This window comes from Streptomyces sp. NPDC036822 (genome assembly GCF_055609145.1).
In genome coordinates this window covers 57,018-112,386 of sequence record NZ_JBVJPY010000012.1, presented here as the reverse complement: position 1 = coordinate 112,386, position 55,369 = coordinate 57,018, and the positions used below count along the sequence as shown (strand labels likewise).

Sequence of the window (55,369 nt, the reverse complement as noted above, 5' to 3'; positions counted from 1 at the left end):
TTGGAGTCAGCTTCGGTCCGTGTGCCAAGAAGCTTGCCCCGCCCACTTCATCGCGGTGTCCGTCGACTGTCACAGCCGTGTCACAGGGGCTGGTGGCGCCGCACAGTCGAACTCCGAGGGCCGCATGGGACAGAATGGCGCCGTGCCTTTCCTGTTGCTGATCGAGGACGACGACGCCATCCGCACGGCCCTTGAGCTCTCCCTGTCACGCCAGGGCCACCGAGTGGCCACCGCGGCGACGGGCGAGGACGGCCTGAAGCTGCTCCGTGAGCAGCGGCCCGACCTGGTCGTGCTGGACGTGATGCTGCCCGGGATCGACGGCTTCGAGGTGTGCCGGCGCATCCGGCGCACCGACCAGTTGCCGATCATCCTGCTGACCGCGCGCAGCGACGACATCGACGTGGTCGTCGGCCTCGAGTCCGGGGCGGACGACTATGTCGTCAAGCCGGTGCAGGGGCGGGTCCTGGACGCCCGGATCCGTGCCGTGCTGCGGCGCGGCGAGCGGGAGTCCACCGACTCGGCGACGTTCGGCTCGCTCGTCATCGACCGCTCGGCTATGACCGTGACGAAGAACGGGGAGGACCTGCAGCTCACGCCGACCGAGCTGCGGCTCCTCCTGGAGCTGAGCCGGCGGCCGGGTCAGGCCCTGTCCCGCCAGCAGTTGCTGCGCCTGGTGTGGGAGCACGACTACCTGGGCGACTCGCGGCTGGTCGACGCCTGCGTCCAGCGGCTGCGCGCCAAGGTAGAGGACGTGCCGTCCTCCCCCACCCTGATCCGTACCGTGCGGGGCGTCGGCTACCGACTGGACGTCCCTGCGTGAGAAAGGGGATGTTCGCGGGCCTGCGCTTCACCAGCCTGCGGCTGCGTCTGGTCGTCGTCTTCGCCCTGGTGGCGCTCACCGCCGCCGTGTCCGCGTCCGGCATCGCGTACTGGCTGAACCGTGAGGCGGTCCTCACCCGCACCCAGGACGGGGCCCTGAACGACTTCCGGCAGGAGATGCAGAACCGGGCCGCGACCCTGCCGCTGCGTCCCACCGAGGAGGAACTGCGGGGCGCCGCGGAGCAGATGGCGAGCGGCAGCTCCGGGTACAGCGTGCTGCTGCTCGGGGAGCGGGACGAGGGCAAGCCGATCATCGGGGCCTCCGACCCGGACACGTTCACGCTCGCGGACGTGCCGGCCGCGCTGCGCGAACAGGTGGAGAAGCGGCGGCCCGTCACGGACACCAACCCCTATCCCTACCACCTGTTCTGGCAGCGCACCCAGCGCGGCGGGACGCCGTACCTGGTGGGCGGGGCGAAGGTCGACGGCGGCGGCCCGACCGGCTACATGTTCAAGTCGCTCGAGGCCGAACGGGCCGACCTGAACTCGCTCGCCTGGTCGCTGGGCATCGCGACCACGCTCGCCCTGATCGGTTCCGCGCTCCTCGCGCAGGCCGCCGCCACGACCGTGCTGCGGCCGGTGCACCGGCTCGGCGAGGCGGCCCGGCAGCTGGGCGAGGGGAAGCTCGACACCCGGCTGCGGGTCTCGGGGACGGACGAACTGGCCGAGCTGTCACGGACGTTCAACAGCGCGGCCGAGTCCCTGCAGAAACAGGTCGCGGACATGAGCGCGCGGGAGGAGTCCAGCCGGCGGTTCGTCGCCGACATGTCGCACGAGCTGCGCACCCCGCTGACCGCGCTGACCGCCGTGACGGAGGTCCTGGAGGACGAGCAGGACACCCTGGACCCGATGATCGCGCCGGCCGTGGCGCTGGTGGTCAGCGAGACGCACCGGCTCAACGACCTGGTGGAGAACCTGATGGAGGTGACCCGCTTCGACGCGGGCACGGCCCGGCTCGTCCTGGACGACGTCGACGTCGCCGACCAGGTCACCGCGTGCATCGACGCGCGGGCCTGGCTGGACGCGGTGGAGCTCGACGCCGAGCGGGGCATCATGGCGCGTCTCGACCCGCGCCGGCTCGACGTGATCCTGGCGAACCTGATCGGCAACGCGCTCAAGCACGGTGGGTCGCCGGTGCGGGTGGCCATCCGTACGGAGGACGACGCACTCGTCATCGAGGTGCGGGACCACGGGCCTGGCATCCCGGAGGAGGTCCTTCCGCACGTCTTCGACCGGTTCTACAAGGCGAGCGCGTCCCGGCCGCGGTCGGAGGGCAGCGGTCTCGGCCTGTCGATCGCGATGGAGAACGCGCTGATCCACGGTGGTTCGATCACCGCGGCCAACTCCCCGGACGGTGACGGCGCGGTGTTCGTGCTGCGGCTGCCGGACCAGGGGGAGCCCGGGGAAGGTGGGGAGCGGTGAGCCGGCTTCGTCGTACGGGAACGGGGCGCCGTACCGCGGTGGGCGCCGGCGCGGCCGTCGTCGCCGCGCTGACGGTGCTGCTCTCGGGGTGCGGGATCAGGACGACGTCCGTGCCCGTGGACGCGGGCCACGCTCCTTCGCGGGTGCCGTGCAGCATCGAGGACGAGGACGTGTCCGCGCAGCCGCCGGGCGTCCCGGTCCGGGTCTTCCTGGTGTGCGGTTCTCAGCTGGAGGCGGTGGAGCGCCGCTCGCCGCTGCCGGAGGAGAAGGCCGGCGGGGACCCGGTGCGCACGGCGTCGGTCCTCCTCACGCAGTTGGGCACGGAGCCCTCGCGGAGCGAGCGCCAGGCCGGGTTCACCACGGCCGTGAAGGGGCCGCTGGTCGTCTCCGGCGGGCATCCGGGCGATCCGGCGGGCACGCTGCGGCTCAGCAGGCAGCCGGAGGACCTGGCGCCGACGGCGCTGTCGCAGATCGTGTGCACCTTCGCGCCCAGCGCGGCGGGGGCGGGCGCGGACGCGGTCGTCCTCGGCGGCCCGGGCGCCTACCCCCCGCGCCGCTACCGCTGCACCACCGAGCTGAGGGAGCGGCCGGAGTCGGCGGCCCCGACGGCGGGCCTGCCGACACCGACGGCCTCCTGAAACCGGCGGCCCCGCGCCGCTCTCCGTCACGGCCCCGGCGACACGCGGCTTTGCCGCGACCCGGCGGCGCGACGGTCTCCGTGCGGCGTCGGGGGGCCGGAGGGAACGCGGCGTTCTGTGGGGCGGCGGAACCGATCCCGGCTCGAAGCGCGTCTTGGGGGGCGTGCAGCGTCAAGGTTCGAGCGGCAGCGCCGCCGTGGTCGTACGTAGGGCGGGGTTCGCCCTCCTCCTCACGCATCTGCTGCTCGTCGCCTGGGTGTCGCTGCGCCCACTCGACGTCGCCTGGGTGACGGCGCCGAACCTGACTCCGCTGGCGGGTCTCGAGGCGGACCTGGCGCTCGGCCCGGCCGAGGCGGCCCGTCGCATCGGCGAGGGACTGCTGCTCCTGGCGCCGCTGGGGGTCCTGCTCCCGATGGCCGACGGGCGGCTGTACGTCTCGCCGTGGGCGTCGCTGGCCCGTACGGTCGCGGCCGGGGTGCTGGTCTCCCTCGCCGTGGAGCTGCTCCAGACCGCCGTGCCGGGCCAGGTCGTGGACGTCGACTCGGTGCTGCTCAACAGCGTCGGGGTCGCGCTGGCACATCTGCTCGTGGTGCCCGCCGGGCGGGCGCGGCTGCGCCGCAGGGAGAACGCCGGGCGGGGCCGGTCCTCCTCGGGGAGGACGGCCCGCAGGGGTTCGTCCCTGTCCCGGGACGAGGGCGGTCAGGGAACGACCCCGACGATTCCCAGGGTCGGGATCGCCCCGTAGACCGACGCTTTGTCCCCCGCGGGGGACGAGTATGGAGTCACCGGGAGCCCGAGGAAGCGGCTCCCGGGCCACGCCTCTCGAAGGAGCCCACCATGGCCGCACTTGCCCGCCCCCGTGACGGACGCATGATCGGCGGAGTGTGCGCAGCGCTGGCACGGCGCTTCGGCACCTCGGCCACCACCATGCGGGTCATCTTCCTCGCCTCCTGCCTGCTGCCCGGCCCGCAGTTCCTGGTCTACCTGGCGCTGTGGCTGTTCCTGCCGACGGAGAAGCCGGCGGGCACGGCCTGGTAGAGGCCGGCCGACGGCACGCGAACGCCGATGGGGCGCCCACCCGGTACGGGTGGGCGCCCCATCGGCGCGTACGCGGTGGGTCAGCCGAGCGGCAGGCCGTTGAGCGGCAGGCCGCCGAGCAGGCCGGTGACGGCACTGCCGCCGAGCGCGCTGGTCGCACCCTCGATCGGCACGCCCTGGGTGGCCTGGCCGGCCGCGGCCGGGAGGGTCTTGGCGCCCTGGTCGACGCTGGTGCCCAGGGCACCCTCGGCGCCGGAGAGGGACTCGGACGCGCCGTCGGGGAGCTCGGTGAGACCGTCGCCCAGCGGCACGGTCTGGGTGACCAGGCCGAGCACCTCGGGGGCGGCGGGCGCGGCGGGGGCCGCGGTGGCCGTGCCGGCGGCGGCAGCGGCGAAGGCGGCACCGAGAGCGGCGACACCGAGCTTCTTGGCGGCAGACTGCTTCATCAGAAAATCATCCTCTGAGGATCTTGGAGCTGCGGGAAAGCAGGAATTCGGGGAATGCGGGGCGGCTTTGCAAACTAGCCAGCAATGAACGCTCCCGCAAACACCGAAAAGCGGCCGGGATCGTGTCACCCGGCCACTTCAGGCCTTTTTCCCGGCCGCCCGTCAGTCGCTCTGGCGGGAAGACTCGCTGGTCGCGGCGGTCTGCTGGAACAGCCATTCGGACTTCAGCTCGGCATAACCCGGCTTGATAACGTCGTTGATCATCGCGAGCCGTTCATCGAAAGGAATGAACGCTGATTTCATCGCATTGACAGTGAACCAGGCCATGTCGTCGAGCGTGTAGGCGAATGCTTCGATCAACAGCTCGAATTCGCGGCTCATGCTCGTCCCGCTCATCAGCCGGTTGTCGGTGTTGACGGTGGCCCGGAAGTGCAGCTTGCGGAGCAGGCCGATCGGGTGCTCGGCGATGGAGGAGGCCGCGCCGGTCTGGAGGTTGGAGGTCGGGCACATCTCCAGCGGGACGCGCTTGTCGCGGACGTACGCCGCGAGCCGCCCGAGCGTCACCGAGCCGTCGTCGGAGACCTCGATGTCGTCGATGATCCGGACGCCGTGGCCCAGCCGGTCGGCGCCGCACCACTGGAGCGCCTGCCAGATGGACGGCAGGCCGAAGGCCTCGCCCGCGTGGATGGTGAAGTGGTTGTTCTCGCGCTTCAGGTACTCGAAGGCGTCGAGGTGACGGGTGGGCGGGAAACCGGCCTCGGCGCCCGCGATGTCGAAGCCGACGACGCCTGAGTCGCGGTAGCGGTTGGCCAGTTCGGCGATCTCCAGGGCGCGGGCGGCGTGCCGCATGGCGGTCAGCAGGGCGCCGACGCGGATGCGGTGGCCGTTCGCCCGCGCCTGGCGCTCGCCTTCGCGGAAGCCCTCGTTGACGGCCTCGACGACCTCTTCGAGGCTGAGGCCGGCCTCCAGGTGCTGCTCGGGCGCGTACCGCACCTCGGCGTAGACGACACCGTCCTCGGCGAGGTCCACGGCGCACTCCGCGGCGACGCGCACGAGCGCCTCGCGGGTCTGCATGACGGCGCAGGTGTGCGCGAAGGTCTCCAGATAGCGCTCCAGCGAACCGGAGTCGGCGGCTTCGCGGAACCAGATGCCGAGCTTGTCGGGCTCGTTCTCGGGAAGGCCGTCATAGCCCTGGGCGGCGGCGAGGTCGATGATCGTGCCGGGGCGCAGTCCACCGTCGAGGTGGTCGTGCAGGAGCACCTTCGGGGCCCGGCGGATCTGGTCCTTGGTGGGGAGGTTGCGGGTCTGGCTCGTCATTGCGGCACTCTAGCCCCTACGCGCGTAGAGCGCGCCCTGTCCGCGCGCCTGTCGACGCGCTCGCGTCGATACGTAACAGTGACCGCGCGTACGGATGGCGTACACCTCCACTTCTGAGACTGTTCTGCCATGGCGCACTCCGCACTCGTAGGGACCGCCGTCGGCAGCCGGGCACCCCGGCTCGGACGGCCGGTCGGCGCATCGCTCCCGCTCACGGCGGTGGGCGGTGTGGTCCTGCTCCTTCCCGACGGCGAGGTGGCGTCGGGGCGGCGCGCCTCGGTCCGCACCCACCTGGCCGCGCTGCCGCTGGCCCGGCGGCTGGCGGCGGCCGGGCGCGAGGAAGGGCTGGTGGCGCACGTGGTGCGCTACCGGGGGCGCGGCTGGAACGGCACCGACGGGCAACTGGCGGCGGACGCGACCTGGGCGGTGACGGAGGCGGTACGGCGCTACGGCGACGTCCCCGTCTGTCTGGCCGGGCACGGGATGGGCGCCCGGGCGGCGCTGCGGGCGGCCGGGCACACGGCGGTCGACTGCGTCCTGGCGCTGGCGCCCTGGCTCCCGGAGGACGACGTGGCGGCGGAACCGGAGCCGGTGCGGCAGTTGGTGGGCCGCAGGGTGCTCGTCGTGCACGGCACGAACGACGCGCGGACGGATCCCGAGCTGTCGTACCGGCTCGCCGAGCGGGCGAAGAAGTCCAACCGCGACACCTGCCGCTTCGAGGTCCACTCCGACGGCCACGCGCTGCGCCAGTACGGCGCCGAGGTCCGCGCCCTGGCCTGCGACTTCGTGCTCGGTTCCCTCTTCTCCCGGCCGTTCGCCCGCCCGCTCGCCGACGCGCTGGCGGCGCCGCCGCCGCTGGGTCTGCGGATGCCGCTGGCGGCGGGCTTCGGCCGCTCGCTGAGGTCGTGACCGGCCGCTGACCGGTCCTGCCGGTACTCCCGGAGAGCCGGTCACTCCGGGAGGGGCCGCCCCTCCGGGAGCAGCCGGCCCCGCTTGCTCAGCAGGAACTTCTTGAAGGCGGCCACGGGCGCGGTGTCCGGGTGCCCGTCCAGCCAGGCGACGCCGATCTCCCGGACGGCGCGCGGGGCCGTGACGGTGAGCTCGACGACGCCCGGGCGGGGGACGGCCGGCGGGGGCAGCAGGGCGACGCCGAGACCGGCCGCGACCAGGCCGCGCAGGGTCTCGGTCTCCTCGCCCTCGAAGGCGATGCGGGGCGTGAACCCCGCCTCGGCGCAGAGGTTGTCGGTGATGCGGCGCAGACCGTAGCCGGGCTCCAGGGTCACGAAGGTCTCGTCGGCGGCCTCCGCGAGGCGGACGCGCTTGCGGGAGGCCAGGCGGTGGTCGTCGGGCACCACCAGGCGCAGGCGCTGTTCGTCGATCCGGCGGGCGACCAGGTCGGGCGCGTTCGGCACCGGTGAGGTCAGGCACAGGTCCAGGTCTCCGGCCCGCAGGCGTTCGATCATCGCCTCGCCGTAGTTCTGGACCAGGGTGAACCGGACCTTGGGGTGGTCGACGCGGAAGGCCCGGATCAGCCCCGGCACGGTCTCCGACCCCATGGTGTGGAGGAAGCCGAAGGCGACGCGCCCCGCGGTGGGGTCGGCGTCCGCGCGTACCGAGTCCGCCGCCCGCTCCACTTCGGCGAGCGCCCGCTCCGCCGAGGCGAGGAACGTCCGGCCGGCCGGGGTGAGGGAGACCGTACGGCCCTTGCGGGCGAAGAGCGCGACCCCCAGGTCCTGTTCGAGGCGGACCATCGCCCGCGAGAGCGTCGACTGCGGCACCCCCATCTCGGCCGCCGCCCTGGTCACGTGCTCGTGCCGGGCCACCGCGGCGAAGTACGCGAGGCGGGGCGCTAGCAGCAGCCCCATGTCTTCTTCGTAACTGCTCGGTGACAGCCGACCCTGTGACCTGTACTCATGCACCATGGGAACGATTACAGCAGTTCCATGCATTGGACGCATCAGCCTTCGCGCCCTACGTTCGAGGTATGCCTTCCGCCAGTACCAAGGCGGCCGCCACCAGCACGGCCGCCGACACCCGCCTCTCCCCCGGTGCCCCCGGCTACCGCCGTATGAGCTTCGCCCTCTTCGCCGCCGGACTCGCCGCCTTCGCGCTCCTCTACTCCACCCAGGCCCTCCTCCCCGCCATTTCGGCCGAGTTCGGTGCCACGGCGTCCGCCGCCTCCTGGACCGTCTCCGCCGCCACCGGCGCCCTCGCCCTCCTCGTGCTCCCGATGAGCGCCCTCTCCGAGCGTTTCGGGCGGCGCACGCTGATGACCGCCTCGCTCGTGGTCGCGGTGGCCGTCGGACTGCTCGTCCCGTTCGCCCCGAACCTGGAATGGCTGGTCGCCCTGCGCGCCGTCCAGGGCGCGGCCCTCGCGGGCCTGCCGGCCTCGGCCATGGCGTTCCTGGCCGAGGAGGTGCGGCCGAAGGCGCTGATCGCCGCGATCGGCCTGTTCGTCGCGGGCAACTCCATCGGCGGGATGAGCGGCCGGATCGTCACCGGCTGGGTGGCGCAGATGTGGGGCTGGCGCGCGGGACTCCTCGCGGTCGGTCTCATGGCGGCGGTGTGCGCGGTCGTCTTCCGCCTGCTGATCCCGAAGGCCCGGCACTTCACGCCCGGTTCGCTCGACCCCCGCGCGCTGGCCGGGACGGTCCGCACGCACCTCTCCGACCCGCTGCTGATGCGGCTGTACGCGATCGGCGCCCTGTTCATGACGGTGTTCGGCGCGGTCTACACCGTGATCGGCTACCGCCTGGCCGAGGCCCCCTTCTCGCTCCCGCAGGGCGTGATCGGCTCGATCTTCCTGATCTACCTCGTGGGTACGGTCTCCTCGGCCGCCGCCGGCAAGCTGGTGGCCCGCACGGGCCGGCGCGGGGCGCTCTACCTGGCCGTCGGCACGACCGCGGCCGGGCTGCTGCTCTCCCTCTCCGCCGCGCTCGGCGCCGTCCTGCTCGGCCTGGTCCTGATCACCGCCGGCTTCTTCGCCGGCCACGCGGTCGCCTCCTCGTCGGTGAGCCGCACGGCGAAGACCGGCCGCGCGCAGGCCTCGGCGCTCTACCAGTCGGCGTACTACGTCGGGAGCAGCGTGGGCGGCACGCTCGGCGCGATCGCCTTCCACGCGGGCGGCTGGTCCGGCACCGTCCTGCTCGGCCTGGTCGCGGTCCTCGGCGTCGTGTCGATCACCCTGTACGGAAGCCACAGCGCGCGGGTCTCGGCGCGGGCCGAGGCGAACCGCTTCCAGGTCCGTACCGCCGCCTGAATCCTCGCCGTTCCCGTACAACCGCCACGGCTCTCCGTTCGTCCTACGGCATAGGAAACGAAGGGGGAGATGGTGATCATGGGAGCCATACGCAAGCGGACCGGGATCGTCCTCGGCATCACCTCGATGGTGGTGCCGTTGACGGTCGCCCTCGGCGCCGCGCCGGCCCAGGCGGCCTCGTGCAGCGCGACGACGGGGCCGTACCAGAAGCAGGTCGAGCAGTTCCTCGGCCGTCCGGTGGACGGCCGCCAGTCGAGCGCGGACTGTCTGGCCATACAGGCGTTCCAGCGCAAGCACGGCATCACGCCGACGCTCGGGTACGCGGGCCCGCTGACCTGGCACACGATGTACACGATGTACACGCAGAAGTGGGCCGGCACCAACCCGAACAAGGCCGGGAAGTGCCCCACCAACCGCGGCCGGATCGCCTGTGTGGACCTGACCCGCCAGCTGAGCTGGATCCAGGACGGCGCGCGTCTGAAGTACGGCCCGGTCCCGGTGCGGACGGGCCGGAACGGCGCGGAGACCCGGACCGGCTCCAAGAAGATCTACTGGCGGAACATCAACCACTGGTCGACGCTCTACAACGTCTCGATGCCGTACGCGCAGTTCTTCGACGGCGGCCAGGCCTTCCACTCCGTCACCAAGTCCATGTGGAACCCGCCGGGCTCGGCCGGCTGCGTCAACATGCGTCCGGCCGACGCGAAGGCGTACTGGAACCTGCTCAGGAACGGTGACGACGTCCACGTCTACGGGCGCAAGCCGGGAACCTGACCCCCGCTGTCAGTGGGCTGCGGTAACTTCCCCTCACCGGCATCGCGTTGGTGCCGGTGAGGGGCGAGTGGGGTGGACCCGATGAGCGATACGGCAACGACCGACGACCTGGACTCCCGGCTGGAGAAGTACCGCACCGAGCTGACCGGCTACTGCTACCGGATGCTCGGTTCGGCCTTCGAGGCGGAGGACGCCGTGCAGGACACGATGGTCCGCGCCTGGCGGTCCATCGACTCCTTCGAGGGGCGCTCGTCGCTGCGCTCCTGGCTGTACCGGATCGCGACCAACGTCTGCCTGGACTCGCTCAGCGCCGGCAACAAGCGCGCCCGGCCGATGGACCTGACCGCCGCCACGCCGGTCGCCCAGGCGCAGCTGACCGCGCGGCCGGAGATCACCTGGCTGGAGCCGGTGCCGGACGGCCGGGTGCTGCCGTCGGTCGCCGACCCGGCGGACACGGCGGTGTCCCGGGAGACGGTGCGGCTCGCGTTCGTCGCCGCCCTGCAGCATCTGCCGCCGAAGCAGCGGGCGGTGCTGATCCTGCGCGAGGTGCTGTCCTGGAAGGCGAGCGAGGTGGCCGAGCTGCTGTCCACCACGGTCGCGTCGGTCAACAGCGCGCTCCAGCGGGCGCGGGCGACGCTCGCCGAGCACGGGCCGGCCGCCTCGGACACCGCCGACCGGCTCGACGAGGAGCAGAAGGAGCTCCTGGAGCGCTATGTCGCCGCCTTCGAGGGGTACGACATGAAGGCGCTGACCGCGCTCCTGCACGAGGACGCGACGATGTCCATGCCGCCGTACGACCTCTGGCTGCGGGGTCACGACGACATCGTGGGCTGGATGCTGGGCGTCGGCGAGGTCTGCTCGGGATCGAAGCTGGTCCCGACCGTGGCGAACGGGTCGCCGGCGTTCGCGCAGTACCACCCGGACCCGGAGGGCGGATACAGCCCGTGGGCGCTGATCGTCCTCGACATCCACGACGGCAAGGTCGCCGGCATGGACTTCTTCCTGGACACGAAGCGGTGGTTCCCGCTCTTCGACATGCCGGAGCGCCTGGAGGCGTAGCCGGCCCGGGCGGGATCCTGGCGGTTCTCTCGGGCGTCGTCATACGACGTCGGCGAGCCCGACGAGGTCGAGGAGGAGCCGCAGTTCGGCCCGGGCCCCGCGGAAGACGAGCCGGTGACCGAGACGCCCGGCGTGGAGCCGCAGCCGGGCGAGGGCGTCGACGACGGCGAGATCGGCGTGCGTGAGCGCGCCGATCTCGCAGCGGACGTCGGTGGGCGGCACGGCTTCGAGCACGGCGCACAGCCGGGCCACCTCCTCGGAGGTCGCCCGGGCGGCGAAGGTCAGAACGAGCGGTCGACTGGTGTCCACATCAGGGAGACCCCCGTCACGGCCGGAACTCATCGGACGCCTTAGGCTCCGCGGCATGACTCGTCATCCTGAGGGCCCGGTCGAGCTCGTGATCTTCGACTGTGACGGCGTCCTGGTGGACAGTGAACGGATCTACTGCCGTATCGACCGCGAGGTCTTCGCGTCGCTGGGCGCGGAGTTCAGCGAGACGGAGATCGTCGACCACTTCGTGGGCTCGTCGAGCGAAACGCTCACGAAGATCCTGGAGGAGCGCCTCGGCCGGACTCTGGAGCCCGACTGGCACCATGCCTACCGGCCGCTGTACGACCGGGCGTTGGACGCGGAGCTGAGGGTGGTCGAGGGCGTCACGGACGCGCTCGACGCGCTGGACGTCCCGTTCTGTCTGGCGTCGAACGGCAGCCACTCCACGATCCACCGCAACCTGACCCGGACCGGACTGCTGGATCGCTTCGAGGGCCGGATGTTCAGCGCCCGCGACGTCGCCAGGGGCAAGCCCGCGCCGGACCTCTTCCTGCACGCGGCGGCCACGATGGGCGTCCCGCCGGAGCGCTGCGCGGTGGTCGAGGACAGCCCGTACGGCGTGGCGGCGGCCCGCGCGGCGGGCATGCGGGCGTTCGGCTACTGCGGGGGCCTGACCCGCGCGGACCGCCTGATGGGGCCCCGGACGCTGGTCTTCGACGACATGCGGGAGCTGCCGAAGCTCCTGGGTGAGCCGCTGGTGTGAGGGGGCGCTCCGCCCGGCCGGGCCGCCGGCCGGGCGGTGAGCCCCTCGACCGAGGGGAGGGCCGTCAGGCGATGCGGTCCAGGACGATCGGGTTCGGGGCGAACGCCGTGTCCTGCGCCTCGATGTCCCAGGCCGAGCCGAGGGACTGCAGCGCGTACTCGAACTTCTCCGGGGTGTCCGTGTGCAGGGTGACGAGCGGCTGGCCCGCCGTCACCATGTCGCCCGGCTTGGCGTGGAGCTCGACGCCCGCGCCGGCCTGCACCGGGGCCTCCTTGCGGGCGCGGCCGGCGCCCAGGCGCCAGGCGGCGATGCCGATGTCGTAGGCGTCGAGGCGGGTCAGGACGCCCGAGGACGGGGCCGTCACGACGTGCTGCTCGCGGGCGACCGGGAGGGCCGCGTCCGGGTCGCCGCCCTGGGCCGCGATCATGCGGCGCCAGACGTCCATCGCCGAGCCGTCGGCCAGCGCCTTCGCCGGGTCCGCGTCCTTGATCCCGGCCGCGTCGAGCATCTCGCGGGCCAGCGCGAGCGTCAGCTCGACGACGTCCGCCGGGCCGCCGCCCGCCAGGACCTCGACCGACTCGCGGACCTCCAGGGCGTTGCCGGCCGTAAGGCCGAGCGGGGTCGACATGTCGGTGAGCAGGGCGACCGTCCTCACCCCGCTGTCCGTGCCGAGGCCGACCATCGTGTGGGCCAGCTCCTGCGCGTCCGCGAGGTTCTTCATGAAGGCGCCGGAGCCGACCTTGACGTCCAGGACGAGCGAGCCCGTGCCCTCGGCGATCTTCTTCGACATGATGGAGCTGGCGATCAGCGGGATCGCCTCGACCGTGCCGGTGACGTCGCGGAGCGCGTAGAGCTTCTTGTCCGCCGGGGCCAGACCGTCACCCGCCGCGCAGATCACCGCGCCGGTGGTGTCCAGGACGTGCAGCATCTCCTCGTTGGAGAGCAGGGCGCGCCAGCCCGGGATCGACTCCAGCTTGTCCAGGGTGCCGCCGGTGTGGCCGAGCCCCCGGCCCGACAGCTGCGGCACGGCCGCGCCGCACGCGGCGACGAGGGGCGCGAGCGGGAGGGTGATCTTGTCGCCGACGCCGCCGGTGGAGTGCTTGTCGGAGGTGGGTCGCGAGAGGGACGAGAAGTTCATGCGCTCGCCGCTCGCGATCATCGCGGCCGTCCAGCGGGCGATCTCGCCGCGGTTCATGCCGTTGAGCAGGATGGCCATGGCGAGGGCCGACATCTGCTCGTCGGCGACCTCGCCGCGGGTGTACGCGTCGATGACCCAGTCGATCTGCTCCGGGCTCAGCTCACCCTTGTCCCGCTTGGTGCGGATGACCGAGATGACGTCCATGAAGTGCCTCTTTCTACGCGCATAGAGGGGGGAAAGGGAAGAGCGGCCCTCCCATCGTGCCGGAAGGGCCGCTCCGAGGTGCTACGAGGTCAGGTGACCCGGGCCGAAGGCCTGCGGAAGCATCTCCGCGAGCGTGCTCCGCCCGGCCGGAGTCTCCAGGACGAGCTCGGGTCCGCCGAACTCGTACAGCAGCTGCCTGCACCGCCCGCACGGCACGAGGGACTCGCCCCGGCCGTCCACGCACACGAAGTGCGTCAGCCGGCCGCCGCCGGTCGCCTGGAGCTGCGAGACGAGCCCGCACTCGGCACACAGGCCGATGCCGTACGAGGCGTTCTCGACGTTGCAGCCGGAGACCACCCGGCCGTCGTCGACGAGCGCTGCGGCGCCGACCGAGAAGCCCGAGTACGGCGCGTACGCGTGGGACATCGCCTCGCGGGCGGCCTCCCGCAGGGTCTCCCAGACGGCCTCCGGCACGGCGGGCGTCACTTGCCCTGCCCCTTGCGGTACCGCATGCCGTCCGCCTTGGGCATCCGCAGCCGCTGCGCGGAGAGCGAGAGCACCAGCAGCGTCACGACGTACGGCGTGGCGCTGACGAACTCGACCGGGACGGTGTCCGTCCCGAGGTACCAGATCAGGACGCCGACGGCGATGACGGTGCTGATCTGGGCGGTGATCCAGCGCTTCTTGTACGCCTTCCACACGGCCAGGATCACGAGGATCGCGAAGAGCAGCAGGAGCAGGGCGTGCACGGACTGGCCGCCGCTGCGCAGCTGGAGCGCGTCGGCGAAGCCGAACAGGCCGGCGCCCATGGCGAGACCGCCGGGCCGCCAGTTGCCGAAGATCATCGCCGCGAGGCCGATGTAGCCACGGCCGCCGGTCTGGCCCTCGTTGTAGATGTGCGAGGTCACCAGCGACAGGAACGCGCCGCCGAGGCCGGCAAGACCGCCGGAGACGACCACCGCGATGTACTTGTACTTGTACACGTTGACGCCGAGGGACTCCGCGGCGATCGGGTTCTCGCCGCAGGAGCGCAGCCGCAGACCGAACGAGGTCTTCCACAGCACGAAGTACGTGCCGATCACGAGCAGCACGGCGAGGATCGTCACCAGCGAGAGGTTGGTGACCAGACCGCCGAGGATGCCGGCGAGGTCCGAGACGAGGAACCAGTGGTGCTTCTCGATGTCGGCCAGCCAGTCGGACAGCCCGGGGACGGTGATCGAGGTGATGTCCTCGGCCGGCGGGGACTGCTTGGGGCTGCCGCCCTTGGCCGCGGCCTCGCCGGTGTTGAACCACAGCTTGGCGAAGTAGGTGGTGACACCGAGCGCCAGGATGTTGATCGCGATGCCGGAGATGATGTGGTCGACGCCGAAGGTGACGGTGGCGACCGCGTGGAGCAGACCGCCGAACATACCGCCCACGATGCCGGCGAGGACGCCGAGCCAGGGGTCGGTCTGCCAGCCGGCCCAGGCACCGAAGAAGGTGCCGAGGATCATCATGCCTTCGAGGCCGATGTTGACCACGCCCGCGCGCTCGGACCACAGGCCGCCGAGGCCGGCGAGGCCGATCGGGACGGCGAGGGAGAGGGCGGCGCTGATCTGGCCCGCCGAGGTGAGGTCCTGTGCGCCGGTGATGGCGCGTACGGCGGAGAGGGCGATGAGCCCGCCCGCCACGATCAGCAGGATCCAGGGAAGCGAGAGGCGGGCGCGGCCGCCCTTGCCGCCGGACACCTTGGGTGCCGCGGGCGGCGGGGTGGAAGTCGCCGTGGCGGTCACGCCGACACCTCCGTCTTGTCGTTGGAACGAGCCTGGGCCGCGAGCTTCTCGCCGACCTGGCGCTGCTGGCGCTTGAGGCCGTAACGGCGCACGACCTCGTAGGCGATGACGACACAGAGGACGATGACGCCCTGCATGACGCCGACGATCTCCTTGTCGTAACCCTCGAACTCGAGCTTGCCGCTGCCGCGCTCCAGGAAGCCCCAGAGGATCGCGCCGAGCGCGATGCCGACCGGGTGGTTGCGGCCGAGGAGGGCGATGGCGATACCGGTGAAGCCGATGCCTACCGGGAACCCTCCGCCGTACTCGTAGGAGTCGTTGAGCAGGGTCGGCATACCGATCAGACCGGCCATGGCGCCGGAGATCAGCATGGACGTGACGACCATCTTCTTGACGTTCACACCGCTGGCCGCGGCGGCCGTGTCGGACTGGCCGACCGTACGCAGGTCGAAGCCGAAGCGGGTGCGGGAGAGGGTGAACCAGTACCCGACGCCGGCGATGACGGCGATGACCAGGAAGCCCCAGATGGGCTCCGGGGTGGTCGGGAACTCGAAGAAGTGCGAGGACTCCGGGAGCGGGCTCGTGGCGACCTCGGTGCCGGCCGCGTCCAGGTGGCCCAGGCGGCCCGGCTGGAGGAGGTAGCCGATGATCGCGGTCGCGATGAAGTTGAGCATGATCGTGGAGACGACCTCGCTCACACCCCGGGTCGTCTTGAGGACACCCGCGATGCCCGCCCACATGGCGCCGACGATCATCGCGGTGATGATGATCAGCGGGATCTGGACGATCCCCGGCAGCGTCAGCGCGCCGCCGACGGCGGCGGCGAAGAACGCGGCGAGGCGGTACTGGCCGTCGACGCCGATGTTGAACAGGTTCATGCGGAAGCCGATGGCCACCGCGAGACCCGCCAGGTAGTACGTCGTCGCCTTGTTGATGATGTAGACCTGGCTGTCCGACTTCACGCCGTACTCGAACATAATGCCGAAGGCGCTGAACGGCTCCTTGCCGGTCGCGACCAGGACCAGGGCGGTGATCAGGAAGGCGGCGACGACCGCCAGGAGCGGTGCCGCGAGGCCCAGGAGCAGCCGCTCCTTGTCGATCTTCTTCATCGGGCCTCGTCCTCCGGGCCGTCGGTGGCCTCGGGGCTGTCGCCCTCGGGGCCTTCGTGCGCAAGGTGGCCGGTGGCGGCACCGGTCATGGCCGAGCCGAGCTCCTCCGGCGTGATGGTGGCCGGGTCCGCGTCGGCCACCAGACGGCCGCGGTACATGACGCGCAGCGTGTCGGAGAGGCCGATCAGCTCGTCGAGGTCGGCGGAGATCAGCAGCACGGCCAGACCCTCGCGGCGCGCCTCGCGGATCTGGTCCCAGATCTGCGCCTGGGCGCCGACGTCCACGCCCCGGGTGGGGTGCGCGGCGATCAGCAGCTTCGGGTCGTGGCTCATCTCGCGGCCGACGATCAGCTTCTGCTGGTTGCCGCCGGAGAGCGAGGCCGCGGTGACGTCGATGCCGGGGGTGCGGACGTCGTACTCGCGGACGATCCGCTCGGTGTCCCTGCGGGCGGCCTTCAGGTCGAGGATGGCGCCCTTGGAGTTCGGCTTCTCGGTGACGTGACCGAGGATGCGGTTCTCCCAGAGGGGGGCCTCCAGGAGCAGGCCGTGCCGGTGGCGGTCCTCGGGGATGCAGCCGATGCCGTCCTCGCGCCGCTTGCGGGTCGGCGCGGCGGAGATGTCGGCGCCGTCCAGGGTGAGCACACCGTGGTCGAGGTGGCGCATGCCCATGATCGCGTCGACGAGCTCGGACTGGCCGTTGCCCTCGACGCCGGCGATACCGAGCACCTCCCCCTTGTGGATGGTGAAGGTGATGCCGTCGAGCACCGCGCGGACGACGCCGTCGGGGTCGACGGCGCTGAGGGACAGGCCCTCGACCGTGAGCATCGGGACGTCCGTGACCGTCGACTCACGGGTCTCCGGGGAGGGCAGCTCGCTGCCGACCATCAGCTCGGCGAGCTGCTTGGGCGTGGTGGAGGCCGGGTCGGCGGTGCCGACCGTGGTGCCGCGGCGGATGACGGTGATGTCGTCCGCGACGGAGAGGACCTCGCCCAGCTTGTGAGAGATGAAGATGACCGTGAGGCCCTCGGCCTTGAGCTCGCGCAGGTTGTCGAAGAGCGCGCCGACCTCCTGCGGGACCAGGACGGCGGTCGGCTCGTCGAGGATCAGCGTGCGGGCGCCGCGGTACAGCACCTTGAGGATCTCCACGCGCTGACGGTCGGCCACGCCCAGGTCCTCGACGAGGACGTCGGGGCGGATGCCGAGACCGTACGCGTCGGAGATCTCCTTGATCTTCGCGCGGGCCTTGTCGCCGATGCCGTGGAGCTTCTCGGAACCGAGGACGACGTTCTCGAGGACGGTGAGGTTGTCCGCGAGCATGAAGTGCTGGTGGACCATGCCGACACCGCGGGCGATCGCGTCACCGGGGTTGCTGAACGACACCTGCTCGCCGTCGATCGCGATGGTCCCCTCGTCCGGCTTCTGCATGCCGTAGAGGATCTTCATCAGGGTCGACTTGCCCGCTCCGTTCTCGCCCACGAGGGCGTGCACGGTGCCGCGGCGCACGGTGATGTCGATGTCGTGGTTGGCCACGACCCCGGGGAAACGCTTGGTGATGCCGCGGAGTTCTACGGCGTGGGGACTACTGGAGCTGGAGGCTTTGATGGCGCACTCTCCTAGGCAGGGAGCGTGAGGAGGATGAGGCAGGACGCAGGCGCTGTCGGTGGCGAAAAATACCGCGTGGACCGGGAGCTACGCGCGTAGCGTTCGCGAAAATGTTCAACTGCCCATGGGCATACGTGTGAAGGGGGCCCGGAGTGTCGGCCGAAGCCGCAGTCCGGGCCCCCCTCCGACGAACGTCAGAGGGTCGTGGCGACCTTGATCTGGCCGTCGACGATCTTCTTCTTGGCCTCGTCCAGCTTGGCCTGGATGTCCTTGAGGTGGTCACCCGTGGTGGTCAGGGAGACGCCGTCCTCGGCCAGGGAGTAGATGTGCTCGCCGGTCAGCGGCTTGCCGTCCTTGACGGACTTGATCAGGTCGAAGACGCCGGTGTCGACGTTCTTGACGACCGAGGTCAGGATCGAGCCGGCGTACTTGGACAGGGCCGGGTCCTTGGCCTGGTCCGAGTCGACGCCGATCGCCCAGGTGCCCGGCTTGGCGGCGACGGCCTCGATGGCGCCGGCGCCCGAGCCGCCCGCGGCGGCGAAGATGACGTCGATGCCCTTGTCGAGCATGCCCTTCGCGGCGGCCTTGCCCTTGTCCGGGGCACCGAAGCCGGAGAGGTCCGTACCGGTGGACAGGTACTGGATCTGGACGCTGGCGTCCGGCTTGGTGTCCTTGACGCCCTGCTGGAAGCCGGCGGCGAACTTCTTGATCAGCGGGAGGTCGACACCACCGATGAAGCCGATCTTGCCGTCCTTGGACTTCAGCGCGGCGGCGACACCGGCGAGGTAGGAGCCCTGCTCCTCGGTGAAGACGATCGAGTCGACGTTCTTCTTGTCGGACACCGAGTCGATGAGGCCGAAGGTGGTCTTCGGGAACTTGGCGGCGACCGCGTCGATCGCGTCCTTGTAGGCGAAGCCGACACCGATGACCGGGTTGTAGCCGCCCTCGGCCAGCGAGGCGAGGCGCTGCTCACGGTCGGCCGGGGTCTCACCGTTCTTGGCGGTGAGCTCCTTGGTCTCGACGCCCAGGTCGGCCTTGGCCTTGTCGAGACCGCGCGCGGCGGAGTCGTTGAAGGAGTTGTCGCCACGACCACCAACGTCGTAGGCCATACCGACCTTGATGGTGCCCGAGTCGGAGCCCGTGTCCTCGGTGGAGGACTCTCCGCAGGCGGTGGCAGTGAGAGCGAGAGCCGCGGTGACAGCACACGCGGCGGTGATCTTGGATACCCGGCGCACGAGGAGGTCCCTTCAAGACTGACCGAAAGCGCCTCTTGCGGCGCTGGTTTCGGGCGATCGTAACGCGCGTAGATGTCAGTTAAAGACCCGTTCACGAGTCGTTACCGGATCGAAGCGCAGCATCCGGTCCCGCGCCGGACGCGCCCCCTCCGCCGCGGCCGGGATCCGCACGCTGTGCTCATGGATCCTCACCCGGCAGTCTCCCACCGGACCCGGCGGCGCTCAACCGAGGCCGCGCCGCGCGAGCCGGAGGTTCACCCTCGTCGCCGCCCGGAGGTTCACCCTCGTTCGCCGGAGGGCCCTCACCACAGCGTTCCGGCCATCCCGCGCCGCCTCGGCAGAGGTGGCCTCGGGGACGGCGCGGCGCGGGGACGCGGCTACGCGCCGCCGGTCAGCAGGGCGGCGGCCGTGAAGAGTTCCACACCGACCTCGATGGCGGCCTCGTCGACGTCGAAGTCCCCCGCGTGCAGGTCGCGGCGGGTGGTGTCGCCGGGTACGCGGACGCCGAGGCGGGCCATGGCGCCCGGGACGTGCTCCAGGTACCAGGAGAAGTCCTCGCCGCCGAGGCTCTGCTCGGTGTCCTCGATCGCGTGCGGTCCGCGGCGGGCGGTCATGGCGGCGGCGAGGAGGTCGGCGACGGCCGGGTCGTTGACGACCGGCGGGACACCGCGGACGTAGCTGATGGTCGACTTGGCGCGGTGCAGCGTGGCGATCTCGTCGACCGCCGCGTGCACCAGGTCGGGCGCGTCGCGCCAGGTGTGCAGGTCGAGGCAGCGGACGGTGCCGGAGAGCGCGGCGTTCTGCGGGATCACGTTGCAGGCGTGGCCGGACTCGATGCGGCCCCAGGTGACCGAGAGGCCGGAGCGGGCGTCCACGCGGCGGGCGAGGACGGCCGGCACGTCGGTGGCGACGCGGGCGACGGCGGTGATCAGGTCCGTGGTCATGTGAGGACGGGCGGTGTGGCCGCCGGGGCCGTCCAGGGTGACTTCCAGCCGGTCGCAGGCGGAGGTGATGGGGCCGTGGCGCAGTCCGATCCGGCCGGCGTCGACCTTCGGGTCGCAGTGCACGGCGATGATCCGGCCGACCCCGTTCAGGACACCGGCCTCGATGGCATCGGCGGCGCCGCCGGGCAGCACCTCCTCGGCGGGCTGGAAGATCAGCCGCACCGCGTTCGGCAGGAGCCCCTGGCGGTCGAGGTCGGCGAGGACGAGTCCGGCGCCGAGGACCGTGGTGGTGTGGACGTCGTGGCCGCAGGCGTGCGCGCGGTTGGGCACGGTGGAGCGGTACGCGACGGTCTTGACGTCCGGGATGGGCAGCGCGTCGAGGTCGGCGCGGATCGCCAGCATGGGGCGCACCCCGTCCCAGGTGCCGATGTCACACACGAGCCCCGTGCCCGCCGGGAGGACCTTCGGCGCCAGGCCGGCCGCCTCCAGGCGGCCCATCAGGGCCGCGGTCGTACGGAACTCCTGGTTGCCGAGCTCGGGGTGCATGTGCAGGTCACGGCGGAAGGCGATCAGTTCTTCGCGCAGCGACGCGGGCAGCGTTCCGGGCAGGGCGACGGAGCCGGGCTCACGGGACTTCAACTGGTTCACCTTTTGAAGGGTAGGCCCCCCGAGTGGTCAACTGCCCGATGATCACGAAAAGTTCAACCCGATAGGGGAAAGAAAACCCGCTGACGAGGCATGACGGCCGTCCCTTGTGGGTAACCTCACCCGAATTCGAGCCGTTCGACGGCCGGGGCGGCGCGGGCGGTGAGCCGGTCGACCTCGTGGGCCGCGGTGCCGGCGACACCGGCCAGGAAGCCCTGGGCCCGGGGGGAGACGTGCGCGCTCAGCCACTCGGGCGCGATCTCGCAGACGGCGACCTTGACGCCGGTCCCTTCCAGGGCCAGCGGGAGGGTGTGCACGACCGTGGACGGGAAGCTGACCACCGTACGGCCGATGGGGCCGCGGCGGGCGATCACCTCCAGCGGGAGGTCGGGGCGGACGATCTCGAGCCCGGTCTCCACCGCGATCCGGTGCAGTTTCTCGGTGCTCTCGCGGCGGTGGGCGAAGTACCGGGTCGCGCCGTGGGCGCGGGCCAGGTCGGCCACGGCCTGCGCGTACCGGTCGGCGTCGACCACGCCCGTCTCGACGAGCGAGGTCCCGACGAGGTCGGCGCCCCGGGTGAGGCGGGGCGGCCCGAAGCGGGCCCGGGTCCAGGCGAAGGTGTGCGGCGTGACCGTCGTGCCCGGGGGCGGGTCGACGGGGAGCGAGGTGAAGATCTCCACCGTGCGGTGCCGGGCGGGGGCGAGCCGGCGGCGGGCCAGGGCGGAGACCGGGGCGAGGACCAGCTCGCGGGGACCCCGGCTTCCCTTGCGGTGCCAGCGGACCAGGCGCTCGCCGCGCGCGAGCTGGGCGGCGAACTCCATCGTGGCGGTGCCGTCGTCGACGACCGTGAGCCGGCGGGGACCGAACAGGGTCAGCAGCAGCTGGACGTAGCGGGAGAACGGGTCACCGACGATCACCCGGTCCGCCGCCCGCAGCAGCGGTGCCAGGTCCCGCAGCGTCCGGACGAGGGCCCCACGGCCCCCGCGGGCCTCCTGCCAGCGGACGTGGAACCCCTCGTCACGGGCCAGCTGTGCCATGCGCCGCAGCTGGCCGCGGGACATGGGGTCGGTCGGGGAGAGCACGACGATGGTGAGCCGGGGGGTGGGGGCGCCGGAGGCCGGGGCGGGGGCGGGAGCGTCGGAGGCCGACCCGGGGGTGGGGGCGGCACCGGGAGCCGGTTCGGTGGTGGGGGGCGTGAGGGGGGCTTCGGCGGCGCCGGGGGCCGGGGCGTCGGCCGCCTGGGGTGCCGGGGCGAGGGTCCCGTCGGGCGCCTGGTGTGCGGGCGCCTGGGATGCGGATGGCGTGGCCGCCCGGGGTCCCGGGGCCGCCGGGGGCCGGCCCGCCGGGTCGGCCGGAACCGTCGCCGTCCGGAGGCGGGTGCGCTGGGCCGGAAGGGCCGGGAGGGCCGCCCCCGGGCCCGCGGTGGCGGCGGGGTCCGGCACCGGGGCGGTGGAGGCGGCGTCCGGCGCCGGGGTGGCGGCGGCGTCCCGTTCCGGGGCGGACGCCGCCGCGTGGGCCCATTCCAGGACGTTCAGGAGCTGGACCGGACTCTCGACGAACGCCAGCTGGCCGGTCATGCGGCGACGAGCCCCTGGACCCGGCGGAGCTTCTTCATGGGGCCGAGCTCCGACTCGTAGACCTTCTTGACGCCGTCACCGAGCGCGGTCTCGATGGTGCGGATGTCGCGGACCAGCCGCTGGAGGCCCTGCGGCTCGACGGACGCGGCCTGGTCGGAGCCCCACATCGCGCGGTCGAGGGTGATGTGCCGCTCGACGAAGGTGGCGCCGAGGGCGACGGCGGCCAGCGTGGTCTGCAGGCCGGTCTCGTGGCCGGAGTAGCCGATCGGGACGTTCGGGTACTCCTCCTTCAGCGTGTCGATCACCCGGAGGTTCAGCTCCTCGGCCTTGGCCGGGTACGTCGACGTGGCGTGGCAGAGCAGGATGTTGTCGCTGCCCAGGACCTCGACGGCGTGGCGGATCTGCTTCGGGGTCGACATGCCCGTCGAGAGGATGACCGTACGGCCGGTGGCGCGCAGCGCGCGGAGCAGCTCGTCGTCCGTGAGGGAGGCGGAGGCGACCTTGTGGGCCGGGACGTCGAACTTCTCCAGGAAGGCGACGGCCTCGGTGTCCCACGGGGAGGCGAACCAGTCGATGCCCCGCTTGCGGCAGTGCTCGTCGATGGCGCTGTACTCGTCCTCGCCGAACTCCACGCGGTGGCGGTAGTCGATGTAGGTCATCCGGCCCCAGGGGGTGTCGCGCTCGATGTCCCACTGGTCGCGCGGGGTGCAGATCTCCGGGGTGCGCTTCTGGAACTTCACCGCGTCGCAGCCCGCGTCCGCGGCCGCGTCGATGAGCGCGAAGGCCTTGTTCAGGTCGCCGTTGTGGTTGATGCCGATCTCGCCCGTGATGTAGACGGGGTGGCCGGGGCCGGCGACCTTGCTGCCGAAGGTACGGGTGCGGGTGTCGGTGCTCATGGCTCGTGTGTTCCTTACGCGTCGGGGGTGTGGAGCTCGGGTCCGAGGAGCCAGGCCGCGATCTCGCGGATGGCTCCGGAGCCACCGGGGGTGACGGTGACCGCACGGGCGGCGGCCCGTACGGAGTCGTGGGCGCTGCTCACCGCGACGGGCCAGCCGACGAGGTGGAAGCAGGGCAGGTCGTTGACGTCGTTGCCCGCGTAGAGCACGCGCTGGGGGTCGATCCCCTGCTCCTCGCACCACTGCTTGAGGGCGAGGTCCTTGCGCTCGATGCCGTGCAGGACGGGGATCCGGAGCTTGCGGGCCCGGGCGGCGACGACGGGGTTCCGTTCGGAGGAGAGGATCAGGAGCGGGACGCCGGTGCGGCGCAGGGCCGCGATGCCGAGGCCGTCCCCGCGGTGCACGGAGACGAACTCCCGTCCTTCGGCGTCGATGTGGACGCGGTCGTCGGTCTGGGTGCCGTCGAAGTCGAGGACGATCGCGTCGACGTCGTCGATCCGGGGCGTGACGGGGGTGTCGAGCAGCGGCGCGAGGGCGCGGGCGCGGGCCAGGTCGTGGGGGTCGTCGATCTCCAGGACCCGGGACGGGTCGGTGACCACGAGCGCGGTGCGGCCGAAGAAGCGGTGGCGGTGGGTACGGAAGCCCTCGGCGTCCATGGCGTAGACGGCGCCGGTCTCCAGGTACTCCGGCTCCCGGTCCTGGCGGCGGGGACGGTGGGCCTTGTCGTGATTGACGCCCGTGCCTCCACCCTCGGCGCCCTCGCCGGTGCGCCGCCACAGGAAGCCGTGGCTGGGGGCGACGGTGAGGGCCGTGTCGGCGCCGGCGGCGATCTCCCCGACGGCGCCGTTGACGTCCGCCGGGGTGAGGAAGGGGCTGGTGCACTGGACGAGCAGGACGGTGTCGACGCGCCGGCCCGCGGTGGCCTCGAAGGCGTCCAGCGCGTGCAGGACCGCCGACTCGCTGGTGGCCGTGTCACCGGAGAGGGACGGCGGACGGTGCACCGCCTCGGCCCCGGCGGCGCGGGCCTCGGCCGCGATCGCCGCGTCGTCGGTGGAGACGACGACGTGGGTGACCAGGCGGGCACCGAGGCAGGCCCGGATCGCGCGGGCGACCAGCGGGACGCCCGCCACGGGGGCCAGGTTCTTGGCGGGGACGCCCTTGGAACCTCCGCGCGCCGGGATCACCGCGAGGACGGTGCCCGTGCGCTCCGGCAGGGAGGTGCTCGCGTCCGTCGCGGTCGCCTTCCCGGCGGTGGTCTCCGTCGCGGTTGTCCCCGTCGCGGTCGGCTGCCCCGCGGACGCCCTCGCAGCGGTCGGCTTCGTCGCGGTCATCAGAGTTCTCCCAGCCTGCGGATGACGGGTGCCACGCGCTGGACGCCGTGGCGGTACGCGCCCCGCGCCGCCTCCCGGACCACGCGGCGCAGTCCGCTGTCGCGCGGCTCCGGGGCGGTCACGTCGAGGCGGTGGCGGGCGAGGATGCCGGGCAGGTAGCCGGGGGCCGTCTCCGCCGTGTAGTAGGGGGCGATCGGGGGCAGCCCGGACGGCCGGACCAGCAGTTCGCCCACGCGTGCCCGCGCCGCGTCGAAGGCGGTCGCGTACGAGCCTCCCCCCACGCGGCCGGCGGTGGCCACTCCCTGGCGCGCGAGCCACTCCTCGTCCGGCGTCGGCCGTGCGTCGGCGTCGAGGCGGTCGAAGGAGGTCAGCAGTCCCGAGCCGATGAAGTGATGGTTGCCGAGCACCTCGCGGACGCCCAGGTCGGTGAGGACCGCCGTGGGGACGCGCCGGTGCAGCGCTTCGAGCGCGGCCGTCGAGGAGACCGTGACCAGCAGGTCGGTGCGGTCGAGCACCTCGCCCATGTGGCCGTACACCAGGCGGAAGTTGGGCGGCACCGCGAGTTCGCGCACCAGCCGCTGGTACGGGAGCTCCTCCAGGTGCGTCGTGTGCTCGCCCGGCTTGGAGCGCAGCTTGAGGAGGACCTCGCGCTCCGGGTGCTTGCGGGCGTGTCCGACGAGCCTGCGCAGCAGGTAGGTGCGTTCGGCGCGGGTGGCCGGCACGGACGGCTGGGCGGCGAAGACGAGGGTGTCGCGGCCGGGCTCGGGGGCGTAGGGGGCGCCGCCGAGGAAGGGCAGCGCGGCCTCGACGACCGAGGAGGGGTCGGCTCCCACCCCCTCGTACACCGCGCGGAACCGCTCGGCGTCGTGCCGGGAGTTGGCGAGGACGACGTCGGCGCCGTGGCGCAGCAGCAGGCCGTCGGCGAGCTTCTCGTAGACCACGCCGACATACCCGGTGACGATCACCGGCCGCCGGTCGAGGGCGAGTTCGGCCAGCCCGTGCAGGACGGCGCGCACCGTGCCCCCGACGAGGGCGAGGACGACGACGTCGTACCCCTCGTCACGGGCCGCCGCGTCCCGTACCGCGCGCAGGAACTCCGCTCCCGTCACCTCGCGCGGGGGCGTCGTGGACGCCCCGGTCTCGGCGAGCTGGCGCGCGGTCGGGGTGGCCCGGCCGCGCAGGAGGAAGCCGGTGGGTTCGACGGCGTCGGCCGTGATCCGGCGCGCGGTGAGCGCGCCCCATTTCCACCGGGTGTCGGAGTCGGCGAGTACGGCGACACGCACCGTTTCTCTGGTACTTGCTGGCACGCCGAGGACGTTAGAGAGGCATTCCGGTGGTCGGCCCAACTGGGACGCAACAAACGGTGAACAGCACCGTTACGCCTTCTGAAAACGGCCGGGAAAGTGATGTCGCCGACGATGGCGGGGGTTTTCCCCGGGTCGGTTAAGGGCCCCGCCGCTTCGTGTTCACCAGGCATCCCTCTGCCGGTCAGGACGAATGCCGGGGCGGCGCATAGCGTCGGCCGCGTGGTCAAGCTCTCCGTCGTCGTGCCGTTCTACAACGTGCACGCATACGCCCCGGACACCCTCAGGAGCCTGCGCGCCAACGCCCGCGAGGACTTCGAGTTCCTTCTCGTCGACGACTGCTCGACGGACGGGACCACGGAGCTGCTCGAACGGGCCGGGCGCGAGGTCCCGGGCGCCGTCCTGCTCCGACACCCACGCAACGAGGGCCTCGCCACCGCGCGCAACACCGGCCTGGACGCGGCCCGCGGCCGCTACCTCGCCTTCCTCGACGGGGACGACTGGGTCGCCCCCGGCCACTACGCCGAACTGGTGGACACCATCGAGCGGTTGGGGTGCGACTTCCTGCGCACCGATCACGTACGGGTGACCGGCCGGGCCCGCGCGGTGCGCCGGTCTCCGGTCGGGCGGCGCGGCGAGGTGCTGCGTCCCCGGGACGCGATCCTGCCCGCCGACAGGACCACGTCGGTGGACTACCCGTACGCCTGGGCGGGGCTCTACGACCGGCGGCTGCTCGACCGCGGCCTGCTGCGCTTCACGCCCGGGCTGCGGACGGCGGAGGACCGGCCGTGGATCTGGAGACTGCACCGGGAGGCGGATTCCTTCGCCGCGGTGAGCACGCTGGGAATCTTCTACCGGCGTGGAGTCTCCACATCTCTCACACAGGTCGGCGATATACGACAGCTCGATTTCATTCGCGCATTCGACCAGGTGATCGACGAAACAACGGACGATCATGAAGCCGGCCTCCTTCTCCCGAAAGCGGTCCGCACCTATTGCGCGCTCATTTCCCACCACCTCGGCAACACCGGGCGATACGAACCGGCCGTGGCGAAGGAATTGCGGGCGATGAGCGCTGCGGCGCTGCGGCGCATGCCGCAGGACGTTCTCCGCGAGGCGCTGGGGTCGATGGACGCCCAGCGCGCGGCGGTGCTGCGCAAGCTGCTCCGCCGTCACCGCGCGGCCGCCGTCTCCCTCCCCCGGGCCCGGAGCGCGGAGGTGGCCGCGTGAGGACCACCCAGATCTTCTACGCCTCCACCCTGTACGGAGCCACGACGCTGGCCGCCGCCCTGGACAGCGGCTGCTTCGGCCCCGCCGACCGACGGCTGCTGGTCGTCGCCAACAACGCGGCGGTGCCGGAGACGACACCCGCGCTGGACCGGATGCCCGGTTTCGAAGGACTGCGCGGCCGTTTCGACGCCGTCCTGTCCTGGAACGAGGCGATCTCGCCGCTCCACCCCGCCGGCTGGACCCCTCGGGCCGACGACCTGCCCCTCCTGGAGCGCCATCTGCGGCTACTGTGGGGGCTCGGCGACGACCGGCTCGAACTGGCTCTGGAGTCCGTGCAGGTGACGCCCGCGCTGACGATCGCCCGGCTGTTCCCGGACGCGGCGCTGGACGTGTACGCGGACGGGCTGATGAGCTACGGACCGACCCGTAACAAGATCGAGCCGCTCGTCGGCGAGCGGGTGCGGCGGCTGCTCCACCTCGATCTGGTGCCCGGCCTCGCACCGCTGCTGCTCGCGGAGTTCGGGGTGACGGCGACGGTGGTCCCCACGGAGGCGTTCACGAAGGTGGTCGCCGAGCTCGCGGAGAGGCCCGGCGCGGGGGCGGGGGCTGGGGATTCGGGCGGCTCGGCACGCGCGGGTGAGGAGGACCGGCCCGCCCTGCTCCTTGGGCAGTACCTGGCGGCGCTGTCCCTTCTCACCCCTGCCGAGGAGGAGGAGCTGCACCTGCGGATGGTCCGCGGCGCGATCGCGCGCGGGCACCGGCGGCTCGCGTTCAAGCCGCACCCCACGGCGCCGGACGCCTGGACCAGGAGCCTGGCACTGGAGGCGGAGCGGCTCGGCGCCGAGCTGACCGTCCTGGACCGCCCCGTCCTGGCCGAAGTGCTCTACCGGGAGCTACGGCCGGCGCTGGTGGTCGGCTGCTTCTCCACCGGACTCTTCACGGCCCGCGCCTTCTACGGCATCCCGGTCGCCCGGGTCGGCACCCGGACACTCCTGGCCCGGCTCACCCCGTACCAGAACAGCAACCGCGTCCCCCTGGCCCTCGCCGACGCGCTCCTGCCGGATCTGGAGGAGGACGCACCGGGCCGGGTCCCGGAGGCGGAGGAACTGGCCGGGCTGGTCGCGGCGGTCGGGTTCGCGATGCAACCGAAGATCCGTCCGGACCTGCGGGACGCCGCCGTACGCCACCTCTCCGGGCCGCTCGCCGAGCGCACCCGGCACCACTTCACGCGCCGCCGCCTGACCGTGCTCGGTCTCCCGGGCGGCCTCCCCGTCCCCCGGCATCCCCGCGTCCGCCGCCTCGCCCGCCACGCGCTGCGCCTGAAGCGGGCGCTGAGCCGATAGCGGGGCGGGGCCCGCGGGAGGGGCGGGGTCGCACCGGCCCCTCCCTCGCCGCGAGCCGGCCGTCACACGCGGACGACCGCCTCCTGGAGTTCCGTCACCCACTTCGACCTGTCGTCCGGGCACTCCAGGTACAGCTCCCTGGCGTAGCCCGCCGAGCGGTAGCCGTGGGCGTCGATCCAGGTGGCCAGGGTCTGGGCGGTCGGCAGGATGTCGTCCATCGGGCCCCGGTGGACGACCGTCGCCGCCTCCTCGAGCCCGGGCAGGACGACGAAGTCGACCCCGTCCGCCTCCGCCCCGGCCGGGACGGTCATGCCGGCGTGGACGACGACCGAGCCGTCGCCGTTGCCCGCGTCCTCGTAGTAGGCGATCCCCGGGCCGAACCCGGACACGCCCGCCGCCGCCAGCCGCTCGCACAGCCGGTCGTAGAGGGGCTGGATCACCGGCCCGATCTCGCCGGGCCCGAAGCCGGCGGCCACCCCGCTCAGCTCGGCCAGACGGACCGGCGGAACCTTCTTGATCACGACGTCCTGGGTGGACATGCGTCCCTCGCTCTCGATGGCCCGGAGCCTCGTCCCAACCCGGGCGAGCCGTCCCGCCGCCTCCGCCAGGGCCGTCTCCAGCTCGGCCTGGCGCAGCCGCAGCATGCCGCGCAGTTCCTCGGCGCCGATCCGCTCGTCGAGGATCACCCGCACCTGGTCGAGGGTGAAGCCGAGTTCCTTGAGCGCGATGACGCGGTTGAGCCGGGCGAGCTGGTCCGCCTCGTAGAAGCGGTAGCCGCTGTGCGGGTCGACATGGGCCGGGCGCAGCAGTCCGATGGCGTCGTAGTGGCGCAGCATGCGGACCGACACCCGCCCGTGCCGGGCGAAGTCTCCGATGATGAACATGACGCCCCCTACGGAACGGCCTCACACGGTGTCAGGGTCAACCGCCCGCGGCCCCCGAGGGCTCGGGCGCCGGAGTTCAGGCCCCTGCCAGCGAGAGCTTCGCCGCGAAGCCGAGGAAGAGGGCGCCGGCGGCCGTGGTCGCTCCCGCCGCGAGGCGGCGGCGGGAGCGGAAGGCCGCCGCGAGCCGGGTCCCGCCGAATATCAGCGTCGTGAGGTAGAGGAAGCTGCCGAGCTGGAGCAGCGTGCCGAGGACGAGGAACGAGAGCGCCGGGTAGGCGTACCCGGGGTCCACGAACTGCACGAAGAAGGAGATCAGGAAGAGGATCGCCTTGGGGTTGAACAGGCTGATGATCAGCGCGCGGCGGTACGGCCGCTCCTCGGGAGCGGCCGGGGCCTCGGCGGTCCCGTCGGCGGACATCTCGCCGCGGGCTCGCCACATCGCCCACGCCGCCCGCAGCATCCCGACGGCCATCCAGGTCAGATAGCCCGCGCCCGCGTACTTCACGATCATGAAGAGGAGCGGCGTGGTCTGCAGCAGCGACGCCGCGCCGAGCGCGGCGAGCGTCATCAGGACCGCGTCGCCGGTGAAGACGCCGGCCGCGGCCTTGTATCCCGTCCGGGTGCCCTTGCGGGCGGCGACGGACAGCACGTACAGCGAGTTCGGCCCCGGCAGGAGGATGATGAGGACGAGGCCCGCGAGATAGGTCGGCAGATCGGTGACACCCAGCATGAGGCGGAGTCTCGCACAGGGGTACGACACTCCGCCTCGTGATTCCGTATGCCGGAAAGGCCCGAAAGATCAGAAGGCGTCGGTCGGGACGTAGGTGCCCCAGACCTCGCGCAGCGCGTTGCAGACCTCGCCGACCGTCGCGCGCGCCCTGAGGGCGTCCTTCATCGGGTAGAGCACGTTGTCGGTGCCCTCCGCGGCCTTCTTCAGCTCGACCAGCGCCGCGTCCACGGCCGCCTGGTCCCGCTCGGCGCGCAGCCTGGCGAGCCGCTCGGCCTGCTGGGCCTCGATCGCCGGGTCCACCCGCAGCGGCTCGTAGGGCTCCTCGACGTCCATCGTGTAGCGGTTGACGCCGACGACGACCCGCTCGCCGCTGTCGGTCTCCTGCGCGATGCGGTAGGCGGAGCGCTCGATCTCGCTCTTCTGGAATCCGCGCTCGATCGCGTTGACCGCGCCGCCGAGGTCCTCCACCTTCTCCATGAGGGCGACCGCGGCCGCCTCGACGTCGTCGGTCATCTTCTCGACGACGTACGACCCGGCGAACGGGTCGACGGTGGCGGTGACGTCCGTCTCGTAGGCGAGGACCTGCTGCGTGCGCAGGGCGAGCCGGGCGCTCTTGTCCGTCGGCAGGGCGATGGCCTCGTCGAAGGAGTTCGTGTGCAGCGACTGGGTGCCGCCGAGGACGGCCGCGAGCCCCTGGACGGCCACGCGCACCAGGTTCACCTCGGGCTGCTGGGCGGTGAGCTGCACGCCGGCGGTCTGGGTGTGGAAGCGGAGCATCAGCGACTTGGGGTTCTTCGCGCCGAACTCCTCCTTCATCACCCGGGCCCAGATCCGGCGGGCGGCACGGAACTTCGCGACCTCCTCGAGGATGGTCGTACGGGCCACGAAGAAGAAGGAGAGCCGGGGCGCGAAGTCGTCCACGTCCATGCCCGCCGCGACGGCGGTACGGACGTACTCGATGCCGTCCGCGAGGGTGAAGGCGATCTCCTGCGCGGGCGAGGCGCCGGCCTCGGCCATGTGGTAGCCGGAGATCGAGATGGTGTTCCACTTCGGGATCTCGGCCTTGCAGTACTTGAAGATGTCCGCGATCAGCCGCAGCGACGGCTTGGGCGGGAAGATGTACGTGCCGCGGGCGATGTACTCCTTGAGTACGTCGTTCTGGATCGTGCCGGTCAGCCGGTCCGCCGGGACGCCCTGCTCCTCGCCCACGAGTTGGTAGAGCAGGAGCAGCAGGGCGGCGGGGGCGTTGATGGTCATCGAGGTCGAGACCTTGTCCAGCGGGATCCCGCCGAAGAGCACGCGCATGTCGTCGATCGAGTCGACGGCCACACCGACCTTGCCGACCTCGCCGTGCGCGATCGGGGCGTCGGAGTCGTGGCCCATCTGGGTGGGCAGGTCGAAGGCGACGGACAGGCCCATGGTGCCGTTGTCGATGAGCTGCTTGTAGCGGGCGTTGGACTCGACGGCGGTGCCGAAGCCCGCGTACTGCCGCATCGTCCAGGGCCGGCCGGTGTACATCGACGGGTACACGCCGCGGGTGAAGGGGTACGAGCCCGGCTCGCCCAGCTTCTCGGCGGGGTCCCACCCCTCCAGGGCGGCCGGTCCGTAGACCGGCTCGATGGGCAGCCCCGACTCCGACTCGCGCGCCATCTGCTGTGCCTCCCGATAGACCTACTCAGCGGTACCGAACGTCGTGACGGACTGTAGCGGCGGCCGTGCGGCGGATGGAGGCCCGCACGCTGGGACCTTCCTCACAGCATGCTCCGGACTTTCCGCCGCCGCGCAACCAAGCGGGGCCGGTAAGCATCACATAAGTCACAGACTCATTCGGGGGGAAAAGATGCGCCGTTCGTCCGTCATACGCAGAGCACTCCTGGCCGCGGCCGCCGTGGCCCTGGCCACCGGCTGTACGGCCCAGGCGGCCGGCTCGGAGGGGGTGGGGGCGCCGTCGTCGTCTCCCACCTCCGCGTCGTCCTCCCCCGCTCCCGAACCGAGCGCCTCCGCGTCCTCGGCGGAGCCGTCGGCGACGCCCACGACGGACGACGAGCCGTCCTCCTCGCCCACCGCGGACGCGTCCGGGGGCACGGTCCTGATGAAGGACGGCGACGAGAACACGCAGGTGCGGGAGTTGCAGGCGCGGCTGCGCCAGGTCGGCTACTTCGACCGGGCGCCCACCGGCTTCTACGGCACGATCACGGGCAAGGCCGTCTCGGCCTTCCAGAAGAAGCGGGAGCTGCCGCAGACCGGTTCGGTGGACGAGACCACCTGGCAGCGTCTGGTCGCGATGACCCACGAGCCGACGGCGGACGAGCTGAAGCCGTCCACGACGAACAAGCTGGACAAGCCGGACGCCCGCTGCATGACGGGCCGGGTGCTGTGCATCAGCAAGGAGAGCAGGACGCTGGCCTGGATGATCGACGGCAAGGTCGTCTCGTCGATGGACGTGCGCTTCGGTTCGGAGAACACGCCGACCCGCGAGGGCATCTTCAACGTCGACCGCAAGGTCCGTAACGACTGGTCGAAGCTCTACCACACGCCGATGCCGTACTCGATGTACTTCAGCCGGGGACAGGCCGTGCACTACTCGGCGGACTTCGCCGCCCGCGGCTACAACGGTGCCTCTCACGGCTGCGTGAACGTACGGGACCGGGGGAAGCTCTCGGCGCTCTTCGACCAGGTGCGGGTCGGCGACAAGGTCGTCGTCCACTGGTGAGCGGCTGCCGCCCGGGTGGCGGGCGGTCGAGGAGGAAAGGGCGCGGGTGGGACCGGGGGAACGTGTCCCACCCGCGCCTGTGCGCAGAGCCGAAGGTACGGGGGGAACCTTGGCTCCATGCGCGGCCGATGACCAGTCGGCTCACTCAGTACTGCGTCGGCGGGCCCGAAAGTGTCACACCTGGAGGGTGAGGGGCTGCGCGTCGGCCGGTCCGGGGGTGCTTCCGGGGGCGGCGAGGGCGCGCCCGGACCGGTCGCGGCCCTTGCTCCGGCCGTCGTCACCGCCCTTGCCGGCGCTGGTGTTCCCGTGGCCGCCGCCGTGTCCGCCGTTCCAGCCGCCGGAGCCGGGCGCTCCGACGGGGCCGGCGGCGCTGTCGCCTCGATCGCTCTCGTCGCCGGAGCCGTCGTCGCCGCTCTGGTCGTCGCCCTTGCCGCCGGAATCACCGCCGGAGGTCCGGCCGGTCGAGCCCGAGGACCCCGATCCGGTGGAGCTCCCGTAGTCGCCCGAGCCGCTCCAGTCGCCGGCCAGGACCCGGTCGCAGAAGCGGCGGACGGTCTCGCCGCTCCGCGCCGATCCGGCGAGCCGCCGCTGGTCGCTGTCGTCCAGGCGTCCGGCCTTGTAGTCCTGGCACGCCTTGAGGGTCTTCGCCCGGAAGGTGGACCGGTCCGGGTCGGAGGCGCTCCCGCTCCGCCGGGGCTCGGGGCTGCCGCCGTCCGGTCCGGCCGTACCGCCCGACCCGGGCGTGGCCGAGGGCGCGCCCGACGACGAGGGGGACGGACCGGCGGACGGACTCTCGGTGCCGGGGGGCGCCGGGGGCGTGGCGGTACCCGAGCCGTCCTCGGGGGTCTCGGAGCGCAGTGGTTCGGGGGTGTCGGCGACCGTCACGGACGAGGCGGGCGCGGGGGCGTCGGCGAACGGCCGGGGCAGCAGACCCGTGCCGGCGGCGACGGCGACGCCGCCCACGGCGACGGCCGCGACCGCGGCGGCCAGGCCGTACCGCAGGGAGCGCCCCCACTTCCGGGCGGAGGCGGGAGGGGCGAGCCGCACGCCGTCGAGCTCGGCGGCGGTAGGCCCGGGTGCGCCGGCGGCGGACGCCGCGAGGGCGGCGGCCCTGGCCGTCACCTCGCGGAAGGCGGCCAGGGCCGCCGCCTCGCCCGGAAGCTCGGCCTCCGCCGCGAGGGCGGGCGGCACGGCACGGGCGGATTCGAGGGCGCGGGCCAGGCGTCCGGCCTGTTCACGGGCGTGATCGTCGACGGCGTCGACCGGTTCGCCGCGCAGCAACCGCTCCGCGGCCTCCTGGTCGAGCCATGGGTACCGCTCGTCGGCCATCACATGTCCTTCTGCGTACACGCGCGCGATTGCGTCACACCACCCGGGGCCGGGGCAGCCTGCCCGCGGCCGCGCTGCGGCGGTACGCCCCCGAGCGGGACGGCGCTCGCGTCGGCCCCGTCGGCGCCGTCGGCCCCGAGGAGTTCGGCGAGCCGCTTGAGACCGCGGTGCGCCGCCGTCCGTACGGCGCCGGGACGTTTGCCGAGGGTGTCGGCGGCGCTCTTGGCGTCCAGGCCGACGACGACCCGGAGGACCACGGCCTCGGCCTGGTCCTGCGGGAGTTGCGCGATCAGGTGCATGGTACGGCCGGTGGCGAGTGCTTCCATGGCCTCGTCCGCGGTGTCGGAGTCGGCCGGCTTGTCGGTGAGTTCGGTCTCGTCGCCGCCCACGGCGGGGCGCCTGCCCCGCATGCGGATGTGGTCGAGCGCCCGGTTGCGGGCGATACGGGCCGCCCAGCCCCGGAACCGGTCGGCGTCGCCGTCGAAGCGGTCGAGGTCACGGGCTATCTGGAGCCAGGACTCGGAGGCCACGTCTTCGGCGTCGGCGTCACCGACGAGCGTACGTATGTAGCCGAGCAGCCGGGGATGCACGGCGCGGTACACCGCACGGAAGGCGTCCTCGTCCCCGTTCCGCGCGGCGAGCACGGCGGCCGTCAGCTCCGCGTCGTCCCCCAGCACTCCCCACAACCTGTTCGTCATCGCGGCTGGTCACCACCGCCACGCCGCCCGGCGCGCAGCAGCACGCTACGTCCTTCTCCGTCGTCGCGTCCATGTTCGTCCGCTCTTTGTACAAACTGCAACCTTCTCCGCCCGCCCCGCGGTGTGACAGAAAACGCACGCCTGGCGCTGAGAGGAGTACGGGGCCGTGCTGCGGCCCCGGCGGACGACGACCGGGGCCTCTCCTGTGGGGGGTGGCGGCCCTGGTCGTCTTCCTTTTCCCGGCGACGCCCCTCCGCCTTACTGGTGACGCCCCCTCCGCCGGGTGGGCCGTCACTGCTCCCGCTTCGCGAACCACTCGGCCAGGTAACCGGTGCAGCCGCGATACCACTCCTCGGGCGACGAGTGAAAGCCTGTGGGCGCCTTCCCACCCGCCATGATCCGTTGCACGATGCCCTGGCAGTTCTTGTACAGCGTGTCGCGAACGGTCCCGGGTCCGGAACCAGGAACTTGCAGCGTGATCTGGTTGTTGGCCAGCACTGTTCTCGTGATCGAGTAACCGTGGTCGAAGACGCTCGGCGAGCCCTTCCCGTCCGAAACTCCCGGCCGGCCGCTCGCGCCTTCGCCGCGCAGCGCCCACGCCGAGCTGAGGAGAGTCAGGAAGAGGACACACCAGAGGAGCCCCTGGAGCACAGAGGGAAGGCGGCAGAACCGCCGATATAAGCGAGTGGGAATATGCACCCGCTCAAAGCTACTGGGGCACCCTGAGCTGTCCACCCCGACCCGGCTCGCCGCCGGCAAGCGGAGCAGTCCGCAGTGGCGATCAGACCCGTGGAACCTGCCGCCGCGTTCGCCGCCGGCCGGCAGACGCGGACCGCACCCCCTCCGTGAGGCCCTTGCTATTCGGCCCGCCCCCCCAGGTCCTCGCCGGCCTCGCGCAGAGCGCGGACTGCCTGAACCGCTTCTGCGAGGTTACGCATGACCTCACTTCCCGCCTGGTTCGCCAGCGGGCGCGCCACGTCCTCCTTGGCTGCTGTGGACGTCAGCAGGCCGAACACGTCTTTGGCGCGGTGCGCGGCCCCGAGCAGCTCGCGCGTCGTCAGATCCACTTCGTCGACGAGCTGTCCCCAGGTGAGCTCGGAGTGATCGGTAGCGGGCACGGCGAGTTCTGATTGCGGGTCAGACGCGTGGTTCTTCTCGCCGGCACACGCCGCCGCGCCCAACGTCGCCGGAACAGGAAGGGCAGATGGAATGACACCCTGTGAGGACGAAACCGGCAGCGAGTACTGCGAAGACGATGCGGTAATCGGTGCTGTATAACCGCCTCCACCGGCGAGCGGCAGTGGCGGAGGGGAGCTCTGGCTGCGCCGGGGTGAAGGCACCTTCTGTGGGCGCTTCCCAGACTCTTTCGGAAATTCTCGGTCGAACCAGGCTGTGTTCATCTCCTCGATGAGCAGGTTGCCCGAGCGGCTCACCCGCCGAGGCTTTCGGTCCCCGTCGTTCATCGCCTCAGCCAGTTCACGGAGCAATGCCACCGCCATGCCCCGGTTATTCCGCAGAGCGTTGAGGTGATTCTTCACCGTGCGCCGAACGCGCGCAGCTTTCGCTCCGTCGTCATCGTCGGTCTTCTGACCGGTCAACGACCCTCGATCGGCATCGATGATGTCGAAGGCAGCCAGCCAGTGCGCAGCCCTGTAAGCCACCAACTCTTCGAACGCCTCATCATCCGAGTCCGCAGCAGCCAGTAGCTCTCTCAGCGGACGCCCGGAAAAAACAAGCCCGGCTCGGACACTTCCGGCGTTGAATACCTCCGCAATGCGCGGATTCCAGGGTGCAGGGTAGCTTTCCGAGGTGAGGGCGGACCATGCACGCGCTCGCCGATTGATTTCCGGACTACTGAGCTGTGAAGGGGGAGATTCACTGAGGGCGCGACGGAGCAGCAGTTTCTTCTGCGGATCATCCGGGAACAACTCTCTCAAGATCATCATGGACCGGAGATCTCGAAGCTCGGCAATCGTGGCGTCCTCAGGGGCTGTGGGCAGGTCCGTGATGGGCGCCAGCCCCGAGAGGACTTGAGACTCCTTCTCGTCGAGCAGCCCCTCGGCCACATACACGCCGAGCACGCTGCGCCCTAGAGCTCGGCCTCGATCGTTTGGAACAAACTCAAGCGGCGGGTGAACATGGTCACGGCGATTACTCATCTGCACAATGCGGTAAATCCGCTCCGGCGTGGGCGAGCCGATCACTAGATGCGCTGATACCACAGCCACATTAGTTGCCCGAAGCGCAGCGTCTTCCTCATTACCGTCGCGCTCCGCTGCTGCTCGCTCCCGATTTAGGCGTTCCGAAAGCTTACCGACCCAGACGTGCGGGTCGAAAAGAATCTCGTCACTGCTCAACCCCAGTTTGACTGCGGGGACACCGGCCAGAACTTCAGCAGACGTCACCCCAAAAATGTCCTGACGTCGCTTAGTGCGGTTGTTTCCGCGAACAGCCATCCAGCCCACATACTCGGTTGGATACCTCGGGATTCCTACGTCATTGAGCGGAGGCTCTTCTTCTAGGCGGAAAAGTTGAGGGATGTACATCCCCGGCTCTTGTTGACCATTGAGGACCAAATCCTCCTTCAAGTCGTAGGCGCGCAGTCCATCTCGCCGGTCAAGCTCGTCGGCTGCCTCTTCCGTGTTTGACATCAGCCACTCGCGAGTTGGGGAATAGCTCATAAGAGCCGCATAAGGTCCCTCGCCCGGGTCTGCCTCCTCTCGCTCCCAAGGGAATACCCTGGTGAGCGAACGTTGAGTTTTGCTGCCGACAGCGGGATCTGCTGTGGAGTGCCAGAGGGAACTGATCCGCTCGTTGTGTTCCCAAACGATTCCGGACACTCCATGCAACTGCACCTCGACCATCAGCATTTCCCCCGCATCGGTCCGCACTCTCCGCAAGGCCCCCTCTCGGAGCGTGTGGCCGCCGTGCGCATCCTGATCGCTCAGCGTGCTTTCCGGATCAACCAAGAAGGCAGCAGCATTCTCCAGGGCCGCTCGCGGGGTGTTCACGCCCGGTGTGGCCAAGGCTGCATCCACCCAGACACGCCGACGTTCTTCCGAAACCGGGGAGGGGAAAGGGCCAGATTTTGCGAGGGTAGTCACGCGAGCACCTCTTTCACTGTTACCAGTCATACAACTTGGCGATTTCCCTGAGAGCTTTCGCCGTGAGGTTAGAAGCGTCGCCACCGGAATCCCGAAGTGCGTTCTGCACGCTAAAGAGCAGAGAGAACGTCCGCATCACCCGAGAGAGACGGAGCTCTCTCGCCTGCCTCGCCTGCAATTGCTCTACTTCATGAAGCCTGCGAAGGATCTCTGCGCCATTCTCAGATCCTGGATCCGGCTCCTGAGAAGGGTCCGAAGTCGGAGACGTGGACATCGATGGAACCCTTCGAGTGGCGACTAGGAACACCCACTCTGCCAGCATCAGGAGCCCTCGACAGTCAGATTTTGCGCAATGACCGTAAGAGCTCATTATTGATCAGATCTCGATCACCCCTCTCGCTAGCATGTCAAAAGAATCCTGCCCTCAGCGCAGGTTACAAATTTGAACACGCACCAATGGAGAGGTGCGGAGCTTTTCGAATTATTCTTCGATTCCCTATTTCCCCGGCCTTCGTTGACGGGGACCTGTTTTTACGGTAAAGAGTCACCTCGATCAACACTTGCGGTTCTCCGGTTCCGCAGTGCCGGTCGAGATGGGGCGCACAGCCTTCCCGCTTACTCCCCTGCGTCGCGGACCTCGGCGAACCAGCGCCAGGTCGTCAGTCGGTCGCGTCCTTCGAGGTCTCCGCGACCCGTGGCCCACAGCAGGGTCGGCCAACGGTCGGTGTCCGTGGGGGCGTCGGGGAAGAGGCGGGTCAGGGTGCGGGCGCACAGGCCGGACGGTGGGGTCCAGGGGACGCCGAGGCCGAGGGCGATGTCATGGGTGTGGACCAGGACCTCGACGATGCCCATCGCCGCGAAGCCCGCCGGGTCGGAGACTCCGTGGCAGTGGTACGAGCGCCGGTCGGCCGGAGCCGTACGGACCAGGGCGGTGAGCAGCGAGCCGCAGGACTCGAGGACCTGGAGGAGGCCGGGGACGCCGGCCGCCGGGTCGGCAAAGGTGACGTTCGCCGGGCCTCCTTCGCGCCGCCGGGTCCAGAGGAAGGGCACCTCCGTGTCGAGCGGCGGGGCTTCGAGGCCGATCTGGACGGCGTAGGCGAAGAGGTCGTCGGCGAGGTGCTCGGCGGTCTCCCAGCAGCTCCAGGTGAGCGAGCCGGCGGGCCGTTGCCAGTCGGCGGCGGCGCCTGCCGCCGAGGCGCCGCGCAGCGTGGCGAGGCAGAGGCGGACGGCGTGCTGGAGGTCGTCGGCGGCGAGGGCGTGCTCGGGCGTCGTCATGGAGATCATCATGACGACCCTCACAGTGTCAACCGACGGTTGACAGTGTGCGACTGTCAACCTAAGGTTGCACCCATGACGAAACCAGTCGGCATGACCCATCCCGTCCGGCTCGACGACCTCATCGAAGCGATCAAGAAGGTCCACACCGACGCGCTCGACCAGCTCTCCGACGCGGTCATCGCGGCGGACCACCTCGGCGACGTGGCGGACCACCTCATCGGCCACTTCGTGGACCAGGCACGGCGTTCGGGCGCCTCCTGGACCGACATCGGCAGGAGCATGGGCGTCACCAGGCAGGCGGCCCAGAAGCGCTTCGTGCCCAAGGACCCCAAGGACTCGGACTCCACGAAGCTGGACCCGGGCGAGGGCTTCAACCGGTTCACCCCGCGGGCCAGGAACGTCGTGATGGCCGCGCAGAACGAGGCCGCGGCCGCGCGCAACGCCGAGACGCTCCCCGGCCACCTCGCCCTCGGCCTCCTCGCCGAGCCGGAGGGAATCGCCGTCCTCTGGATCAGTTCGCAAGGCGTGACCCCCGACCAGGTGCGCGAGGCCGTCACGGCGACGCTGCCGCCGCCGGCGGAGGAGGTGCCCGGGCTCATCCCGTACGACGCGGGCGCGAAGAAGGTCCTGGAGCTCACGTTCCGGGAGGCCCTGCGTCTGGGTCACAACTACGTCGGTACGGAGCACATCCTGCTGGCGCTCCTTGAGTTCGAGGACGGCAAGGGCGTCCTCACGGGCCTCGGCCTCGACAAGGCGCGGGCGGAGCGCGAGATCGCGGAGACGATCGCCTCGGCGTCCCTGCCGGGCCAGGAGGCCTGACCGTTCCGGCCGGACGCCCGACGGGCACCGGCCGGGACACCGTCCCCCGCGGCGCGGCCCCCGGGCGAGCCGCGCCTGCCGGGCCGCGCGACCTTGTCCCGACGTCTCAGGCGGCGAGAGCCCTCGTAGGAGACCACGCGGAGCACCCGGCCGCCGTATGCGCGGCCTGCCGGCCCACACGGCTCCGCCCAAAACGCCTCAGGCCGTACGCGCCCTGCGCGAGACCACCGCGCGGAGCACCCGGCCGCCCTCCGTGGAGAGTTCGCGGGCCCGGCGCAGGCCCGTCGGGCCGTGGGCGACGGATTCCAAAACAGCGTGCTGGCGGCGCAGTTCGCCGGCGAGGAGCGGCCCCGCGCCGGTCGCGTCGCCGGAGCGGCACGCCTCGACCAGTTCGGGCGCACCTCCTGCCCCGTCGTACCGCCCGTGCAGCGTGAGGGCGGTGGCGGAACAGCCCGAGGCCCAGGCGCGCAGGTCCGGCGCGGCCCACTCGGCGGGGGCGGCGCCCAGCATCTCCCGGACGAGCCGGGCCGCCTCGTCGTTCGCGGGGGCACCGTCCAGCTCGACGCCGGCCTTGGCGAGCGCCTCGCCCCACGCACCGCCGTCTCCGCGCGCCACGGCCGCCCAGACGGGCCGGAGCGCCTCGCCGCCGTCGGGCGCGAGCAGCGGCAGGCACCGGTCCAGGCAGGCGAGCCCGGCCGCGGCCAGACCCCGTTCGTCGGCCAGGTCGATCAGTTCCAGCAGGCTCATGGAGGCCTCCCGTAGCGGACGCAGTACTCCTCTTACTGCGCCGCTTGGCGCATTTACGTCACTGCGCGGCCGGAATCATGCCAGTGACCTTCGACCGCTGCATAGAGGTCAGACGACGGACGAAGAGGATCGCCAGCCCCGCCGCGACGATGTCCACCAGAGCCGCGCCCATGAAGAAGCCCGCCCCGGCCGCGAACTCCTCTGCCGTGTCGGCGTCGTCGTACACCGCCGTGGCGAAGGGGTCGGCCAGGTTCGTCAGGATCCAGAAGGCCCACCACAGGTTGAGCACCGCGAACGACTCCCCCGCGCCCTTGCCGTCGCCGTACGGGTCCCGGCGGCTCGCCCGCCAGGTGCCGGCCGCCACGCTCCGCGGCCACCAGAGGTTGGCGACCGGGACGAACCAGGCGCCGATGGCCCAGCCGGGGCCGCCGCGGTGCAGATCGGGCGCGAAGACTCCGGCGTTCCTGCGGACCCGGAAGAACCAGACGATGAAGACGACGGTGAGCGCCAGTTGCACCAGCCCCCGGACCACCGTGGCGCCCTCGACACCCGGGTGCACGAAGTCCGCCCACTCCGGGTGGCCCTGAGAGCCCCCCGCCATCAGGAGGCGGACGTCGAGGGCCGCGGCGAAGAGGGCGGCGTCGGCCACGGCCATCGCCGCGAGCAGCGCCACGACGGCGTACGACAGGCCGACGGGATTGCGGAGCATGAGTGAGCGAGACCCCCACGGACGAGACGGCACCCCTCCCCGAGGCGCCGGGCGGCCGGGCGGCCGCAGCGCTGGGAGCGTACCCGCGTCGCCTCGGCGCCCCTCCGCCGCCCGGAGCCCTCGCCCAACCGCCGGCGGCTCGGCGCCCCTCCACCCCCGGCGCCCGCAACCCCTCTCAGCCCGTCGACGACTCGGGGGCCCGCAACCCCTCTCAGCCCGTCGACGACTCGGCTCACCTCAACCACCCAGAGCCCCCTCCCGGCCCGTCGACGGCTCAGCGCACCTCCGCCGCCAGGGCCCGGAACCGCTCCCAGCTCAGCGTCGGCTCGCGCGCGTCCCACAGTTTCTGCGCCGTCGCCGTCAGCGGCATCCGTATCCCCGCGGCCACCTGCGCCTGCGTCTGGGCGCCCGCCAGGTCGCACCAGACCGCGAAACGGCCGCCCAGGATCTGGGGCCCGTACCGCTCGGGGACCGGTGTCGTGCCGCGCAGGACCAGCGGTGTCCACTGCTCGTAGATGCGCCGGCCGGTGGGGTACGTGAACTCGTTCGGCTCGCCGAGGACGTAGTAGAGGAACTCGTCGTTGAGGTTGACCACCGGCCGGCCCTCGCTCAGGTACTCGACCGGCGGCCGGGCCCCGATCTCCTTGCCGGTCCAGTACTCGACCTCGATGTTCTTGTCGGCGTTCACGACCCCGCCGCCGAAGAAGCCGTCGTTCCAGGCCTTGGCCGTCTTGTCCGCGGCCCGGACGACCGCCGCGCGGTCGTTGAGCCAGCCCTCCGCGAGGTCCTGGATCCCGGCCTGCGGCCCGTACTTCTCCCGCGCCGCCGTGGCGAGCTGCGGGTAGGAGGCGGCCGGGTCGCGCACGGTCAGCGCCTGGTACTCGTCCGCGCCGACGTGGAACCAGCCGCCGGGGAACAGCGCGGAGTACTCCCGCAGCAGGTCGTCGACGATCGCCGCCGCGCCCGGCTTGGAGATGTCGATGGCCCCCTGGCGCGGGGTCCCCTGGACGTTGAGCAGCCGGAGGTCCGGGTGGGCGCGCAGGACGGCCCCGAGGTGTCCGGGCGAGTCGATCTCGGGCACGACGGTGATGTGCCGGCTCGCCGCGAGGGCGATGATCCGCCGTACCTCGGCCTTGGTGAGGTGCTGGGCGGAGACGATCTCGGGGTGGGTGTCGGAGGCGATCCGGAAGCCCTGGTCGTCGGAGAAGTGCAGGCCGAGCTGGTTGAGCTTGAGGTCCCCCATCTCGCGGACGCGGTCCTCGATCCAGCCCGCGTCGAAGTGCTTGCGGGCGATGTCGAGGTTCAGTCCGCGCTGCGGCTTGGCCGGCCGGTCGTTCACGACGCCCTCGGGCATGGCGCCCGAGCCCTTGACGGACTGCTTGAGCGTGCGGGTGCCGTAGAAGACGCCGGCCTCGTCCGGGCCGGTGATCCGCACGCGGTTGTCGCGGGTCGTGAGGGTGTACGACTCGGCGGCGCCCTTGCCGCCGAGCGCCAGCTCGACATCGCCGGAGCGGGGGGCCGCCACCCCTCGGTACGGGATCCTCAGCTCGCCCGCGAGGAGCCTGCCCTCGTCGGCGAGGCGCTCGCTGCCCTTGGCGACGACGACTCCCGTGTTCGGCGCCGGCCGCCAGCCGGGGCCCCGGGCCGGCTCGTGCGAGGCGACGGCGGGAATGGTGAGAGGGGCGGACGAGAGCGGATAGGTCCGGGTGGGGGTCGGTGTGGGGGTGGGGCTCGCCCCACCCGGCGTCGACGGCGTCGGTGGCGCGCCGACGGCGGAGGACGGGGCACCGGGTCCGGAGACGGTTCCCGTGGACCCCTGCGACGACCCGCCGGAGCAGGCCGCCACGGTGACCGACGCCACCACGGCCGCGAGGAGAGCGGGGCCCCTGTGGGACCCCCGTATGGAGTACCGCATCACTCGGAATCCTCCCTCAGGAAGCGGAACGGGGCCATCCGGGGGAATCGGGCGCGCGGCCCGGCGCCGTCCGGAACGTCCACCGCCGTATCCGAAACTCTCCCTTCCGGGTGAAATTCGCGCATCCGTCGGACGACTCCCCCTCCCCGTCGATAACGTTGCGCCACACCCACCCCACCCTTCCCGGAGCCCACGCTGACCAGCGACACCCACGCCCCCTCCAGGAACCTGGGCTCCCCCGCCATACCTGCCCGGCAGGGCGGTCACCGGCACCCCACCGGCCTCCTGCGCTTCAACGTGGCCCCGCCCGGCGTGGTGGAGGAGCTGCTCCTCGGCTGCTGCGGGAGTCGCCGTTGGGCCGAACGGGTGGCCGCGCACCGTCCGTACCCGACGCTGGACGCGCTGCTCGCCGCCGCCGACGAGGCCGGCTACGACCTGTCCCGGGCCGACCTCGACGAGGCGCTGTCGGGCGAGGAGTCGGCGGCCTCCGCCTCGCTGCACCCGCACGCCCCGCCGGCCGCAGACACGGCCCTGCGGGCCGCCCACGGCGCGTACGAGAGCCGCTTCGGACACGCCTTCGTGATCAGCCTCGACGGGGTGCGGCCCGGTGAGCGGCTCGACCAGGTCCTCGCGGCCCTCCGGTCGCGGCTGGGCAACGAGCGGGACGAGGAGCGGGCGATCACGGCGGACGAGCTCCGCCGACTCGCCCGGGCACGGCTCGTTCAGCTGGTGTCCCACCAGAATCTGTCCGCTATGCGGTGATTCGGGCTTGTGTGATAGCCCGTCCGTGCCTGTTTGATCACACCTATGGACCCCGCGCGAGCGAACCGACAAGTCGTCGCTACGATGACCAGGGCCGGTGGACCGTACCCGGCCGGGTCAGACCGACACTGAAGCCGGCCGACCCTGATCCCCGCTCCCGGAGGGTTTTTCCGTGCCGGCTGGAACGCTGTACCGCGGCCGGGAAGGAATGTGGTCCTGGGTGGCTCATCGAGTCACCGGCGTCCTCATCTTCTTCTTCCTGTTCGTACACGTGCTGGACACCGCTCTCGTCCGCGTCTCCCCCGAGGCGTACGACGATGTCGTCGCCACGTACAAGACGCCGATCGTCGCACTCCTCGAGTACGGCCTCGTCGCCGCCATTCTCTTCCACGCGCTGAACGGCCTCAGGGTCATCGCCGTGGACTTCTGGTCCAAGGGCCCGCGCTACCAGAAGCAGATGCTCTGGACCGTCGTGGGCATCTGGGTCGTGCTGATGGCGGGCTCTGTGTATCCCGTCCTCGGCCACGCCGCACGTGAACTGTTCGGGAGCTGACGCCAGACATGTCTGCTGACACCACTTCCGCGATCGGTCCCGTCGAGGGCGGCCCCCGCTACGACGTGGACAACCCCGCGCCGTACATCGAGGCACCCCGCAAGCGCACGGGCAGGACCCCGCGGGCGACCCGCGGCAACTTCGAGATGGCCGCCTGGCTCTTCATGCGGCTGTCCGGCGTCGTCCTCGTCGTCCTGGTCCTCGGCCACCTGCTGATCCAGCTCTTCCTGGACGGCGGCGTCTCCAAGATCGGCTTCGCCTTCGTGGCGGGCCGCTGGGCGTCCCCGTTCTGGCAGGTCTGGGACCTGCTGATGCTGTGGCTGGCCATGCTCCACGGCGCCAACGGCCTCCGCACGGTCATCAACGACTACGCGGAGCGCGCCAACACGCGCCTGTGGCTCAAGGGCCTGCTGTACACCGCCACGGTGTTCACCATCCTTCTGGGCACGCTGGTGATCTTCACCTTCGACCCGAACATCCGCTAGGCACGGGGCTGAGGTAATCCACGACATGAAGATCCACAAGTACGACACCGTCATCGTCGGCGCCGGCGGCGCCGGCATGCGCGCCGCCATCGAGGCGACGAAGCGCAGCCGCACCGCCGTGCTCACGAAGCTCTACCCCACCCGCTCCCACACGGGCGCGGCGCAGGGCGGCATGGCCGCCGCGCTCGCCAACGTGGAGGAGGACAACTGGGAGTGGCACACCTTCGACACGGTCAAGGGCGGTGACTACCTGGTCGACCAGGACGCCGCCGAGATCCTGGCGAAGGAGGCCATCGACGCCGTCCTCGACCTGGAGAAGATGGGCCTGCCGTTCAACCGCACCCCGGACGGCACCATCGACCAGCGCCGCTTCGGCGGTCACTCCCGCAACCACGGCGAGGCCCCGGTCCGCCGGTCCTGCTACGCCGCGGACCGCACCGGTCACATGATCCTCCAGACGCTGTACCAGAACTGCGTCAAGGAGGGCGTGGAGTTCTTCAACGAGTTCTACGTCCTGGACCAGCTGATCACCGAGGTCGACGGCGTCAAGAAGTCGGCCGGTGTGGTCGCCTTCGAGCTGGCCACCGGCGAGATCCACATCTTCCAGGCCAAGGCCGTCATCTACGCCTCCGGCGGCACCGGCAAGTTCTTCAAGGTGACGTCGAACGCGCACACCCTGACCGGTGACGGCCAGGCGGCCTGCTACCGCCGCGGTCTGCCCCTGGAGGACATGGAGTTCTTCCAGTTCCACCCGACGGGCATCTGGCGCATGGGCATCCTGCTGACGGAGGGCGCCCGCGGTGAGGGCGGCATCCTCCGCAACAAGGACGGCGAGCGCTTCATGGAGAAGTACGCGCCGGTCATGAAGGACCTCGCGTCCCGTGACGTCGTCTCGCGCTCCATCTACACGGAGATCCGCGAGGGCCGCGGCTGCGGTCCCGAGGGCGACCACGTCTACCTCGACCTGACGCACCTCCCGCCGGAGCAGCTGGACGCCAAGCTCCCCGACATCACCGAGTTCGCGCGGACGTACCTCGGCATCGAGCCCTACACGGACCCGATCCCGATCCAGCCGACCGCGCACTACGCCATGGGCGGCATCCCGACCAACGTCGAGGGTGAGGTCCTGAGCGACAACACCACCGTCGTCCCGGGCCTGTACGCGGCGGGCGAGGTCGCCTGTGTCTCCGTGCACGGCGCCAACCGTCTGGGCACCAACTCGCTCCTGGACATCAACGTCTTCGGCAAGCGCGCCGGCATCGCCGCCGCCGAGTACTCGGCGAAGTCCGACTTCGTCGAGCTGCCCGAGAACCCGGCGTCGTTCGTCGCCGAGCAGGTCGAGCGGCTGCGCAGCTCCACGGGTTCGGAGCGGGTCTCCGTCCTCCGCAAGGAGCTCCAGGAGACGATGGACGCCAACGTGATGGTGTTCCGTACCGAGCAGACCATCAAGACGGCGGTCGACAAGATCGCCGAACTGCGCGAGCGCTACCTGAACGTGTCCATCCAGGACAAGGGCAAGCGCTTCAACACGGACCTGCTCGAGGCGATCGAGCTGGGCAACCTTCTCGACCTGGCCGAGGTCATGGCCGTCTCGGCCCTGGCGCGCAAGGAGTCCCGCGGCGGTCACTACCGCGAGGACTACCCCAACCGCGACGACGTCAACTTCATGCGCCACACCATGGCGTACCGCGAGGTCGGCGCCGACGGCTCCGAGACCGTGCGGCTCGACTACAAGCCCGTCGTCCAGACCCGCTACCAGCCGATGGAGCGTAAGTACTGATGGCTACCCCCGTACTGGACAAGGTGGAGAAGGACTCCGCCGCCTCGCCGTACATCACGGTCACCCTCCGGATCCGCCGCTTCAACCCCGAGGTCCTCGACGCGGCGGTCTGGGAGGACTTCCAGATCGCGATCGACCCCAAGGAGCGCGTGCTCGACGCGCTCCACAAGATCAAGTGGGACGTCGACGGCACGCTGACCTTCCGGCGCTCCTGCGCGCACGGCATCTGCGGCTCCGACGCGATGCGGATCAACGGCAAGAACAGGCTCGCCTGCAAGACGCTGATCAAGGACATCAACCCGGAGAAGCCGATCACGGTCGAGGCCATCAAGGGCCTCACGGTCCTCAAGGACCTCGTGGTCGACATGGAGCCGTTCTTCCAGGCGTACCGGGACGTCATGCCGTTCCTGGTCACCAAGGGCAACGAGCCGACGCGCGAGCGTCTGCAGTCCGCCGAGGACCGCGAGCGGTTCGACGACACCACCAAGTGCATCCTGTGCGCCGCGTGCACGTCGTCCTGCCCGGTCTTCTGGAACGACGGCCAGTACTTCGGTCCGGCCGCGATCGTCAACGCGCACCGCTTCATCTTCGACTCGCGTGACGAGGCGGGCGAGCAGCGCCTGGAGATCCTGAACGACAAGGACGGCGTGTGGCGTTGCCGCACGACGTTCAACTGCACGGACGCGTGCCCCCGTGGCATCGAGGTCACGAAGGCCATCCAGGAAGTCAAGCGCGCGCTGATCACGCGCCGCTTCTGAGAGCCGGCTCGGGACAGGGGCCCGCTTCTGTACGCTGCGGCGTGCAGGAGCGGGCCTTTGTCGTTGTGGAAAGCGGGGAGTCATGACCGAGCCGAACCCTTACGCGGACGGGGAGTACACGTGGGGTCCCGATCAGCGGGCGGGGGCGCCCGGTTACGGCTACCCGCACGGAACGCCGGCCTACGGCTACCCGCACGCGGCCCCCGGGCCCGCGTACCAGCCGACGCTGCCGGGCGTGCCGGTGCCGCCGCAGCATCCGCCGGTGGCCGCCCACGGCGGGGCGCCGCTGCTCAGCCTGGGTGACATCACCGTCGTCGGGGACCAGATCATCACGCCCGCCGGTCCGCTGCCGCTCAAGGGCGCGGTGTGGAACGCGATGGACATGTCGCGGACCGAGGAGAAGATCCCGGCCGCCGCCATCGTGCTGGCCATCGTCTTCTTCATCTTCTGCCTGCTGGGGCTGCTGTTCCTGCTGATGAAGGAGAAGCAGACGACGGGCTTCATCCAGGTCACCGTGACCAGCGCCGGCCGCCACCACTCCACGATGATCCCGGCGACCGGTCCGGACAGCTTCGCCTGGGTGATGGGACAGCTCAACTACGCGCGCTCGCTCAGCATGTGAGGCGGAGGGCGACCCGGCGGTCGGCTGCGTGCGGCGGGCGGCGGGCGGCGGGTCAGCCGTGCCAGGCCTCCGTGCCGCCCGGCTCCTCGGCCATCACCATGATCCGGCGGAGCATGTCGTTGAGCCGGGCCCGCTCGTCCTCGTCCAGGACGCCGAGGAGGCGCTCCTCCTCGTGCCCGAGGACGTCCATCGCGCCGAGCCAGGTCTCGCGGCCGGCGGCGGTGAGCTCGACCACGACCCGGCGGCGGTCGGTCGTGGACTGCGTACGGCGGACGAAGCCGCGCCGTTCCAGGGCGTCCAGGCGGCCGCTGACCGACGCGGGGGCGAGGTCGAGGTCCTTGGCGAGTTCGGAGGGGGCCGCGCTGCCCCCGCGGCCGGCGAGCTTGTGCAGCGTGTCGAACTCGTGGCGCTCCAGATCGAAGTCGACCAGGGACTGCTCACGCACCCGGCGCAGGTGGACCGAGAGCTTCTTCATCCGGGTGACCGCGCCTTCGACCACCGGGTCGAGGCCGGGCAGCACCGGCTGCCAGCGCTCCACGTGCTCGTCGGTCCAGTCGCGCCGGGCGGGGCCGGCCGGCGGGGTGGGGGCCGCGGGGACCGTGGGGTCGGTCGGTTCGCTACGCCGGGAGGGCTCCATGGTTCGATCGTACGTCGCCAGGCCGTGACCCTTCGTTCTCGAATATTTCGTTGCCGAATTATTCGGTACCGAAATAGATTGGGTCCATGCCCGTCACGCCACTGCCCGCGCCGCCCGGGAAGGCCGTACCCCACCCCCTGCGGGGCCGCGCCTTCCGGCTGTTCCTGACCGGCCGCACCCTCTCCCTGCTCGGCGACGCCGCCATCCCCGCCGCGCTCGCCATCGCCGTCTGGGAGGCCACCGGATCACCCTCCGCGCTCGCGCTCGTCCTGGCCTGCGCCATGGTCCCCAAGCTGCTGCTGCTCCCCCTGGGTGGTGTCGTGGCGGACCGCTTCGCCGCCCGTACGGTCGCCCTGACCACCGACCTCGTCCGCTGCGCCACCCAACTCCTCGTCGGCGCGCAGCTGCTGAGCGGCGACCCCACCCTCTGGGTCATCGCCGCCGTCCAGGCGGGCGGCGGCGCGGCCGGGGCCTTCGCGCTGCCCACCGGCTCCCCCCTCGTCAAGGGAACGGTGGCCCCCGAGGCGCTCCAGCGCGCCAACGCCGCTCTGAGCGCCGCCCAGAGCGCGACCCGCATCGGCGGCCCCGCGCTGGCCGGCGCCCTGATCGTGACCGTCGGGCCGGGCTGGGCCTTCGTCCTGGACGCGGCGACCTTCGCGATCAGCGCGGCCGTCCTCGGCGTCCTACGGGTCGAGCGGGTGCCGATCCCCCGCCGCTCGCTGCGCGCGGACCTCGCCGAGGGCTGGCACGAGGTCCGCTCCCGCGACTGGTACTGGACCAGCCTCATCGGCCACAGCGCCTGGAACGGCGCCGCCGCCGTGCTGATGACCCTCGGCCCGGCCATCGCCCTGACCCAGCTCGGCGGCAGGACGGCATGGGTGGTGCTCCTCCAGGTCGGGGCCGTGGGCTTTCTCCTCGGGGCGCTGGCGGCCGATCGCGTACGGCCCCGGCGCCCGGTCCTGGCGGCGAACCTCGGCCTCGCGACCTACGCCCTGCCCCTGTTGCTCCTCGCCCTCCCGGCCCCGGCGCCGGTGACCATCACCGCCTACGGGATCGCCCAGGCCGGACTGGGCTTCCTCTCGCCGGTCTGGGAGACCGCCGTCCAGGAGGCGATCCCCACGCACGCCCTGGCCCGCGTCATCTCCTACGACTGGCTGCTCTCCCTGGCCGCGATGCCCCTGGGCTACGCCCTCGCCCCGCTCGCCGCCTCCGCCTGGGGCCCGGAAGTGCCCCTGGTCGCCGCCGCGTTGCTGGTGGGCGGCTGCTGCCTGGGGACGGCGCTGGTGCCGGGGGTGCGGCGGTTCGGCGGTTCGACGCCGCAGGCCGGGACGCCCGGGGCCCGTCAGGGCACCCCTTAGGGGGCGCCCTGGCTTCCTAGCGCGCCGGGGAGGCCAGGAAGTCCACCAGCAGCTTGTTCGTCTCCTCCGGGCGCTCCAGGGCCGGGAGATGGCCCGCCCAGTCGAGTTCCACGAGGCGGGCGGCCGGCAGGAGGCCGGCGAGGCGGGTCGCGAGGGTCCGGAAGTCGGCGACGTCGTGCGCGCCGGAGACGACGAGGCACGGCACCTCGATCGCCGCCAGCTCCGACGTACCGACCTCGGGATCGGTCGGGGCGAACTCCTGCGGCGCGGGGAGCTGGAGGTCGAACGCGCGCCGCTGCATCACGCGGACCAGCTCGCGGGCCTCGTCCCCGGCCTCCGGCCCGAGCCAGGTGTCGACGTTGAGCGCGACGGCGGCGTCGATGTCGCCCGCCCTGAGCAGGGCGTTCTCCTGCCCGCCCCAGGCGCGCAGTTCGTCGCTCGGCTCGTGGTCGGGCGAGTTCGGGCAGAGCAGTGCGAGCGCGGAGACCCGCTGGGGGTGGCGGGCCGCGAACTCCAGGGCGACGGCGCCGCCGAAGGAGGAGGCGACCAGGGCGACCCGCTCGATCCCGAGGGTGTCGAGGAGGTCACGCAGGTCCTCCATGTGGGTGTGCGGCGCTTCGAGAGGGGTCTCCCCGAAGCCGCGGAGGTCGCAGCGCACGACCCGGTGTCCGGCATCGGCCAGGGCGTCGAACTGCGCGTCCCACATCCGCCGGTCACAGACACCGGAATGGACGAGGAGGACTGCGGAAGGGCCTGATCCGGCCACATCGTGAATGAGCGTCATTCGCACGATCCTAGGCGACCCCCTCCTCGGCCGCCTCTCCCTTTCCGCGGCGCCCGCCCCGGGCCCGAACCCTCGGCACTTGAACATGTTCAAGGAACGCCCTACAGTCATGAACGCCAGCAATTGAACGCGTTCAAGGGAGCGTGGGGCATGGACCTCACAGTCATCGCGTACATCGTCTACCTGCTGATCAGCGTGGCGCTGACCATCTGGGTCGCCCGTACGCTCAGCCGCAACGGCAGGGTCTTCCTCGCCGACGTCCTGCACGGCAACGAGAAGCTCGCCGACGCCGTCAACCACCTCCTGGTGGTCGGCTTCTACCTCGTCAACTTCGGCTTCGTGGCGCTCTATCTGAGCCAGGACGAGGCCGTGCTCGACGCCCGGGCGCTCTTCGAGGCCCTCTCGGTCAAGCTCGGGGTCGTGCTCCTGGTCCTCGGCGTGATGCACCTCGCCAACGTCTACGTCCTCAACAAGATCCGCCGGCGCGGCGTGATGGAGCGCGAGCAGGTGCCGCCGGTGCCGCCGCAGGGCTGGACCGGGACCACGGCCGGCGCCTGGGCACCGCCCGCCCCCGGCGCGTGAGGACGGCCGCCATGACGACGCCGACACCGCCGCCCACACCGGCACAGGTACAGGCGGAGGCAGCGAGGACCCCCGGGCCGCCGGCCGGACACCCGGCGGCGCATCCGGCCGGACGCCCGGCGGGACCCGGGGCCGTACGGCCGGCCACCCCCGTCCACCGCCTGACCGTGCTGTACGACGCCGAGTGCTCGCTCTGTGTCCATCTGCGGCACTGGCTCATGCGACAGCGGCAGCTCGTCCCGCTCGATCTCGTCCCGGCCGCCTCACGGGAGGCCCGGCGTCGCTTCCCCGGCCTGGACCACGCGTCCACCCTGCGGGAGGTCACCGTCGTCGGGGACCGGGGGCAGGTCTACCACGCGGACTCCGCCTGGATCGTCTGCCTGTGGGCCCTGGCCGAACACCGGCCCAGGGCCCACTGGCTGGCCACCCCCGCCGGCCGGCCCTTCGCCCGGGCGACCGTCCTCGCCGCCGCCCGGTGGCGCGAGGCGCTCAAGGGCGGCGACGGGCCTCCCTGTGAAGACGGGCGGTGCGAACCGCCGGGCGCGCACGGCTAGGCTCGGGGACTGTGAAGGACGTGAAGGAAGAGAAGCCCGACGAGACCACGGCCCCGGCGAAGGCCGCGGCCACGGCCTCGACGGAGGCCCCCACGGAGGTCTCCGGGAAGGCCCCGGCGAAGGCCCCCAAGAGCGAGCAGACACGCACCCTCATCCTCGAGACCGCCCTCCGGCTCTTCAGGGAACGCGGTTACGACAAGACGACGATGCGGGCCATCGCCCAGGAGGCCGGGGTCTCGGTCGGCAACGCGTACTACTACTTCTCCTCCAAGGAACACCTCGTCCAGGGCTTCTACGACCGGATCGCCGAAGAACACCAGACGGCGGTTGAGGAGATCCTCGACAGCGACGAGAAGGACCTCACGGCCCGTATCCGCGGGGTCCTCCTCGGCTGGCTCGACATCGCCGAGCCGTACCACGAGTTCGCCTCCCAGTTCTTCAAGAACGCCGCCGACCCGGACAGCCCGCTCAGCCCGTTCTCCCCCGAGTCGGAGGGCCCGCGCGAGGCCGCGATCGAGGTCCACCGCCGGGTCATCGCCGGGGCGTCGGTGAAGATCGATCCCGAACTGGCCGAGCCCCTGCCGCGGTTGCTCTGGCTCCAGCAGATGGGCCTGGTGCTGTTCTGGGTGTACGACCGCTCCGAGGGGGCCGCCAACAGCCGCCGCCTGGTCGAACGGCTCGCCCCGGTCACGGCCCGCGCCATCACGCTCTCCCGCTTCCGCCTGCTGCGCCCGCTCGTCCGGGAGACCCACGACCTGCTCGCCGACTTCATGCCGACGGCCGCGGGCATGGCCGCCTCGGGCACGCCGCAGCGGGTCCTCTCCAAGACGGCGAAGCGCACGACCGGGAAGACGACGGCCGCCGCCAAGAAGAAGGGCGACGGGGCGAAGTAGCCCGTCGGCGAGGGCGGTTCGGCGTCGGGGGCGACGCGTCGGCGACCGTCCGTTCCTGCCGGTCTTCGCTGGTCGGGCTCGACCGGCGCACGAGCGTGGCCCTGCCGGCGACGGCGTACCCGCTCATCGGCTTCGGGTTCGGCTTCGCCAACGCCCTGCTCACCCACACCGCGGTGAGCGGCATGCGGGCCGCCCGGGGCGATGCGACCGGGACGGTCACCCCCACCGCTCGCCGGCTCGGCGCCGCCGTGGTCGGCGTCCTGCCGGCCGGCGCCGCTCCCTCGGGCCTCCCCGCCGCGTCCCGCCCCGGTCGGGTGCTGGTGACCGGCTGCGGCCTGCCGCTCAGGCTGGTGGCCCGGGTGTCGTCACGGCCGGCCGCGAAGCACCCGGACCGGATCGCGGAGACGCCTCTCAGGCCTGCCGGGACGCCAGCTGGACGACGGTGATGTCGGACGGCGCCCCGACCCGGACCGGGGGACCCCAGGCGCCCGCTCCCCGGGAGACGTAGAGCTGGGTGTCGCCGTACCGCTCCAGCCCTGCGACGGTCGGGTTGGCGAGTTCGGCGAGGTAGTTGCCGGGCCAGAGCTGACCGCCGTGGGTGTGGCCGGAGAGCTGGAGGTCGACGCCGTGGCGGACGGCGTCGTGGATGACGACCGGCTGGTGCGCGAGCAGCACGGCCGCTCTCGCGCGGTCGCGGTCACCGAGCGCACCGGCGAAGTCGGGACCCTGCCCCTCGCTCTCGCCGGCGATGTCGTCCACGCCCGCGAGGTCGAACCCGGCGGCGATCTCGGTCCGGGCGTTGCGCAGCGGCCGCAGGCCGAGGTCGCGGACGTGGTCGACCCAGGCGTCGGCGCCGGAGAAGTACTCGTGGTTGCCGGTGACGAAGAAGGAACCGTGCCGGGCGCGGAGCCGGGCGAGCGGCTCGGCGGCGGAGCCGAGGTTCTCCACCGTGCCGTCGACGAGGTCACCGACGACGGCCACCAGGTCGGGCTGGGTGGCGTTGATGGAGTCGACGATGCGCTGGGTGTGGGCGCGGCCGAGGATCGGCCCGAGGTGGATGTCGGAGACCACGGCGATCCGGTACCCGTGCGCGGAGCGGGGCAGCTTCGCGAGCGGGACGGTGACCCGCTTGACGCGCGGACCGCGCAGCACGCCGTAGGTGCCGTAGCCGACGGTGCCGACGGCCGCCGCGGCGGCGGCTCCGCCGACGACCCGGGAGACGAACAGCCTCCGGGACACCGCGGTGGCTCCCGGCGCTCCGCCGCCGGGCGTGCCCGCCTCGGACGGGGCGGCTCCGGACGCGGTCGCCGGGGCCGGGGCCTCGGACGTGGTGGCGGACTCCGTCAGGACGGAACCGGGCGCGTCCTGCCCGGCAGCCGCCGTCGGGGTGCCCGCCCCGCCCGCCCCGCTCGCCCGCGACCCGGCCCGCGTGCGGCTCTCCCCGGCTTCCGACGGGGGCGCGGCGACCCCTCCGCCCTCCGCGGACGCCGCGGCACGGCGCTCCAGCCACCGGCGCAGGAGGGGCCGCACCGCCTCGCCGACCAGCAGGGCCAGCGTGACGTAGAGCAGCAGCGCCAGCCACAGGTAGCCGGGCCAGGCCACGGCCTGCTGGAGCCGGAAGGGGGCGCCCGCCCGGGAGGAGACGAGGGCGGCGACCGACAGGAGCGGCAGGGCGACCGCGGCCACCGTGCCCAGACGACGGGCCAGGCCGTCCCGGGCGGTCACGTCGCGGACCAGGCGACGCCACACGTACCAGTGGACGCCCCCCAGCAGGGCGAGTACCGCGACGAGAACCAGCAGCAGGACGACCACGCTTCGCAACCCCTATCCGTGTTCGCGACGCAATGCGCGCACGCCACGCAACCCGATCACGCCGACCACCGTCCCCAAGACAAAGGACGTGATGGCGAGCAACAGATGAACCCAGAAGTAGGCCGTCGGATCGCCCGCGTCGTCGAAGGCGAGCCCGCTCCCGTCGTTCCACAGGTTCTTGACGAAAGTGATCCAGATGCCCCAGCTCCACACACCGAACGCGAGCAGGAACCAGGAGACGGGCCGGCTGAGCTTCATGTCCCCAGTATCCTCACCCGCCCCTCGCGCCCCGCGTCCGGGTGGACGGGCGGGGGTGTACCGCCCGGCGGGGTTCGGATCTTCGAGATCGGCATGTACGTTCTCGATCGTGTCTGCTTCGAAAAAGTCCGTATGGACGGTCGCCGCCGCCGTCGCGGCCGCCGCGCTGCTGCCCCTCCTCTCCGCCGCGCCCGCCGTCGCGGACCCCTCGCCGGACACGAAGGAGGCCCCGCAGCCCAAGCCGCCCGCCCGGATGTCCCACGTCGGCGGCGCGCTGCTCGGTCAGCCCGGCACCCAGGTCCGGCTCGGGCCCGGCGCCCCCGTGCTGCCGAAGGAGCTCAGCGCCCGGTCCTGGATCGTGGCGGACGCGGAGACCGGTGACGTGCTCGCCGCGCACAACTCCCACTGGCC

At 71.6% G+C, this 55,369-nt stretch carries 56 protein-coding genes (1 of these 56 running past the window's edge); 26 read left to right on the top strand and 30 right to left on the bottom strand.

Annotated features, from left to right (window positions below; genetic code table 11):
• The first annotated feature begins 142 nt into the window (after window positions 1-142).
• The 5 genes from afsQ1 (at window position 143) to ACZ68P_RS25370 (ending at window position 3,977) form a co-directional block, all read left to right on the top strand.
• On the top strand, window positions 143-820 hold the full coding sequence (gene afsQ1 / locus ACZ68P_RS25390) for a two-component system response regulator AfsQ1 (protein WP_175439295.1): 678 nt from the start codon (window positions 143-145) through the stop codon (window positions 818-820).
• Window positions 821-828: 8 nt separating this feature from the next.
• A complete protein-coding gene (locus ACZ68P_RS25385) occupies window positions 829-2,301 on the top strand; it encodes an ATP-binding protein (RefSeq protein ID WP_471010167.1) in 1,473 nt (490 codons plus the stop codon).
• Window positions 2,298-2,939 carry a hypothetical protein gene (locus tag ACZ68P_RS25380; RefSeq protein ID WP_471009930.1) on the top strand — a complete coding sequence of 214 codons (642 nt, stop codon included), beginning with the start codon at window positions 2,298-2,300 and terminating at the stop codon, window positions 2,937-2,939. Before ACZ68P_RS25385 ends, ACZ68P_RS25380 begins: the two co-directional genes overlap by 4 nt.
• 196 nt (window positions 2,940-3,135) lie before the next feature.
• Window positions 3,136-3,684: a VanZ family protein gene (locus ACZ68P_RS25375; RefSeq protein ID WP_471009927.1), complete on the top strand. Its 549-nt coding sequence runs from the start codon at window positions 3,136-3,138 to the stop codon at window positions 3,682-3,684.
• A 92-nt stretch (window positions 3,685-3,776) separates the two neighbouring features.
• Window positions 3,777-3,977, top strand: coding sequence for a PspC domain-containing protein (locus ACZ68P_RS25370; RefSeq protein WP_471009924.1), 201 nt, complete (start codon window positions 3,777-3,779; stop codon window positions 3,975-3,977).
• Between the two features lie 80 nt (window positions 3,978-4,057).
• Here the strand turns inward: ACZ68P_RS25370 and ACZ68P_RS25365 are convergent, their stop codons facing one another.
• Window positions 4,058-4,423, bottom strand: a complete 366-nt coding sequence (locus ACZ68P_RS25365; protein WP_471009922.1) for a hypothetical protein — start codon at window positions 4,421-4,423, stop codon at window positions 4,058-4,060.
• A gap of 162 nt (window positions 4,424-4,585) precedes the next feature.
• The gene (locus tag ACZ68P_RS25360) at window positions 4,586-5,740 is read right to left on the bottom strand and encodes an adenosine deaminase (protein WP_471009920.1); all 1,155 of its coding nucleotides are present in this window, start codon (window positions 5,738-5,740) and stop codon (window positions 4,586-4,588) included.
• Between the two features lie 129 nt (window positions 5,741-5,869).
• On the opposite strand from ACZ68P_RS25360, the gene ACZ68P_RS25355 reads away from it, so the two are divergent.
• Entirely contained in the window at window positions 5,870-6,649 is a 780-nt protein-coding gene (locus tag ACZ68P_RS25355) for an alpha/beta fold hydrolase (RefSeq protein ID WP_471009918.1), read from the top strand.
• A gap of 41 nt (window positions 6,650-6,690) precedes the next feature.
• Here ACZ68P_RS25355 and ACZ68P_RS25350 read toward each other — a convergent pair whose 3' ends face one another.
• Window positions 6,691-7,662, bottom strand: a complete 972-nt coding sequence (locus ACZ68P_RS25350) for a LysR family transcriptional regulator (protein ID WP_471009916.1) — start codon at window positions 7,660-7,662, stop codon at window positions 6,691-6,693.
• A gap of 62 nt (window positions 7,663-7,724) precedes the next feature.
• Between ACZ68P_RS25350 and ACZ68P_RS25345 the strand changes: the two genes are divergently transcribed.
• From ACZ68P_RS25345 to ACZ68P_RS25335, 3 genes are all read left to right on the top strand, one after another.
• Complete coding sequence (locus ACZ68P_RS25345; RefSeq protein ID WP_471009914.1) at window positions 7,725-8,999, top strand: MFS transporter; 1,275 nt, start codon at window positions 7,725-7,727, stop codon at window positions 8,997-8,999.
• Window positions 9,000-9,077: 78 nt separating this feature from the next.
• The gene (locus tag ACZ68P_RS25340; protein WP_471009912.1) at window positions 9,078-9,773 is read left to right on the top strand and encodes a L,D-transpeptidase family protein; all 696 of its coding nucleotides are present in this window, start codon (window positions 9,078-9,080) and stop codon (window positions 9,771-9,773) included.
• Window positions 9,774-9,854: 81 nt separating this feature from the next.
• Window positions 9,855-10,832, top strand: a complete 978-nt coding sequence (locus tag ACZ68P_RS25335; RefSeq protein ID WP_471009909.1) for a sigma-70 family RNA polymerase sigma factor — start codon at window positions 9,855-9,857, stop codon at window positions 10,830-10,832.
• 39 nt (window positions 10,833-10,871) lie between these two features.
• Here ACZ68P_RS25335 and ACZ68P_RS25330 read toward each other — a convergent pair whose 3' ends face one another.
• Window positions 10,872-11,141 carry an STAS domain-containing protein gene (locus ACZ68P_RS25330; protein ID WP_471009907.1) on the bottom strand — a complete coding sequence of 90 codons (270 nt, stop codon included), beginning with the start codon at window positions 11,139-11,141 and terminating at the stop codon, window positions 10,872-10,874.
• Between the two features lie 55 nt (window positions 11,142-11,196).
• Here ACZ68P_RS25330 and ACZ68P_RS25325 point away from each other — a divergent pair, with 55 nt between their 5' ends.
• Window positions 11,197-11,865 (top strand): HAD family hydrolase, encoded by a 669-nt coding sequence (locus ACZ68P_RS25325; RefSeq protein ID WP_471009906.1) that lies wholly within the window; start codon window positions 11,197-11,199, stop codon window positions 11,863-11,865.
• 64 nt (window positions 11,866-11,929) lie between these two features.
• Here ACZ68P_RS25325 and ACZ68P_RS25320 read toward each other — a convergent pair whose 3' ends face one another.
• From ACZ68P_RS25320 to ACZ68P_RS25270, 11 genes are all read right to left on the bottom strand, one after another.
• Window positions 11,930-13,207, bottom strand: coding sequence for a thymidine phosphorylase (locus ACZ68P_RS25320; RefSeq protein WP_471009905.1), 1,278 nt, complete (start codon window positions 13,205-13,207; stop codon window positions 11,930-11,932).
• A gap of 81 nt (window positions 13,208-13,288) precedes the next feature.
• On the bottom strand, window positions 13,289-13,693 hold the full coding sequence (locus ACZ68P_RS25315; protein ID WP_471009902.1) for a cytidine deaminase: 405 nt from the start codon (window positions 13,691-13,693) through the stop codon (window positions 13,289-13,291).
• On the bottom strand, window positions 13,690-14,979 hold the full coding sequence (locus ACZ68P_RS25310; protein WP_471009900.1) for an ABC transporter permease: 1,290 nt from the start codon (window positions 14,977-14,979) through the stop codon (window positions 13,690-13,692). The genes ACZ68P_RS25315 and ACZ68P_RS25310 overlap by 4 nt, the downstream gene beginning before the upstream one ends.
• A complete protein-coding gene (locus ACZ68P_RS25305) occupies window positions 14,976-16,088 on the bottom strand; it encodes an ABC transporter permease (protein ID WP_471009897.1) in 1,113 nt (370 codons plus the stop codon). Before ACZ68P_RS25305 ends, ACZ68P_RS25310 begins: the two co-directional genes overlap by 4 nt.
• On the bottom strand, window positions 16,085-17,689 hold the full coding sequence (locus ACZ68P_RS25300) for an ABC transporter ATP-binding protein (protein ID WP_471010164.1): 1,605 nt from the start codon (window positions 17,687-17,689) through the stop codon (window positions 16,085-16,087). Before ACZ68P_RS25300 ends, ACZ68P_RS25305 begins: the two co-directional genes overlap by 4 nt.
• 194 nt (window positions 17,690-17,883) lie before the next feature.
• Window positions 17,884-18,924 carry a BMP family lipoprotein gene (locus ACZ68P_RS25295; protein WP_471009895.1) on the bottom strand — a complete coding sequence of 347 codons (1,041 nt, stop codon included), beginning with the start codon at window positions 18,922-18,924 and terminating at the stop codon, window positions 17,884-17,886.
• Window positions 18,925-19,301: 377 nt separating this feature from the next.
• Window positions 19,302-20,516: an amidohydrolase gene (locus ACZ68P_RS25290; RefSeq protein WP_471009893.1), complete on the bottom strand. Its 1,215-nt coding sequence runs from the start codon at window positions 20,514-20,516 to the stop codon at window positions 19,302-19,304.
• 116 nt (window positions 20,517-20,632) lie between these two features.
• Window positions 20,633-21,955 (bottom strand): hypothetical protein, encoded by a 1,323-nt coding sequence (locus tag ACZ68P_RS25285; protein ID WP_471010162.1) that lies wholly within the window; start codon window positions 21,953-21,955, stop codon window positions 20,633-20,635.
• Between the two features lie 131 nt (window positions 21,956-22,086).
• On the bottom strand, window positions 22,087-22,986 hold the full coding sequence (locus tag ACZ68P_RS25280; RefSeq protein ID WP_471009892.1) for an N-acetylneuraminate synthase family protein: 900 nt from the start codon (window positions 22,984-22,986) through the stop codon (window positions 22,087-22,089).
• A 14-nt stretch (window positions 22,987-23,000) separates the two neighbouring features.
• Window positions 23,001-24,317 (bottom strand): cytidylyltransferase domain-containing protein, encoded by a 1,317-nt coding sequence (locus ACZ68P_RS25275; RefSeq protein ID WP_471009890.1) that lies wholly within the window; start codon window positions 24,315-24,317, stop codon window positions 23,001-23,003.
• The gene (locus ACZ68P_RS25270) at window positions 24,317-25,600 is read right to left on the bottom strand and encodes a DUF6716 putative glycosyltransferase (RefSeq protein WP_471009889.1); all 1,284 of its coding nucleotides are present in this window, start codon (window positions 25,598-25,600) and stop codon (window positions 24,317-24,319) included. Before ACZ68P_RS25270 ends, ACZ68P_RS25275 begins: the two co-directional genes overlap by 1 nt.
• Before the next feature lie 243 nt (window positions 25,601-25,843).
• On the opposite strand from ACZ68P_RS25270, the gene ACZ68P_RS25265 reads away from it, so the two are divergent.
• Entirely contained in the window at window positions 25,844-26,851 is a 1,008-nt protein-coding gene (locus ACZ68P_RS25265) for a glycosyltransferase family 2 protein (protein ID WP_471009886.1), read from the top strand.
• Window positions 26,848-28,194, top strand: coding sequence for an alpha-2,8-polysialyltransferase family protein (locus ACZ68P_RS25260; protein ID WP_471009884.1), 1,347 nt, complete (start codon window positions 26,848-26,850; stop codon window positions 28,192-28,194). The genes ACZ68P_RS25265 and ACZ68P_RS25260 overlap by 4 nt, the downstream gene beginning before the upstream one ends.
• A 62-nt stretch (window positions 28,195-28,256) precedes the next feature.
• Here the strand turns inward: ACZ68P_RS25260 and ACZ68P_RS25255 are convergent, their stop codons facing one another.
• The 3 genes from ACZ68P_RS25255 to ACZ68P_RS25245 all read right to left on the bottom strand — a co-directional run bounded on the left by ACZ68P_RS25255 (window position 28,257) and on the right by ACZ68P_RS25245 (window position 31,458).
• Window positions 28,257-29,078 (bottom strand): MerR family transcriptional regulator, encoded by an 822-nt coding sequence (locus tag ACZ68P_RS25255; protein ID WP_471009881.1) that lies wholly within the window; start codon window positions 29,076-29,078, stop codon window positions 28,257-28,259.
• 76 nt (window positions 29,079-29,154) lie between these two features.
• The gene (leuE, locus tag ACZ68P_RS25250) at window positions 29,155-29,808 is read right to left on the bottom strand and encodes a leucine efflux protein LeuE (RefSeq protein WP_471009879.1); all 654 of its coding nucleotides are present in this window, start codon (window positions 29,806-29,808) and stop codon (window positions 29,155-29,157) included.
• A 69-nt stretch (window positions 29,809-29,877) separates the two neighbouring features.
• A complete protein-coding gene (locus ACZ68P_RS25245) occupies window positions 29,878-31,458 on the bottom strand; it encodes an acyl-CoA mutase large subunit family protein (RefSeq protein ID WP_365720478.1) in 1,581 nt (526 codons plus the stop codon).
• A 190-nt stretch (window positions 31,459-31,648) separates the two neighbouring features.
• On the opposite strand from ACZ68P_RS25245, the gene ACZ68P_RS25240 reads away from it, so the two are divergent.
• Entirely contained in the window at window positions 31,649-32,521 is an 873-nt protein-coding gene (locus ACZ68P_RS25240) for a L,D-transpeptidase family protein (protein ID WP_471009876.1), read from the top strand.
• Window positions 32,522-32,695: 174 nt separating this feature from the next.
• Here the strand turns inward: ACZ68P_RS25240 and ACZ68P_RS25235 are convergent, their stop codons facing one another.
• The 5 genes from ACZ68P_RS25235 to ACZ68P_RS25215 all read right to left on the bottom strand — a co-directional run bounded on the left by ACZ68P_RS25235 (window position 32,696) and on the right by ACZ68P_RS25215 (window position 38,927).
• Entirely contained in the window at window positions 32,696-33,850 is a 1,155-nt protein-coding gene (locus tag ACZ68P_RS25235; RefSeq protein WP_471009874.1) for a hypothetical protein, read from the bottom strand.
• Window positions 33,850-34,527, bottom strand: a complete 678-nt coding sequence (locus ACZ68P_RS25230) for an RNA polymerase sigma factor (RefSeq protein WP_471010159.1) — start codon at window positions 34,525-34,527, stop codon at window positions 33,850-33,852. The genes ACZ68P_RS25235 and ACZ68P_RS25230 overlap by 1 nt, the downstream gene beginning before the upstream one ends.
• 312 nt (window positions 34,528-34,839) lie before the next feature.
• On the bottom strand, window positions 34,840-35,199 hold the full coding sequence (locus tag ACZ68P_RS25225) for a hypothetical protein (RefSeq protein WP_471009872.1): 360 nt from the start codon (window positions 35,197-35,199) through the stop codon (window positions 34,840-34,842).
• Between the two features lie 206 nt (window positions 35,200-35,405).
• Complete coding sequence (locus tag ACZ68P_RS25220) at window positions 35,406-37,652, bottom strand: hypothetical protein (RefSeq protein ID WP_471009870.1); 2,247 nt, start codon at window positions 37,650-37,652, stop codon at window positions 35,406-35,408.
• A gap of 615 nt (window positions 37,653-38,267) precedes the next feature.
• The gene (locus tag ACZ68P_RS25215; protein ID WP_471009869.1) at window positions 38,268-38,927 is read right to left on the bottom strand and encodes a hypothetical protein; all 660 of its coding nucleotides are present in this window, start codon (window positions 38,925-38,927) and stop codon (window positions 38,268-38,270) included.
• Between the two features lie 75 nt (window positions 38,928-39,002).
• Here ACZ68P_RS25215 and ACZ68P_RS25210 point away from each other — a divergent pair, with 75 nt between their 5' ends.
• Complete coding sequence (locus ACZ68P_RS25210) at window positions 39,003-39,749, top strand: Clp protease N-terminal domain-containing protein (RefSeq protein WP_471009867.1); 747 nt, start codon at window positions 39,003-39,005, stop codon at window positions 39,747-39,749.
• Between the two features lie 198 nt (window positions 39,750-39,947).
• On the opposite strand, the gene ACZ68P_RS25205 is transcribed toward ACZ68P_RS25210, so the two are convergent.
• The 3 genes from ACZ68P_RS25205 to ACZ68P_RS25195 form a co-directional block, all read right to left on the bottom strand.
• On the bottom strand, window positions 39,948-40,496 hold the full coding sequence (locus tag ACZ68P_RS25205; RefSeq protein WP_471009866.1) for a hypothetical protein: 549 nt from the start codon (window positions 40,494-40,496) through the stop codon (window positions 39,948-39,950).
• Between the two features lie 58 nt (window positions 40,497-40,554).
• On the bottom strand, window positions 40,555-41,205 hold the full coding sequence (locus tag ACZ68P_RS25200; protein ID WP_471009864.1) for a DUF4328 domain-containing protein: 651 nt from the start codon (window positions 41,203-41,205) through the stop codon (window positions 40,555-40,557).
• 274 nt (window positions 41,206-41,479) lie between these two features.
• Window positions 41,480-43,120 carry a beta-N-acetylhexosaminidase gene (locus ACZ68P_RS25195; protein ID WP_471009861.1) on the bottom strand — a complete coding sequence of 547 codons (1,641 nt, stop codon included), beginning with the start codon at window positions 43,118-43,120 and terminating at the stop codon, window positions 41,480-41,482.
• A gap of 297 nt (window positions 43,121-43,417) precedes the next feature.
• Here ACZ68P_RS25195 and ACZ68P_RS25190 point away from each other — a divergent pair, with 297 nt between their 5' ends.
• The 6 genes from ACZ68P_RS25190 (at window position 43,418) to ACZ68P_RS25165 (ending at window position 48,080) form a co-directional block, all read left to right on the top strand.
• Window positions 43,418-43,882, top strand: coding sequence for a 2-oxo-4-hydroxy-4-carboxy-5-ureidoimidazoline decarboxylase (locus ACZ68P_RS25190; RefSeq protein ID WP_471009859.1), 465 nt, complete (start codon window positions 43,418-43,420; stop codon window positions 43,880-43,882).
• Window positions 43,883-44,054: 172 nt separating this feature from the next.
• Window positions 44,055-44,435, top strand: a complete 381-nt coding sequence (gene sdhC, locus ACZ68P_RS25185) for a succinate dehydrogenase, cytochrome b556 subunit (protein WP_365720462.1) — start codon at window positions 44,055-44,057, stop codon at window positions 44,433-44,435.
• Window positions 44,436-44,443: 8 nt separating this feature from the next.
• Window positions 44,444-44,920: a succinate dehydrogenase hydrophobic membrane anchor subunit gene (locus ACZ68P_RS25180; protein WP_365720460.1), complete on the top strand. Its 477-nt coding sequence runs from the start codon at window positions 44,444-44,446 to the stop codon at window positions 44,918-44,920.
• 25 nt (window positions 44,921-44,945) lie between these two features.
• Window positions 44,946-46,700 (top strand): succinate dehydrogenase flavoprotein subunit, encoded by a 1,755-nt coding sequence (gene sdhA, locus ACZ68P_RS25175; protein ID WP_471009857.1) that lies wholly within the window; start codon window positions 44,946-44,948, stop codon window positions 46,698-46,700.
• A complete protein-coding gene (locus ACZ68P_RS25170; protein ID WP_471009855.1) occupies window positions 46,700-47,458 on the top strand; it encodes a succinate dehydrogenase iron-sulfur subunit in 759 nt (252 codons plus the stop codon). The genes sdhA and ACZ68P_RS25170 overlap by 1 nt, the downstream gene beginning before the upstream one ends.
• Window positions 47,459-47,540: 82 nt before the next feature.
• Window positions 47,541-48,080, top strand: a complete 540-nt coding sequence (locus ACZ68P_RS25165) for a hypothetical protein (protein ID WP_471009854.1) — start codon at window positions 47,541-47,543, stop codon at window positions 48,078-48,080.
• 52 nt (window positions 48,081-48,132) lie between these two features.
• Here the strand turns inward: ACZ68P_RS25165 and ACZ68P_RS25160 are convergent, their stop codons facing one another.
• Window positions 48,133-48,717: a MarR family winged helix-turn-helix transcriptional regulator gene (locus ACZ68P_RS25160; protein WP_471009853.1), complete on the bottom strand. Its 585-nt coding sequence runs from the start codon at window positions 48,715-48,717 to the stop codon at window positions 48,133-48,135.
• 86 nt (window positions 48,718-48,803) lie between these two features.
• On the opposite strand from ACZ68P_RS25160, the gene ACZ68P_RS25155 reads away from it, so the two are divergent.
• Entirely contained in the window at window positions 48,804-50,075 is a 1,272-nt protein-coding gene (locus ACZ68P_RS25155) for an MFS transporter (RefSeq protein WP_471009852.1), read from the top strand.
• 16 nt (window positions 50,076-50,091) lie between these two features.
• Here ACZ68P_RS25155 and ACZ68P_RS25150 read toward each other — a convergent pair whose 3' ends face one another.
• On the bottom strand, window positions 50,092-50,859 hold the full coding sequence (locus ACZ68P_RS25150) for an alpha/beta fold hydrolase (RefSeq protein WP_471009851.1): 768 nt from the start codon (window positions 50,857-50,859) through the stop codon (window positions 50,092-50,094).
• A gap of 150 nt (window positions 50,860-51,009) precedes the next feature.
• Between ACZ68P_RS25150 and ACZ68P_RS25145 the strand changes: the two genes are divergently transcribed.
• The 4 genes from ACZ68P_RS25145 (at window position 51,010) to ACZ68P_RS25130 (ending at window position 53,334) form a co-directional block, all read left to right on the top strand.
• Window positions 51,010-51,441 carry a hypothetical protein gene (locus ACZ68P_RS25145; RefSeq protein ID WP_471009848.1) on the top strand — a complete coding sequence of 144 codons (432 nt, stop codon included), beginning with the start codon at window positions 51,010-51,012 and terminating at the stop codon, window positions 51,439-51,441.
• A 161-nt stretch (window positions 51,442-51,602) separates the two neighbouring features.
• Window positions 51,603-51,995: a thiol-disulfide oxidoreductase DCC family protein gene (locus ACZ68P_RS25140; protein ID WP_471010158.1), complete on the top strand. Its 393-nt coding sequence runs from the start codon at window positions 51,603-51,605 to the stop codon at window positions 51,993-51,995.
• A 152-nt stretch (window positions 51,996-52,147) separates the two neighbouring features.
• A complete protein-coding gene (locus tag ACZ68P_RS25135; RefSeq protein WP_471010155.1) occupies window positions 52,148-52,888 on the top strand; it encodes a TetR family transcriptional regulator in 741 nt (246 codons plus the stop codon).
• 95 nt (window positions 52,889-52,983) lie between these two features.
• Entirely contained in the window at window positions 52,984-53,334 is a 351-nt protein-coding gene (locus tag ACZ68P_RS25130) for a hypothetical protein (RefSeq protein ID WP_471009847.1), read from the top strand.
• Here ACZ68P_RS25130 and ACZ68P_RS25125 read toward each other — a convergent pair.
• Window positions 53,300-54,700: a metallophosphoesterase gene (locus tag ACZ68P_RS25125; RefSeq protein WP_471010153.1), complete on the bottom strand. Its 1,401-nt coding sequence runs from the start codon at window positions 54,698-54,700 to the stop codon at window positions 53,300-53,302. The two genes, ACZ68P_RS25130 and ACZ68P_RS25125, sit on opposite strands and share 35 nt — an antisense overlap.
• A 12-nt stretch (window positions 54,701-54,712) precedes the next feature.
• Window positions 54,713-54,958 carry an SCO4848 family membrane protein gene (locus tag ACZ68P_RS25120; RefSeq protein ID WP_471009845.1) on the bottom strand — a complete coding sequence of 82 codons (246 nt, stop codon included), beginning with the start codon at window positions 54,956-54,958 and terminating at the stop codon, window positions 54,713-54,715.
• A 109-nt stretch (window positions 54,959-55,067) separates the two neighbouring features.
• On the opposite strand from ACZ68P_RS25120, the gene ACZ68P_RS25115 reads away from it, so the two are divergent.
• On the top strand, window positions 55,068-55,369 hold the 5' end (the start) of the coding sequence (locus ACZ68P_RS25115) for a D-alanyl-D-alanine carboxypeptidase family protein (protein WP_471009843.1). It continues 1,018 nt past the right edge of the window; the window shows 302 of its 1,320 coding nt (coding positions 1-302); it begins with the start codon at window positions 55,068-55,070; its stop codon lies beyond the right edge, outside the window.

Bases quoted from the DNA above. Each gene is read 5' to 3' on its own strand.
- ACZ68P_RS25385 (WP_471010167.1), top strand. From the start codon at position 829: ATGTTCGCGGGCCTGCGCTTCACCAGCCTGCGGCTGCGTCTGGTCGTC.
- ACZ68P_RS25370 (WP_471009924.1), top strand. From the start codon at position 3,777: ATGGCCGCACTTGCCCGCCCCCGTGACGGACGCATGATCGGCGGAGTG.
- ACZ68P_RS25365 (WP_471009922.1), bottom strand. From the start codon at position 4,423: ATGAAGCAGTCTGCCGCCAAGAAGCTCGGTGTCGCCGCTCTCGGTGCC.
- ACZ68P_RS25360 (WP_471009920.1), bottom strand. From the start codon at position 5,740: ATGACGAGCCAGACCCGCAACCTCCCCACCAAGGACCAGATCCGCCGG.
- ACZ68P_RS25355 (WP_471009918.1), top strand. From the start codon at position 5,870: ATGGCGCACTCCGCACTCGTAGGGACCGCCGTCGGCAGCCGGGCACCC.
- ACZ68P_RS25350 (WP_471009916.1), bottom strand. From the start codon at position 7,662: ATGGTGCATGAGTACAGGTCACAGGGTCGGCTGTCACCGAGCAGTTAC.
- ACZ68P_RS25345 (WP_471009914.1), top strand. From the start codon at position 7,725: ATGCCTTCCGCCAGTACCAAGGCGGCCGCCACCAGCACGGCCGCCGAC.
- ACZ68P_RS25340 (WP_471009912.1), top strand. From the start codon at position 9,078: ATGGGAGCCATACGCAAGCGGACCGGGATCGTCCTCGGCATCACCTCG.
- ACZ68P_RS25335 (WP_471009909.1), top strand. From the start codon at position 9,855: ATGAGCGATACGGCAACGACCGACGACCTGGACTCCCGGCTGGAGAAG.
- ACZ68P_RS25325 (WP_471009906.1), top strand. From the start codon at position 11,197: ATGACTCGTCATCCTGAGGGCCCGGTCGAGCTCGTGATCTTCGACTGT.
- ACZ68P_RS25320 (WP_471009905.1), bottom strand. From the start codon at position 13,207: ATGGACGTCATCTCGGTCATCCGCACCAAGCGGGACAAGGGTGAGCTG.
- ACZ68P_RS25305 (WP_471009897.1), bottom strand. From the start codon at position 16,088: ATGAAGAAGATCGACAAGGAGCGGCTGCTCCTGGGCCTCGCGGCACCG.
- ACZ68P_RS25280 (WP_471009892.1), bottom strand. From the start codon at position 22,986: ATGAGCACCGACACCCGCACCCGTACCTTCGGCAGCAAGGTCGCCGGC.
- ACZ68P_RS25275 (WP_471009890.1), bottom strand. From the start codon at position 24,317: ATGACCGCGACGAAGCCGACCGCTGCGAGGGCGTCCGCGGGGCAGCCG.
- ACZ68P_RS25255 (WP_471009881.1), bottom strand. From the start codon at position 29,078: ATGTTCATCATCGGAGACTTCGCCCGGCACGGGCGGGTGTCGGTCCGC.
- leuE (WP_471009879.1), bottom strand. From the start codon at position 29,808: ATGCTGGGTGTCACCGATCTGCCGACCTATCTCGCGGGCCTCGTCCTC.
- ACZ68P_RS25245 (WP_365720478.1), bottom strand. From the start codon at position 31,458: ATGGCGCGCGAGTCGGAGTCGGGGCTGCCCATCGAGCCGGTCTACGGA.
- ACZ68P_RS25240 (WP_471009876.1), top strand. From the start codon at position 31,649: ATGCGCCGTTCGTCCGTCATACGCAGAGCACTCCTGGCCGCGGCCGCC.
- ACZ68P_RS25235 (WP_471009874.1), bottom strand. From the start codon at position 33,850: ATGGCCGACGAGCGGTACCCATGGCTCGACCAGGAGGCCGCGGAGCGG.
- ACZ68P_RS25215 (WP_471009869.1), bottom strand. From the start codon at position 38,927: ATGACGACGCCCGAGCACGCCCTCGCCGCCGACGACCTCCAGCACGCC.
- ACZ68P_RS25210 (WP_471009867.1), top strand. From the start codon at position 39,003: ATGACGAAACCAGTCGGCATGACCCATCCCGTCCGGCTCGACGACCTC.
- ACZ68P_RS25205 (WP_471009866.1), bottom strand. From the start codon at position 40,496: ATGAGCCTGCTGGAACTGATCGACCTGGCCGACGAACGGGGTCTGGCC.
- ACZ68P_RS25200 (WP_471009864.1), bottom strand. From the start codon at position 41,205: ATGCTCCGCAATCCCGTCGGCCTGTCGTACGCCGTCGTGGCGCTGCTC.
- ACZ68P_RS25195 (WP_471009861.1), bottom strand. From the start codon at position 43,120: ATGCGGTACTCCATACGGGGGTCCCACAGGGGCCCCGCTCTCCTCGCG.
- ACZ68P_RS25180 (WP_365720460.1), top strand. From the start codon at position 44,444: ATGTCTGCTGACACCACTTCCGCGATCGGTCCCGTCGAGGGCGGCCCC.
- sdhA (WP_471009857.1), top strand. From the start codon at position 44,946: ATGAAGATCCACAAGTACGACACCGTCATCGTCGGCGCCGGCGGCGCC.
- ACZ68P_RS25170 (WP_471009855.1), top strand. From the start codon at position 46,700: ATGGCTACCCCCGTACTGGACAAGGTGGAGAAGGACTCCGCCGCCTCG.
- ACZ68P_RS25165 (WP_471009854.1), top strand. From the start codon at position 47,541: ATGACCGAGCCGAACCCTTACGCGGACGGGGAGTACACGTGGGGTCCC.
- ACZ68P_RS25160 (WP_471009853.1), bottom strand. From the start codon at position 48,717: ATGGAGCCCTCCCGGCGTAGCGAACCGACCGACCCCACGGTCCCCGCG.
- ACZ68P_RS25155 (WP_471009852.1), top strand. From the start codon at position 48,804: ATGCCCGTCACGCCACTGCCCGCGCCGCCCGGGAAGGCCGTACCCCAC.
- ACZ68P_RS25150 (WP_471009851.1), bottom strand. From the start codon at position 50,859: ATGACGCTCATTCACGATGTGGCCGGATCAGGCCCTTCCGCAGTCCTC.
- ACZ68P_RS25145 (WP_471009848.1), top strand. From the start codon at position 51,010: ATGGACCTCACAGTCATCGCGTACATCGTCTACCTGCTGATCAGCGTG.
- ACZ68P_RS25120 (WP_471009845.1), bottom strand. From the start codon at position 54,958: ATGAAGCTCAGCCGGCCCGTCTCCTGGTTCCTGCTCGCGTTCGGTGTG.